The following is a 53,846-nucleotide window of genomic DNA, read 5'->3' as shown; positions in this document are numbered from 1 at the left end:
GGACTCCATCACTGGAGTATCATCCACTTCGACTCCACGCTCCTGCGGCCACTTTAGCCACGCGCGTGGAACCCCTGATACCCGAAGACGGGTATCCACTGGTTGTAACACCGTTTTGCCGTTAGTCAAGGCGCCACCCGCATCGCCTGAGAAGCGGATCAAAGTCTTTACAGCGGCCGTTTTCCATTCACTCATGACCTTTATTTCCAGCATGCATGCAAGCAGCCAGATTCGACTAACATTCAATCAGGACGGTCCGCAGCATCATGAGGACGACTCCACCGGCCTGGCGGTGCAAGAGGCCAAGCCGGCCCTGCAGGCACCACCGATGTATAAGGTGGTGATGTTTAACGATGACTACACCCCAATGGATTTTGTGGTCGAGGTGCTCGAAGTGTTCTTCGGCTTGAACCGGGAACTCGCCACCAAGATCATGCTGACTGTGCATACGGAGGGTCGGGCGGTTTGCGGCGTGTTCACTCGCGATATTGCCGAAACCAAGGCCATGCAGGTCAATCAATATGCGAGAGAGAGCCAGCATCCGCTGCTCTGTGAGATCGAGAAGGACGGTTAACGCCGCCGCTTGGGTATGAGGTGAAGCCATGTTGAACCGCGAGCTCGAAGTCACCCTCAATCTTGCCTTCAAGGAGGCCCGTGCCAAGCGCCACGAGTTCATGACGGTCGAGCACTTGTTGCTCGCCCTTCTGGATAACGAAGCTGCCGCCACTGTGCTGCGTGCATGTGGCGCGAATATGGACAAGCTGCGGCATGATCTGCAGGAGTTCATCGATTCCACCACTCCGCTGATTCCTCAGCACGACGAGGATCGTGAAACCCAGCCGACGCTGGGCTTCCAGCGCGTCCTGCAGCGCGCAGTGTTCCACGTGCAGAGTTCCGGCAAGCGTGAAGTGACCGGTGCCAATGTGCTGGTGGCTATCTTCAGCGAGCAGGAAAGCCAGGCCGTGTTCCTGCTGAAACAGCAGAGCGTGGCCCGCATCGACGTGGTCAACTACATCGCCCACGGCATCTCCAAGGTGCCGGGGCATGGAGAGCAGCACGATCACGACCAGGAGATGCAGGACGAGGAGGGCGGGGAAGCCGCCGCCTCCGGCCATCCCCTGGACGCCTACGCCAGCAACCTGAACGAACTGGCTCGCCTGGGGCGTATCGATCCGCTGGTCGGTCGTGAGCTCGAGGTCGAGCGCGTCGCGCAGATCCTGGCCCGTCGCCGCAAGAACAACCCGTTGCTGGTGGGCGAGGCCGGCGTCGGCAAGACCGCCATCGCCGAAGGCCTGGCCAAGCGTATCGTCGACAACCAGGTGCCTGACCTATTGGCTGACAGCGTGGTCTATTCCCTGGACCTCGGTGCGCTGCTGGCGGGTACCAAGTACCGCGGCGACTTCGAGAAGCGCTTCAAGGCGCTGCTCAACGAGCTGCGCAAGCGCCCCCATGCCATCCTCTTCATCGACGAGATCCACACCATCATCGGTGCCGGGGCTGCCTCGGGCGGCGTGATGGATGCATCCAACCTGCTCAAGCCCCTGCTGTCGTCCGGCGAGATCCGCTGCATCGGCTCCACCACCTTCCAGGAGTTCCGCGGCATCTTCGAGAAGGATCGGGCTCTCGCTCGACGCTTCCAGAAGGTCGATGTCACCGAACCATCCGTCGAGGACACCGTGGGCATCCTCAGGGGGCTCAAGGCGCGCTTCGAGCAGCACCACCATATCGAGTACAGCGATGAGGCCTTGCGTGCCGCAGCGGAGCTGGCAGCGCGCTACATCAACGATCGGCATATGCCTGACAAGGCCATCGACGTGATCGACGAGGCGGGTGCCTATCAGCGCCTGCAGCCCGAAGAGAAGCGGGCCAAGCGCATCGAGGTGGCCCAGGTCGAGGACATAGTCGCCAAGATCGCGCGGATTCCGCCAAGGCACGTCACCAGTTCGGACAAGGAACTCCTGCGTAACCTGGAGCGCGATCTGAAGCTGACGGTGTTTGGCCAGGATGCGGCCATCGATTCCCTGTCCACGGCCATCAAGCTGTCCCGCGCCGGCCTGAAGTCGCCGGACAAGCCGGTGGGCTCCTTCCTCTTCGCTGGTCCCACGGGCGTCGGCAAGACCGAAGTGGCACGCCAGTTGGCGAAGGCTCTGGGCATCGAACTGGTTCGCTTCGACATGTCCGAGTACATGGAGCGGCATACCGTCTCGCGCCTGATCGGAGCGCCACCGGGCTATGTCGGGTTCGACCAGGGTGGCCTGCTGACCGAGGCCATCACCAAGCAGCCACACTGCGTGCTGCTGCTGGACGAGATCGAGAAGGCGCACCCGGAAGTCTTCAACCTGCTGCTGCAGGTCATGGACCATGGCACCCTGACCGACAACAACGGCCGCAAGGCGGACTTCCGCAACGTGATCCTGGTCATGACCACCAACGCCGGCGCGGAGACCGCAGCGCGGGCCTCCATCGGCTTCACCCTGCAGGACCACTCTTCGGACGCCATGGAAGTCATCCGCAAGAGCTTCACGCCGGAATTCCGCAATCGCCTGGATACCATCATCCAGTTCGGCCGCCTGAGCCACGAAGTGATCAAGAGCGTGGTGGACAAGTTCCTCACCGAACTGCAGGCGCAGCTGGAAGACAAGCGTGTGCAGCTGGTGGTCGACGACGAGGCGCGTGGTTGGCTCGCCGAGCGCGGCTACGATGCGCAGATGGGCGCGCGTCCCATGGCTCGCCTGATCCAGGACAAGATCAAGCGGCCGCTGGCCGAAGAGATCCTGTTCGGGGAGCTGGCCGAGCACGGTGGCTTGGTGCACGTCGACGTCAAGGACGGGGAGCTCAGCTTCGAGTTCGAAACCACTGCAGAGATGGCCTGAAGGCCATCCACAAAAAAGCCCGGCTTGATGCCGGGCTTTTTTGTGACTATCCGATCAGCGGGCGCGGTAGGTGATGCGGCCCTTGCTCAGATCGTACGGCGTCAGCTCGACGCGAACTTTATCGCCGGTGAGGATGCGGATGTAGTTTTTGCGCATCTTGCCGGAAATGTGCGCGGTGACGACGTGCCCATTTTCCAACTCCACACGGAACATGGTGTTGGGCAGGGTGTCGATGACAGTGCCTTCCATTTCGAAGCTGTCTTCTTTCGACATGCAGTAAAGCCCTCGGTATTCAGAGATGGGCCCTGCCGCATTGGCGGCGGGCAAAAACGGCGTGCATTGTGCCCGAAAACAGCGCTGTTCGCCAAGGGGCTTCAGCTGAGCGTCACCCAACGCTGGTTGACGAAGAGCTCGATCGGGCGGTACTGGGTCTTGTAATTCATCTTCCTGCAGTTCTTGATCCAGTAGCCGAGATAGACGGCCTGCAGCCCCAGACGGGCGGTTTCGCCGATCTGCCAGAGGATCGCGTAACGGCCGAGGCTGCGCTTCTCCTCGCTGGGGTCGTAGAAGGTGTAGACCGCAGAAAGGCCGTTGGGCAGGACGTCGGTCACCGCCACTGCCTTCAGTTCGCCGTGCAGGCGGAACTCGTAGAAGCGGGAGAAGGGCAGGTCGCGCACCAGGAAGGTGGCGAACTGATCGCGGCTGGGTGGATACATGTCGCCATCGGCATGGCGCTGCTCGATGTAGCGGACGTAGAGCGCGTAATACTCCTCGGTGAAGGAGGGGCGCACGGCAACCACGTTGAGGTCGGCATTGCGCTTGAGAATGCGCTTCTGCTGGCGGTTTGGGATGAACTGGTCGGCTGGAATGCGTGCCGGTACACAAGCGTTGCAGCGCTGGCAGTGCGGGCGGTAGAGGTGGTCGCCACTGCGACGGAAGCCCATCTCCGACAATTCGGCATAGACTTCCACGTCCATCGGCTGGCTGGGGTCGAGGAACAGGGTGGTGGCCTGCTCCTCGGGCAGGTAGCTGCATGGATGCGGTTGAGTGGCATAAAACTTGAGGCGAGCCAGCTCGGTCATGATCAACCCCCGGGAGAACCCTTCAGCAAGTGTATGTCAGCCTGCGGGGGCTCGCCTAGGCGATCCAGTCTGCGTTGTTCGGCTGGTCGAGATAGAGCTGCAGATAGCGGGAAAACTTCTCCCGGCTAATGGTTCTGGCGCCAAAGCTTTGCAGGTGCTGGGTGGGCATCTGGCAGTCGATCAGTACGAAACCCCATTGGTGCAGACGTTGCGCGAGGGTGGCGAAACCGACCTTGGAGGCGTTGTCGGCGCGGCTGAACATGGATTCGCCGAAGAACATCCGGCCGATGGCGATTCCATAGAGGCCACCAACCAGTTCGTCATCCTTCCAGACTTCCACCGAATGGGCGACGCCGCGGCGGTGCAGCTCGGTATAGGCCGCTTGCATGGCGGTCGTGATCCAGGTGCCGTCGGTGTAGTTGCGCGGGCCGGCGCAGCCCTCGAGGACCGCCGGGAAGGCCTGGTCGAAGGTCACCCGGAAGCGTCCCTGGCGCAGCAGTTTGGCAAGGCTGCGGGAGATATGGACTTCCTGGGGTGGCAGGACGTTGCGCGGGTCGGGGGACCACCAGAGGATCGGCTGGCCGTCCTGGTACCAGGGGAAGCAGCCGTGTCTATACGCCTGGATCAGGCGTTCCGCCGACAGGTCGCCGCCAGCGGCGAGCAGGCCGTTGGGTTCGCGCAGGGCGCGTTCGAGTGGGGGGAAGGCGAGGGAGTCGCGCCGCAGCCAGGTAAGCATGGAGGAGGGGAGGGCGGGCCGGAGGGCCCGCCGTGCCTGTCAGTTGTCGTCGAGGTACTTCTCGGCGTCCAGCGCGGCCATGCAGCCCGAGCCGGCCGAGGTGATGGCCTGGCGGTAGACATGGTCGGCCACGTCGCCGGCGGCGAATACACCCACGGTGCTGGTGGCAGTGGCGTTGCCTTCAAGGCCGCCCTGGACGATCAGGTAGCCGTCGCGCATTTCCAGTTGGCCCTGGAACAGGTCGGTGTTGGGCTTGTGGCCGATGGCGATGAAGACGCCGGCCAGGGACAGTTCCTTGGTGCTGCCGTCGGCAGTGCTCTTCAGGCGCACGCCGGTCACGCCGGTATTGTCGCCCAGGACTTCGTCCAGGGTGTGGTTCCAGTGCAGGCGGATGTTGCCGTTGGCGGCCTTCTCGAACAGCTTGTCCTGAAGGATCTTCTCGGAGCGCAGCTTGTCGCGGCGGTGGATCAGGTGCACTTCCTTGGCAATGTTGGCCAGGTACAGCGCTTCCTCGACCGCGGTGTTGCCGCCACCGATCACGCAGACCACCTGGTTGCGGTAGAAGAAGCCGTCGCAGGTGGCGCAGGCGGAAACGCCCTTGCCGGCGAATGCTTCCTCGGACGGCAGGCCGAGGTACTGGGCGGAGGCTCCGGTGGAGATGATCAGCGCGTCGCAGCTGTAGGTGCCGCTGTCACCCTTGAGGATGAAGGGGCGCTTCTGCAACTCGGCAGTGTGGATGTGGTCGTAGACAATCTCGGTGTCGAAGCGCTCGGCGTGCTTCTGCATGCGCTCCATCAGGGCCGGGCCGGTCAGGCCTTCGACGTCACCGGGCCAGTTGTCCACTTCGGTGGTGGTAGTGAGTTGGCCGCCCGGCTGGATGCCGGTGATGATCACGGGTTTGAGGTTGGCGCGGGCGGCATAGACGGCCGCGGTGTAACCCGCCGGGCCGGAGCCCAGGACGATCAATCGGGAATGCTTGACTTCGCTCATAAAAAGGCCCCATAAGTCTTTGTCACAAAAGAGAATGCATGCTCCAATTGAGCATCACGCAAATCGTTGCCGGCTATGCTACACCGAAGCGCGAGACAGCGCCAAAACGCAGCCGCGACAATCCATCCCTGCGTGGCATCGCGCGGGCAAACCCGTACAATGGGCATCGTTCTGAATGGGCCGGACCCCGTTGATGGCATATCGCCGGGCGGAAATCCGCCCTCGACCGACTCTTGAACGCGCCCGGGGCGCAGGAAAAGACGCGTTTTGAAGAATTCCACGACCAGAGCCCAGACACCCGTCTGGCGCCAGCAATTGCATTATCGCCTCAAGGAAGGTGCGTTGATCGCGCTGGGGGCAATCTGCCTCTACTTGTGGATGGCACTGCTCACCTACGACTCCTCCGATCCGGGCTGGACCCACACCAGCAACGTCGAGCAGGTGCAGAACGCGGCCGGCCGGCTCGGTGCCTGGTTCGCCGACATCCTGTTCATGGCCCTGGGCTATTTCGCCTACGTCTTTCCGCTGCTCCTGGCGATCAAGACCCTGCAGGTCTTCCGCCATCGCCACGAACCCATCGACTGGAGCGGCTGGCTGTTCTCCTGGAGGCTGATCGGCCTGGTGTTCCTGGTGCTGTCCGGCGCCGCGCTGGCCGATATCCACTTCCAGGACCAGGTCGGGCTGCCGGCCTCGGCGGGTGGCGCCCTGGGCGAGAGCCTCAGCCACCTGGCGGTCAACGCACTCAATGTGCAGGGCAGCACCTTGCTGTTCTTCGCACTGTTCCTGTTCGGCTTGACGGTGTTTACCGACCTGTCCTGGTTCAAGGTCATGGACCTGACCGGCAAGATTACCCTCGATCTCTTCGAATTGATCCAGAGCGCCGTGAACCGCTGGTGGAGCGCGCGCCAGGAGCGCAAGCAACTGGTGGCCAAGCTGCGCGAGGTGGATGTCCGCGTCAACGAGGTCGCCGCGCCCGTGGTTTCCGATCGTCGCGAACAGGCCAAGGTCAAGGAGCGCCTCATCGAGCGCGAGGAATCCCTGACCAAGCACATGACCGAGCGCGAGAAGCGCCCGGCGCCGGTCATCGCGCCGCCTCCGCCGCCGAAAGCCGCCGAGCCGAGCAAGCGAGTGCAGAAGGAAAAGCAGGCGCCGCTGTTCGTCGATACCGCCATCGAAGGTACCCTGCCGCCCATTTCCATCCTCGACGTGGCCGAGAAGAAGCAGAAGAGCTTCTCCCCGGAATCCCTGGAGGCCATGTCGCGCCTGCTGGAAATCAAGCTGAAGGAATTCGGCGTCGAAGTGATAGTCGAGTCGGTCCATCCGGGGCCGGTGATTACCCGCTTCGAAATCCAGCCGGCCGCCGGCGTCAAGGTCAGCCGTATTTCCAACCTGGCCAAGGACCTGGCGCGCTCCCTCGCGGTGATCAGCGTGCGGGTGGTGGAAGTCATCCCCGGCAAGACCACGGTCGGCATCGAGATTCCCAACGAGGACCGCCAGATGGTGCGCTTCTCCGAGGTGCTGGCTTCGTCCGAGTACGACGAGGCCAAGTCGCCCGTCACCCTGGCCCTGGGCCATGACATCGGCGGCAAGCCGATCATCACCGACCTGGCCAAGATGCCCCACCTGCTGGTGGCCGGTACCACTGGCTCCGGTAAGTCGGTGGGTGTGAACGCCATGATCCTGTCGATCCTGTTCAAGTCCACGCCCGAGCAGGCGCGGATGATCATGATCGACCCGAAGATGCTGGAACTATCCATCTACGAAGGCATTCCGCACCTGCTCTGCCCGGTGGTCACCGACATGAAGGAGGCCGCCAACGCCCTGCGCTGGAGCGTTGCGGAGATGGAGCGGCGCTACAAGCTGATGGCCGCCATGGGCGTGCGCAACCTGGCGGGGTTCAACCGCAAGGTGAAGGACGCGGAAGAGGCGGGCACCCCGCTGACCGATCCGCTCTACCGCCGCGAAAGCATGGAAGACGAGGCGCCGCTGCTGAAGACCCTGCCGACGATCGTGGTGGTGGTCGACGAATTCGCCGACATGATGATGATCGTCGGCAAGAAGGTCGAAGAGCTGATTGCGCGGATCGCCCAGAAGGCCCGTGCCGCCGGTATCCATCTGATCCTCGCTACCCAGCGCCCCTCGGTGGACGTGATCACCGGCCTGATCAAGGCCAACATCCCGACGCGTATGGCCTTCCAGGTTTCCAGCAAGATCGACTCGCGCACCATCCTCGACCAGGGTGGTGCCGAGCAGCTGCTGGGCCACGGCGACATGCTCTACCTGCCGCCGGGTACCGGTTTGCCGATCCGCGTCCACGGCGCCTTCGTTTCAGACGAAGAAGTGCACCGTGTGGTCGAAGCCTGGAAGCTGCGCGGCGCCCCGGACTACATCGAAGACATCCTGGCCGGTGCAGACGAGGGCGGTGGCGGTTTCTCCGGTGGCGGCGAAGGTGGCGATGGCAGTGGCGAAGGCAGCGAGGACGACCCGCTCTACGACGAGGCCGTGCGTTTCGTCGTCGAAAGCCGCCGCGCTTCGATTTCTGCTGTGCAGCGCAAGCTGAAGATCGGCTACAACCGCGCCGCGCGCATGATCGAAGCGATGGAAATGGCTGGGGTGGTTAGCTCCATGAACGGCAACGGGTCGCGCGAAGTGATCGCGCCGGCACCGGTGCGAGACTGATCCGAAACGGATTCTTGACGAGGATTTCCATGCGACTGATCCGCATGCTGATGGTAGCGGTCCTGGGCTTGGCCGCCCTGCAGGTCCAGGCTGACGACAAGGTGGCCGTCGGCCGCCTGACCGAAATGCTGAACAAGGCGCAGACCATTACAGGCCGCTTCTCCCAACTGACCCTGGACGGTTCCGGCACCCAATTGCAGGAAACCTCCGGTGAACTGTCGCTGAAGCGCCCGGGCCTGTTCCGCTGGCACACCGATGCGCCGATGGAGCAGCTGCTGGTCTCCAATGGCGAGAAGGTCTGGCTCTATGACCCGGACTTGCAGCAGGTGACCATCCAGACCCTGGACCAGCGCCTGACCCATACCCCGGCGCTGTTGCTCTCCGGTGATGTTTCGAAGATCAGCGAGAACTTCGAGATCAGCCACAAGGAAGGCGGCGACGTCGTGGACTTCATCCTCAAGCCCAAGGCCAAGGACACGCTGTTCGACACCCTGCGCCTGTCGTTCCGCAACGGCGTGATCAACGACATGCAGCTGATCGACAGCGTTGGCCAGCGCACCAACATCCTCTTCCTCGGGATCAAGATGAACCAGGCGATAGACACCGCGCAGTTCAACTTCAAGGTCCCGGAAGGCGCCGACGTCATCCAGGAATAAGCCGTAACGCCCATGGACCTGTTCCGCTCCGAACCCATCGCCCAACCCCTGGCGGCGCGCCTTCGCGCCACCAGCCTGGACGAGTACGTGGGCCAGGAACACCTCCTGGCCCCGGGCAAGCCACTGCGTGAAGCCCTGGAGCAGGGCGCGCTGCACTCGATGATCTTCTGGGGCCCGCCCGGGGTGGGCAAGACCACCCTGGCCAAGCTGCTGGCCCAGGTTACCGATGCCCACTTCGAGACCATTTCCGCCGTGTTGTCCGGGGTCAAGGAGATTCGCCAGTCGGTGGAGATGGCCAAGCAGCAGGCGGCCCAGTATGGCCGGCGCACCATACTCTTCGTCGACGAAGTGCACCGCTTCAACAAGTCCCAGCAGGACGCCTTCCTGCCCTATGTGGAAGACGGCACGCTGATCTTCATCGGTGCCACTACCGAGAACCCGTCCTTCGAGCTCAACAACGCGCTGCTGTCCCGTGCCCGCGTCTATGTGCTGAAGAGCCTTGACGAAGCGGCGCTACGCAAGCTGGTGGCGCGTGCGCTGAACGAGGACAAGGGTCTGGGCAAGCGCGAATTGCGCCTGCCGGACGAGAGTTTCGCCATCCTGATGGCGGCGGCGGACGGCGATGGCCGACGCCTGCTCAACCTCTTGGAAAACGCTTCCGACCTGGCCGAGGACGGTGGCGAGATCGGCGTCGAACTGCTGCAGAACCTGCTGGGCGACAGCCGTCGCCGCTTCGACAAGGGCGGGGAAGCCTTCTACGACCAGATTTCCGCCCTGCACAAGTCGGTGCGCGGCTCCGACCCGGATGCGGCCCTCTACTGGTACGCGCGCATGATCGACGGCGGCTGCGACCCCCTCTACCTTGCTCGCCGGGTGGTGCGCATGGCCAGCGAGGATATCGGTAACGCCGATCCGCGCGCACTCAGCCTGTGCCTGTCGGCCTGGGACGTGCAGGAACGCCTCGGCAGCCCGGAGGGCGAGCTGGCGGTGGCCCAGGCCGTGGTCTACCTGGCCTGCGCGCCGAAGAGCAACGCCGTCTACATGGCGTTCAAGGCGGCGATGCGCGATGTCGCCGAGAACGGTTCGCTGGAGGTGCCCCTGCACCTGCGCAATGCGCCGACCAAGCTGATGAAGCAACTGGGCTATGGCGAGGAATACCGCTATGCCCATGACGAGCCGGATGCCTATGCGGCGGGCGAGGACTACTTCCCCGAGCAACTTGAGCCGCGCCAGTACTACCAGCCGGTGCCGCGCGGCCTGGAGCTGAAGATCCGCGACAAGCTGCAGCACCTGAAGAACCTGGATCGCAGCAGTTCCTGGCAGCGGAGAAAGCCGTGATCGGACTGATCCTGGCGGTCTCCGCCGGTGGCGTGGCGGGCACCCTGCTGCGCTTTGCCACCGGCAATCTCATCGCTGCCCACTGGCCACGCTACTTCTACGCCGGTACCCTTGCGGTCAACGTCGTCGGTTGCCTGCTGATCGGCTACCTCTATGGACTGTTCCTGCTGCGACCCGAAGTGCCGGTGGAAATCCGCTCCGGCCTGATGGTCGGCTTCCTGGGTGGCCTGACGACTTTTTCATCCTTTTCCCTCGACACGCTGCGCCTGCTGGAAAGCGGCCAGTTGCCAACGGCCCTGGGCTATGGGGCGCTGAGCGTGCTGGGCGGCCTGCTCGCCACCTGGGCCGGCCTGATACTGACGAAAATCTGAGAGACGAGAACCTGACATGCTCGATGCCAAACTGGTCCGCACCCAGACCCGGGAAATCGCGGAACGCCTCGCCACCCGTGGCTTTGAACTGGACGTAGCGCGCCTGGAAGCGCTGGAGAACCAGCGCAAGTCCGTGCAGACCCGCACCGAACAGCTGCAGGCCGAGCGCAACACCCGTTCCAAGGCCATCGGCCAGGCCAAGCAGCGCGGCGAGGATATCGCCCCCCTGCTGGCCGACGTCGACCGCATGGGGTCCGAGCTGGAGGAGGGCAAGCGCGAGCTGGAAAGCATCCAGGTCGAGCTGGACAACCTGCTGTTGAACATCCCCAACCTGCCGCACGAATCCGTGCCGGTAGGCGATGACGAAGATCACAACGTCGAAGTGCGCCGCTGGGGCACTCCGCGCAGCTTCGAATTCGAAATCAAGGACCATGTGGCCCTTGGCGAGCAGTATGGCTGGCTGGACTTCGAAACCGCGGCCAAGCTGTCCGGCGCCCGTTTCGCCCTGCTGCGCGGCCCCATCGCCCGCCTGCATCGCGCCCTGGCGCAGTTCATGATCAACCTGCACGTCACCGACCACGGCTACGAAGAGGCCTATACGCCGTATCTGGTGCAGGCTCCGGCCCTGCAGGGCACCGGCCAGCTGCCGAAGTTCGAGGAAGACCTGTTCAAGATCTCCCGCGAGAACGAGGCCGACTTCTACCTGATCCCGACCGCCGAGGTGTCCCTGACCAATATCGTGTCCGGCGAGATCCTCGAGGCCAAGCAGCTGCCGCTGAAGTTCGTCGCTCACACCCCCTGCTTCCGCAGTGAAGCCGGCGCCTCCGGCCGTGACACCCGCGGCATGATCCGCCAGCACCAGTTCGACAAGGTGGAGATGGTGCAGATCGTCGAACCGTCGAAGTCCTTCGAGGCCCTGGAGAGCATGACCGGAAACGCCGAGCGCGTGCTGCAGCTGCTGGAGCTGCCTTACCGCGTGCTGGCCCTGTGCACCGGCGACATGGGCTTTTCCGCCACCAAGACCTACGACCTGGAAGTCTGGGTGCCGAGCCAGGACAAGTACCGCGAGATTTCCTCCTGCTCCAACTGCGGCGACTTCCAGGCCCGCCGCATGCAGGCGCGCTACCGCAATCCGGAAACCGGCAAGCCGGAGCTGGTGCACACCCTGAACGGCTCCGGCCTGGCCGTTGGTCGGACCCTGGTCGCCGTGCTGGAGAACTATCAGCAGGCCGACGGCAGCATTCGCGTGCCCGAGGTACTCAAGCCCTACATGGGTGGTATTGAAGTCATCGGCTGATCGCCCGACCCACTGCAGGCGCAACGGAAAGTCCCACCGCCCGCGTAGCAGCTCGGCTGCACGCGGGCGGTGACCGTTTCAGCAATATCTCAACCGTCAATGCAAGAAGGCGCTTCTATGGATTACCTCCCGCTGTTCCACAATCTTCAAGGGCGCCAGGTGCTCGTGGTCGGTGGTGGCGAAGTCGCCTTGCGCAAGGCGCGCCTGCTGGCCGATGCCGGGGCTCGATTGCGGGTGGTGGCGCCGCGGGTCGAGGAACAGCTGCTGGAGATGGTCGAGCAGGGTGGTGGCGAGGCTCGCCAGCGTGGCTATCTGGATGCGGACCTGGATGGCTGTGTGCTGGCCATTGCCGCCAGCGACGACCAGGCGCTGAATGCCCAGGTTTCGGCCCAGGCACAGGCCTGCGGTGTTCCCGTCAACGTCGTGGATGCGCCGAAACTCTGCAGTGTGATCTTTCCCGCGATCGTCGATCGTTCGCCGTTGATCGTGGCGGTTTCCAGCGCCGGCGATGCGCCGGTCCTGGCGCGCCTGATCCGTGCCAAGATCGAAACCTGGATTCCCTCTGCCTATGGCCAGCTAGCTGGCCTGGCGAAGAAATTCCGCGACCAGGTGAAGACCTTGTTGCCCGACGTGCAGCAGCGTCGGGTGTTCTGGGAGGAAGTCTTCCAGGGTCCGGTCGCCGAACGCATGTTGGCGGGGCAGGGTGCCGAAGCCGAGCGCCTGTTGGCCGAGCGGGTGGCTGGTGGCGCGCCCAAGGCACTGGGCGAGGTCTATCTGGTGGGCGCTGGCCCGGGTGACCCGGACCTGCTGACCTTCCGCGCGCTGCGCCTGATGCAGCAGGCCGACGTGGTGCTATACGACCGTCTCGTAGCGGCGCCGATCATCGAGCTGTGCCGTCGCGATGCGGAGCGCATCTACGTCGGCAAGCGCCGCGCCGACCATGCCGTGCCCCAGGATGAAATCAACCGCCTGCTGATCGAACAGGCCAAGCTGGGCAAGCGCGTGCTGCGCCTGAAGGGCGGCGACCCTTTCATCTTCGGGCGTGGCGGCGAGGAGATCGAGGAACTGGCGGCCAACGGCATTCCCTTTCAGGTGGTGCCCGGCATCACCGCGGCCTCGGGCTGCGCCGCCTATGCCGGAATCCCGCTGACCCATCGCGACTACGCCCAGTCAGTGCGCTTCGTCACCGGTCACCTGAAGGACGGTAGCTGCGACTTGCCCTGGGGCGACCTGACGGCCCCGGGCCAGACCCTGGTGTTCTATATGGGCCTGGTGGGGCTGCCGCTGATCTGCGAGCAGCTGATCAAGCATGGCCGTGCCGCCGATACACCGGCTGCCCTTGTCCAGCAAGGTACCACTAGCCGCCAGCGGGTATTCACCGGCACCCTGGCCGACCTGCCGCAGCTGGTAGCGGAGCACGAAGTCCACGCACCGACCCTGGTGATAGTGGGCGAGGTGGTGACCCTGCGCGAGAAGCTCGCCTGGTTCGAAGGCGGTCAGGCCGGCGTCTGATCCTTTTGCGCTACGGGCAGGGCCGTCAGATGCCCACGGCCGTGGGCTCGGCTGAAGTCCTGTTCCGGGCCCAGCGGCACCACGCCCGTGGGGTTGATGGTGCGATGGCTGGCGTAGTAGTGGTGCTTGATATGGGTGAAGTTCACCGTCTCGGCCACGCCCGGCCACTGGTACAACTCATGCAGCCAGCCTGAGAGGTTCGGGTAGTCGGCCAAACGGCGCAGGTTGCACTTGAAGTGGCCGTGGTACACCGCGTCGAAACGGATCAGGGTGGTAAACAGGCGCCAGTCCGCTTCGGTGATCCGTTCGCCGGCCAGGTAGCGGCGCGTCTCCAGCAGGGCATCCAGTCTGTCGAGTTCGTCGAACAGGGTATGGAAGGCTTCCTCGTAGGCATCCTGGGTGGTGGCGAAGCCGGCGCGGTAGACACCGTTGTTGATCGCCGGGTAGATGCGTTCGTTGAGTGCATCGATCTCCGCCCGCAGCGGCTCCGGATAGAAATCCAGGTGGTTGCCGGTGAGGCGATCGAAAGCGCTGTTAAACATCCGGATGATCTCGGCGGATTCGTTGCTGACGATGCTGCCGGTCTGTTTGTCCCAGAGCATCGGCACTGTGACCCGCCCGCTGTAGTCGGAGCTGTCCAGGGTGTAGCGCTGGTGCAGGTACTCCAGCCCGTCCAGCTTGTCGCCGGTGGAGCCATGCTGCGGGTCGAAGGTCCAGCCCTGTTCCAGCATCAGCCAGCTCACCACCGATACATCGATCAGCGATTCCAGGCCTTTCAGCTTGCGGAAAATCAGGGTGCGGTGCGCCCAGGGGCAGGCCAGGGAAACATAGAGGTGATAGCGGCCGGCTTGGGCGGGAAAGCCGCCTATGCCCGATGGGCCGGGTACGCCGTCGACGGTAATCCAGTTGCGTCGCCGCGCGCTTTCGCGCTGGAAGCGCCCGTCCTTGGCCGTGTCATACCACTTGTCATGCCATTTACCATCGATCAGCAGGCCCATCGTCTGTCTCCGAAGTCGAGTTCGGTTTCCAGTCTATCGGCTGCTGATCGATAGAAAAGCGCAAATAGGTGCACCTACTTATCGGTCAGGTCGATAGCTTGCGCGCATCCCAAAGGCGCCGGGCCTCTTCGAAGGCCTGCTCGCGCGCCATGCCAAGGCCGTGAAGGGCCAAGGCCATGGTCGAGTGGATGGCCAACTGGCCATAGTCATCCTCCGTTTCGCCGCGCCAGACGGCCACCAGCTGGCTGGCATCCAGACTTTCCGGTTTCACGTGGCGCAGGGCGGAAAGCGCCGGCCATTCCTCGTCCCAGGCCTGGCCATCCGTGGTGCCGTAGAGGTGGCAGGTGCCATCGGGATTGACCTCGATCTCGCCACCTTCGCCCTTGATCACGATGGCGTGATCGCCGAGCAGTTGGCTGGCCTCCCGGTGCACGCCCTGGTAGCCAGGATGGAAGATGCTTTGCAGGCCGCAACGTGCGCCCAGTGGGTTGAGGATGCGTGCCAGGGAATGAATGGGGGAGCGCAAACCAAGGGTGTTGCGCAGGTCGATCATCCGCTGCAGCTGTGGTGCCCAGGCTCCGAGGGGGATGAACGCCAGTTGGCGCTCCTCCAGGGCCTGGGCCACCTGTTGCCAGTCCTGGCAGAGGGGGATGTCCAGCAGCTCCAGGAGCTGCTCGCTGTAGAGCCGCCCGGCGGTGTGGGCGCCGCCACCATGCAGGAGGATGCGCAGGCCGCTGTCGGCCAGGGCCTTGGCGGCGAGCAGGTACCAGGGCAGGTGGCGCTTCTTGCCTGCGTAGCTCGGCCAGTCGAGGTCGACGGCGATTTCCGGTGCCTGGTTGCGCTGGCGGAAGGCTTCGGTGAAGCCAGCCAGTTCCTCGGCGTTTTCTTCCTTGTGCCGCAGCAGCATGAGAAAGGCACCCAGCTGGGTGTCTTCCACTTGGCCATCGAGAAGCATGCCCATGGCGTCGCGGGCTTCCTCGCGAGTCATGTTGCGGGCGCCGCGCTTGCCTTTGCCGAGCATGCGGACGAACTGGGCGAAGGGGTGTTCCGGAGGTGTTATGAGGTTCATAGGCAATTGGTCGGCTTGGGCAGGCCGGCGAGCTTGGCGGCAAGCTTGGCGGGCGCGCCCTTGAACAGGCGGTTGAGGTGCAGGCTGTTGCCCTTGTCCGGGCCTAGCTTCTGCGCCACGTACTTGACCAGCGGGCGGTTGGCCGGGGACAGCTGGAATTCGGCGTAGAAGCCGCGCAGCAGATCGAGGATCTCCCAGTGCTCCGGTTGCAATTCCAGCTCTTCGCGCTCGGCCAGGGCGTGGGCCACGGCCGGGGACCAGTCGGCCAGCTCCCGGAGGTAGCCGTCCTTGTCCAGCGGGATGCTGCGGCCTTCAATCAGCAATTCGCTCATAACCAGCTGTTCACCTTGTCGTAGTGGCAGCAGAGCTCGACGAAGGCCGGGTAGTCCACCGCATTCAAACGATGCGGGCGGTCGAGCAAGGCTCGGGCTTCGAGGTCTTCCGCAAGGGCGTGCAGGGCGATGCTCTCGGGCATCAACTCCAGCGCCTGGCGGGCGACGCTGCCGGGCTGCAGTGCATACACGGCGTCGCCGCTGAGCAGCAGGCCGTCACCCGGTCCCAGCAGGCGAAGGCAACTGCCGAGGCGGCTGTCGGCGAAGGGGGAGTGGGAAAGGATGTGCAGGGTGGCCATCAGAGGGTGAGCACCTGGTCATAACGGTCGATTAGGGCGGTCAGGGCGCTGTCGTCAAGGACCTCCACCGCCAGGTTCAGGAGGGCGGATTCCAGGCCGCGCTCCTGCAGGCTGCGCGCCGAGGCGTACAGCGACTCCACGCCGAACAGCGGCAGGGCCTGCAGGTTGGCGGTCAGATCCTTCTGCTGGACGTTTGCCGGCTGCTGGGCAGCGACCAGCTGGAATACCCCGTCATCGAGGAACAGCATCCCCAGGGGCAGGTCGAAGGCGCCTCCGGCGAGCGCGATATCCAGTGCCTCGCGGGCGTTCGGCCCGGTCCAGGGCGCCTGGCGGCTGATGATCAGCATGGACTTCATATCAATTGCCTCCGAAGCAGACCAGGCGATCGGCCATCTGCGCGGCCTCGTGCAGTTGCCCCAGGCCGGACAGCTCCCAGCCATCCGCCAGGTTGGCTGCCGGCCGTGAGTAACGCTGCGCTTCCTCGGCATTAAGCACGCCACGGCGCAACGCTGCGGCGATGCAGACGACGCCATCGAGCTGGTGTTCGCGAACGAAGGCGCTCCATTCCGCGGAGAGGTTCGGTTCGTCCTGAGGGGCTACGACATTGGCGGAGGCACTGTGTACCCCGTCCTGGTAGAAGAACAGGCGGGCTATCTCATGCCCGCCGGCCAGGCAGGCCTCGGCAAAGCGCAGGGCGCGCCGGGAGGAGGGCGCATGGGGCGGGGCGAACAGGGCGATGGCGAATTTCATGGTCGCTCGGGCGAATGGAAAACAGCTGGAATGATACGGCCAGACGCGTTCTTTTGCCCGCCCGCGCGCAGAAAAAAGCCCGCCGAAGCGGGCTAGTCCGAGGAGGCAGGCGATCAGTCGTCGCTGCTGAAAACGCCAAACAGCTGTAGCAGGCTGATGAACAGGTTGTAGATGGACACGTAGAGGCTGATGGTGGCCATGATGTAGTTGCGCTCGCCGCCATGGATGATGGCGCTGGTCTGGAAGAGGATGCAGACCGACGAGAAGATCACGAAGCCCGCGCTGATCGCCAGCTGCAGGCCGCTGATGTTGAAGAAGATGCTGGCGAGCATGGCGCCGATCAGGACGAAGAAGCCTGCGGTGATGAAGCCGCCGAGGAAGCTCATGTCCTTGCGGGTGGTCAGCACGTACGCGGACAGGCCGAAGAACACCAAGGCGGTCATGGCGAAAGCCGAGCTGACCACTTCGCCGCCATTGGGCATGCCGAGGTACATGTTGAGGATCGGGCCCAGGGTGTAGCCCATGAAGCCGGTGAGGGCGAAGGTGGAGACCAGGCCCCAGGCGGAGTCACGCAGCTTCACCGTCAGGAAGAACAGCCCGTAGAAACCGATCAGCACCACGAAGATGCTGGGGTAGGGCACGCGCATCTGCTGGGCGAAATAGGCGACCAGGCCGCTGAACGCAAGTGTCAGGGCCAGCAGCCCGTACGTATTGCGCAGGACGCGGCTGACTTCCAGCTGCTCGGCCTGTGCAGGGTTGAGGGCATAGTTCTGTTCGTTCATCGCGACACTCCCGAAAGTTGATTCCGTGACCTTGGTCAGTTCTGGATCATAACAGAGGGCTTGAAAGCGCCAATTGCAAGAGTTTGACAGCGTGTTGCGTTCCGGTAGTATGGCGCCCCGCGCAAGCGGAGGTGTGGCCGAGTGGTTTAAGGCAGCGGTCTTGAAAACCGCCGAAGGGGAGACCCTTCCGTGAGTTCGAATCTCACCGCCTCCGCCATCTTTATAGCTGAAAGCCCCGGTATCCGGGGCTTTTGCGTTTCTGGGCGGTTCCCCAACCGTTCCCAGGCGCTACTGCCGGTTTCCGTTACTTATCCCATCATTTCCGTAGCTGGATTCTAGCGGGTCGCGCTGACCACCTCGCCAGCGCAACGGTAAACGGTCTTGGTGATCCGCTTACCGGTAGGCCGGAGCGTAGATCGATGCGGATCGCATTTGGGGCCGAGAAGAACAAGCGCAAGGCGAAATGGAGGGATTGGGCGCATGACCAGGTCAACGCGCTGAACCCGCCTGAATGCCTGGGCGCGGTGAAGCGTGCGCTGGCACGGATGGACTGACACAAAGAAGCCGCCGTGACCTCTAAAGGGCGGGAAAGTCTCGGCGGCAGGGGTGCGCCTTCTTGAGGGCGCTAGTTGTTATCGGGCCTTGTTAGCGCTCCTGGGGGCCGAACAGTGGAAGGCCGTAGGAGTCGACGCCGATCATCTTGCTTAGGGCATCTTCTGCTGCCTTGTGGGCGTCAGTTCGGGTAGCGAAGTGTGCGTGGTCGTATACGAGGTGAAGCCGTGAGCCGGACATGTCCTCAAGCGGCTGGACGGCAATGAAGGCGAGGGCGTAATTGCCGTTGACGCGGGTTTCTGCCCAAGCCGAGTGATCTGGGAAGTCTCGTCTAGTCATTGCAACCTCCTCTTTTGAGGGGAGGGAGAAGTTTCACCATTACACCCCTGACGCCGATGTGGCGACTAAATCGACCAATGGGGTACGCCGCCAGAGCAGGGGCACGCGCTGAAGGCCGCTTGGTCCCTTGGCTGCTGGTCTATCGCCCGCTTATCGGTTCGAGCCGGTCGGGGAAGTCGTTCCGCACGTTGTCCCTGGCACGGTCGACCCTGAGCCACTCGAACACCGCGGATGGCTCGCCTCGCCGCAGGACCATCACCTCGACGCGTTCCTTGGATATGGCCGGGTCCAACCATTGCCAGGCGGGTGCAGGGGATAGCACCAAGCGGCCGGTGCAGCATTTCATCGCCGTCGACGTTCAGTTGCTGTGCCTGGGCGTTGGGGGGAGGTGGTGCCTGGATGGTGCTTCGTCGGTCTCTCGGAACGGCTCCGGACTTCGGTCATCAGGTAGACAAGCTCGCGGAAGGTGCCGAACGGAGCACTGCGGCTGCACATGACCACTTTCTCTTCCGATTGGGAATGGGGCGCCGGCCATCAGGCTGGCACGGCGCCTTTGACATACCCGGTGGCGACCATCGCCGTATCCACGTGGTTGATGGTGGCGATGATGCGTTCCGCATCGCTCAGCGCTGGTGCCATGGTCCAGCGCCGGGTGTGGTCGTTGCCGATGCGCACCATGCCGAGGTGGCTGCCAAGTCTGCTGTCCACTTCGGGCACCGGGTCGAAGAAGCCCAGGCTGTAGCGCAGACGGCGGATATCGGCGGGAGCTCCGGTAAGGAACAACCAGCCCTGCTGCGCGCCATATTTGTCGGCGTAGGCCTTGAGCGCCGCCGAAGTATCCAGTTCCGGCTGCAGGGTAATGGAGTACATGAAAACATCGCGGCCCAGGCGCTCACCGAGCAGGGTCTGCAACTTGCGCAGGTTGGCGGTCACGGTCGGGCAGTTGCCCGTGCAGTGGACGTACATCATGTTGATGGCGACCACTTTGCCGCGTATCAGGTCATCGTAGAAGCGCACCTTGCGCCCGTCCTGGGTCTCCAGCAGGACGTTGGGGAAAGGCGTGTCGGTCGCCTTGCGGACTCTAAGGCTGTCTGGGGGGCTGTCGGGGATGGCGTAGCTGATGGCGCCGCCCACGGCGGCGAGCCCGAGACCACCGAGGAGTTTGCGTCGAGTGTTCATGAGCGGCCTCCTTGGTTCGGCGTATCGCTGCTGGTCATGCTGCTACCGCTTCCGCTGTTCGGCGATGGCCCGCTGTTGTCGAGCACGATGTCCCACCGGCCCATCATGGCGTGGTCCTCGTGGATCATGTTGTGGCAGTGGATCGGGTACTTTCCGAGGAAGTCGCGGAAGCGCAGGAAGATCCGCAGCGTGACATTCTCGCCCACCACGTAGACGTCCTTGCGGCCTTGTTCGTGCGGCGGTACCGGCACCTCGAGTCCATTCTCTGTCTTGCTCAGGATGCGGCCTTCCTCAAAGTGGATATGGATGGGGTGTTGCCAACCGTCGTCGGGGTTTACCAGCTCCCAGACCTCTGCGCTGCCCTGGCGAATCTCCGCATCGGCCCGGGTGGGATCGAAGAAGCGCCCGTTGATGTCCCAGAGGCCGCTATTGCGCTGGAAGATCCAGCGCCGGACCGGCGCCGCGGCGATTTCCGCCGGGTCCAGAGGGCGCAGCTCACGTAGCGTATCGGGCACCTGGCTGACATCGGCCTCGGGCGGGAAGCGGTCGACGATGATTTTCAGGAGGCGCACACCGGGCTCGCGCACATCGTCGGGCCGGCGGGTGTCTTCCGACCGGTGTCTCAGACGGTTCACCACGTACAGCTCGGTACCGATGGGGTACGGCGAGAAGTCGACCACGATGTCCCCGCGTTCGGCCACGCCCAGTCGCACGTGGGACTGATTACGCAGCGGGGCGGGCAGCAGGTTGCCGTCGTTGGCGATGTAGGTGAATGTCTGTTCCTGGTCGTCGGGTGTGACCAGGTAGAACTCGTAGAAGTGGCTCGGCCCGCTGTTCAGCAGGCGGAAGCGATACTTCCTGGCGGCGACCCGCAGTACCGGCTCGATGATCCCGTTCACGGCGAACTTGTCGCCCAGAACGCCTTCGGGGCCGACCTGATCCCAGAACAGGATGCCGTCGGGGTCGAAGCGCTTGTCGCTGAAGGCCAGGGTGTAGTCGTAGGGATAGCTGGGCAGGCGCAGCGCGGCGGGGTTGGAGTCGTGCTCGTTTCCGGAGTCGATGTCGTCGAACAGCAGGTAGAAGCCCACCATCCCCTTGTAGACGTTGGGGGCGGTGAAATCCATGGTGTGGTCATGGTAGAACAGCGTGCCCAGGCCCTCCCGCGGGTCGCCGATGCCGTTCTGGAACTCGTCGAAGCCGGCGGCGTAGATGTTGCCGTAGTGGTGGTCCAGGAATTCGCCTGGCGAGGCCAGTGTCGGGCCGAACTTGGTGGCGCTGTAGAAGTCGCCGGGGAAGCCGTCGCTTTCCGACGCGGTGTGGGCGTTGTGCAGGTGCGTCGAGATTTCCGGCGAGCCAAAGCCCTGGTGGTCAGCCGGCAGGCGGTTGCGGATGCGCACCACGATGGGCTGGCCATAGCGGGCGAATATCACCGGGCCGGGGGTGGTCGCATCCGGCCCGTTACCCTGGAAGCCCCAGATTGGTTGCAACGGATAGGCTTCGTTGAATTGCCACAGCGTATTTTCCCGGGCGATCAGCTCGTAGGTCAGTGCCACGCCCAGCTCGTTGAAGCGCTGGTGGGGCGCGCGACCGGCTTCACCGGCAGCGGTGTTGGCCTGTTCGGTGGGGGCGGGGGTGAGGAGCACCGGCGCCAGCAGCGTGATCTGCTCGGCCAGTTCCAGGGTCCAGGGGATGCTCGGCGGGCTGGGTGGGAAGACCGGGCGGACTTCCTCGTCGCCCTTGCCCTGGATGCGTACGGAGCGGGCGATCAGCGGTGCGGCCAGCGCGGCTGCGGACACTTTGAGGAAGGTTCTGCGGGATTCGCTCGGGACCGCGCACCTGTTGCTGGGTGTTCTGGGCGTGTTCATGGGGCCTCCCTCCCCCAAAAAAAGATTCTTGTTATTCAGGGATAAGGGCGCTACCGCTTTGATTCAGTTTATTGCCGGCGCACTGCGTTTAGGTGCCGATATCCTGACGAATTTCTTATCGTAACATTTTGTAACTTGAACTGAGTCAAAATAATGTCAATCGACTCCGCTCCTGCAATTAATTACCAACAATAAAAGGAGGCTGCTGATGAATAGCGGTCTCCTGGCGAACTCCAAGCGCCCCATCCATCCACGAGCCCCTGGCCTTCCAGCGCTGAATCGTGCTTCTGGGCGATGCTGCGGAGGATTTTGCTGAGGGTGGTTTGGTGCCAGCTGCGTTCGCGCCATTTGGCGAGGCCGGCGGGCAGGTCGGCGCTGCAGGTGTGGTCGGGAGCACCGCCGTGTTCGGTTTCGTCGACGGTGTAGCTGCCTTGGTCCACCAGGCCGGTGTCGCTCCAGCCGACCCTGGACCACTGGAACACCGCGGACGGCTGGCCTCGCCACACGACCATCACCTCGAGGTGTTCCATGGATATGGCCGGGTCCAGCCATTGCCAGGCGGGTGCAGGGGATAGCACCAAACTGCCGGCGCAGCATTTCATCGCCGTCGACGTTCAGTAGCCGTGACTGGGCGTTGGAAGGAGGTGGTACCTGGATAGTGCTTCGTCGGTCTTCCGGAACGGCTCCGGAATCCGGTCATCAGGTCGACACGCTCGCGGAAGGTGCCGAACTGAACACTGCGGCCCCATATGACCACATTCTCTTCAGTGGGGAGTTCGCGAGGCTGCATCAGCTTCCTAGTGGCGTATTTTCAATATCCCACAATCTCCCGATACCGCCGTTGGTACTCCTCGTATCTCAGGCCTTCGCGGTTCAGTTGCTCGAGTTGCAGCTCTCTCGTGGGGGCGGGGTCAATTGCGCGGGCAGCCGAGATTTCAGGTGCGATCTGGCTGGGTTCGGACGTGCTATCGGCGGACCGAATCTCGTCGACGATGCCCTTGGCAAATGCCTGGATCTGCACATCGGTCATCGCTGAGGAAATGCCTTCCCAGGTGGGAGCGCTGGTGTTGTAGCCGCGCTCCCCGTACTCCTTGGCCGTCTGCGCGTCCAAGTAGATAACCCTTGCATCCACCCAGGCGTCGTCCGCGGGCTCGGACTCGGTGACATAGCGGAAGTCATTCACCTTGATTACCAGGAGCAAGCCCGGAGTGGGCGCGGTCGAAATGGGGCCGACCTGCTCGGTTACGGAATACCCGTAGGTCGAAGCTTCACTCTGTATGGCCGCGCGCCAAGAGGATTTGAACTGGTCCCAGTCGGCGTTCCTGAAAACGTTGTTACCGGCCTTGAAGTTGACGATCAGCTGCGATCTGGCATCGGAGGGCAAGTCGAGTCGGGGCGACGGTTCCTCATTGGTCAGATCGGCTGCACACCCAGTCAGGAGTACGGCAGCGAGTAGCAGCAGAGCGGCGCGCATGGAGGCCTCCTTGTCATGGCGTGAAGACTCCATCTTATCCAGTCTGGCCTTCACGCGACTACGGGTTGGGGTGCTCCTACAGCTTCATATTCGCTTCTTTAATGACCTCGCAATCTCCCGATTCCGGTTCTTGGATGCGGGGCTGACGTTGCTCCTTGATGCGGTGGCCTTGGCTGTACTGCCAGCCTGAGCTACGCCTGTCGGCATCGGGACCGTCCTTGCTGATGAATCTGGCAAAGTGCTTGGCACCATAGCCGTGAAACTGTGACCGAGTGGATCGGCTATTCATGCCGGCGAGGCCACGTGTTGCTGAGAATCTGGCTCGCAAGGGGGTAAGCTGTCCTCTTTGTTAGACTCGACGCAGTGCTGCTAAAAGCCTCAAAGGTGATTCAGATCGAATCCATTGGATGGATATGTTTCAAGAGCCCCGCGCTGAGCGGGGCCCCGCCTAGGTACGGCGTTCATACACTAGGTCCTGGTGTTCAGCCTCTCGCATTCACCCATCGCCAGGGCCTCTTGTTCATGCTTGCCGCCGACATAGTCGCCAGTAGCCCTGTCGATGATCCGGTAACAGTAAGCATCAAGCGCGGTTCCTCCGATAACTTCACCATTTCTGATCCCTTTGGCCTGTGCTCGTGGGACCCTTTTCACCGAGAAGCGTGCACTCATGGTGGAACCCCTTGTGTAGGTAGAAGTGGAACATTTTTGATAGCCGTACCTTGCCGATCTCGCAACCTTGAAGTCGAAACGGATCGTTTCGGGGGCAAGTAGAGCCCCTGACTGAGCTGGTTTGCAACGAATCATCGAGGAGCGGCTGGAGACCGTTGCGCGGCGGTGTGCCGCAGGTGATCGCGACCCAGGTTTGGGTGGAGAACGAGTTGGAGCCGGTTCAGGTGTGGCTCCAGCAGGCGAGTCGGGTGAGGTTTGAAGAAGAATCCACGGGGGATCTCGAACAGGGCTTTGCCGAGTCCGGCGGGACAGGAGTGATTTCAAGCCGTTAGCGGGTCACGAATCGATGTGAGGAGAAGTCGCAAGCCCAGACTCTTCAGGGTATGCGACTCCCTGTTGATGCGTCCTTCAAGCTCCTGGGGCGTCTTCTACCGATATGCCTGCGCGTTCATTGCGGAGATCGCGGGCCTCGTGCCGGCTCTCTACCACGTCGATATCCGGTGCGTCGGGCACGTTGTTGGGTTCAGGTTCTGCCTCGACGACATCGACGTCCCGCGCGTAGGGGGCATTCTCCGCAACCTCTCTGGCAGCATCGGCGGCGTCTTCATCGGCTTCTCTGGTTGCATCTGCTTCAGCTCTGGCAGCGTCTCTAGCTGCATCTGCATCATCGTCCAATCGGCAAGCGTTCAATGTGTGACGGAATATTGACGATCTCGTCTTGCTGACTGCGTATGCCACTTTCGTATCGCCAATTTCATGCCGTTTTACGCCTCTGGATCCCTCCGATCTGGCCCGGATTTCACAGGATTCCGCTCTCGCTGATATCCCTCTGCTATCTATGCGACCGCTCATCCCTGAGCGGTAGCTGCAATTGAACCTGTTTTTCCTCTGCGCAAGGCTCTAATTCGGGCGTTTCAGGTTAGCTCTTAAGGATTGTCAACATGATGACAATCGGCCATTTACAATTTGATACAAATGCACTTTAGTCATGTTATTGACGTTCTGCGGCGCTAAACAAAACGAGCGAAGCTCAATCGCCCATAACTTCACTGGTGCAGTTTTTATAGAGATGCCTTGAGGTTTCCGTCCAGTGTCGAGGGCCAGCAACTGGAGAGAGTCATGAAACGCCCTGACTGCGAGCACGCAACAGGTCGGCCGGAGGATGCGGCAGACGGCGAGGGGAGAAGGAGATTCTTGAAACTGACGGCAGCGACGATGGCGGCGCCGCTGCTGATGACTGGGCGACAGGCCCGGGCCGGTGACGACGAGCCGGCGCCACCAGTGTTCCCGCCCAGCCCGGCGACTGTCCCCTGGGCGCACGAACTACCCACCCAGGTGAATCCGATACTTGCCGTGGCGTCCCTCAGTCCAGCACCAACCGAAGCGCCCAACATCGCCGCCGGTGAGGCGGGGCGCAATCCGCACCAGCGCTGGGCGCAGTTCTCGCCGGGCGCATTGCTCTACGAGATCAGTGCCAAAGAGCGCAATGACTGGGTCTACAGCCCGTCCTACCCGCCGCAGCGTATCTGGGGTTATCAGGCGAACACGCCGGACTTGACCATGCCCAGCACGACCTTCTTCGCGCGTTACGGTCGCCCGCTGATCTGTCGTATCCATAACAAGCTGCCGCAGAACCATGTGGGGTTCGGTACGCCGGAAATCTCCACCCACTTGCACAACCTGCACTGCGGTTCGGAGAGTGACGGCTTTCCGGGTGACTACTACAGCCCAACCAAGCACGGCCCGACCCTGTCTGCAAATGGCGAATTCAAGGATCACCTGTACTCCAATGTGAAAGCCGGGTTCGAAGCTCGTCAGGACCTGGTGGGAGACCCCACCGAGGCGCTGGGCACGCTGTTCTACCATGACCACACCCTGGACTTCACAGCGCCCAATCTCTACCTGGGGCTGGCCGGTTTCTATTACATATTCGACGAACTGGATTCAGGTAACGAGGCCGATTCGAACCCCAGCGCGCTACGGCTGCCCAGCCATCCGTACGACTATCCGCTCAACTTCAACGACCGGCGATTCGACGCCAGCGGCAAGCTGTTCTACGACCAGGTGAACCCGGAAGGGGTACTGGGCGACAAGGTATTGGTAAATGGTCGCATCGAACCCGTGCTGCGGGTGGCTGCGCGCAAGTATCGCTTCCGTCTGCTGAATACGGGGCCTAGTCGCTTCTATAACTTCGCCCTGGTTTCGCCGAACAACGTGATGCAGAAGTTTGCCCATATCGCCAATGACGGCAATCTCTTCACCGCGCCGCTGCTGAACCAGACCAACGTGAGCATCGGCGTTGCCGAGCGTGCCGACATAGTTGTCGACTTCTCCAAGTACCTGATCGGCACCCAGTTGTACCTGGTCAATCGGGTGCGCCAGGACCTGACCCGCGGACCCAAGGACATCAAGGACCCCGGCGTGCGGGTGCTGAAAATCATCGTCGACCGCTACCCGCCGGCCCAGGACCTGAGCCGTGTACCAGCGACCCTGCGCCCCCTGCCGTTGGTCACGCAGGCCGAAATCAACTCCGCGCCGGTGCGGCGCTGGATCTTCGAGCGTGACAAGGGCATGTGGGCGATCAATGGCAAGTTCGTCGATGTGAACAGCCCGAGGGCGCAGATTCCCAAGGGCGGTTACGAGATCTGGGAGCTGTCCAACGTCGACGACGGCTGGACCCACCCCATCCATATCCACTTCGAGGAGGGGCGGATCATCCAGAAAATCGTCAAGGGCGTGAGCGTCCCCATTCCGCCCCACGAGCAGGGGCGCAAGGATGTCTATGTGGTCGAGCCCTTCACCACGTTGCGGATATTCCTGCGCTTCCGCGACTACAAGGGCAAGTACCCCATGCATTGCCACAACCTGATCCACGAAGACCACGCGATGATGCTGCGCTGGGACATCGTCTGAGGCTGGCTGCGGAGCACCCTTGAAGTGGGAGGAATCACCATGAACACGCGAAGAACCATGTTGGCTGGAATCGGCGGCGCCGCTGCTCTGCTGGCGGGGTGGGCGGCCACGCGCGGCGCTGGCGGGCGAGTCGAAGCCGCTCCCGGAAATGGCGCAGGCGCCATCCCGTTCCCCAATGTCACGCTCTATACCCAGGATGGCCGCAAGGTGAAGTTCTACGACGACCTTATCCGCGGCAAGGTCGTCACCTTCAACATGATGTATACGCAGTGCACCGGCAAGTGCCCGACCATGACGGCGAACCTGCGTCAGCTCCAGCAGTTACTGGGGGATAGGGCAGGGCGGAGTGTCTTCATGCATTCCATTACCCTGCAGCCGTTGCTGGACACGCCGGAGGTGCTCAAGGCCTATGCGGAGAAATACCGCATTGGCCAGGGCTGGCAGTTCCTTACCGGCGACCCGGAGGATATAGAAGCTGTTCGCTTTAGCCTGGGCTTCTATGACATCGACCCGGAGATCGATAGAAACCTGACCAGCCACACCGGCCTGGTGCGCATGGGGAACGACAAATATCAGCGCTGGACCATGGCGCCAGCGCTGACCGGGTCGCAGCACATACTGTCCACGCTGAACCATGTCGATCGTGAATGGGGCGCAAGTTCCTGAAGAAAATACGCGAGGGTGTCTCCTGGTTTACAGGAGCGCCCTCCATTTCCTGGTCCCGACATTTTCAAATCTCACCTCAACTAAATGGCGCAAGTAGCGGTAAAATATGCGCTTTCATTATTCGCTCGTGCCTGTTTTCCGTTCCGACGTAAAATCGGTGGATGGAAAATTGACGCTTGCCGATTGGCGGTCACCAGCAACTGGCGCTAGGTCATTCTCCGGTCATTTGCTAATGTGAACCTCATTCGAACAAGCTTGCTGCTGCGGCAGCGCGCGATGCACTGAGAGGTGTCGCTTGATTAGGGTGCTGGTGGTCGACGACCACGATCTGGTAAGAACGGGGATTACCCGCATGCTGGCCGATGTCGATGGCCTGCAGGTGGTGGGGCAGGCCGACAGCGGCGAAGAGGCGCTCAAGAAAGCAAGGGAACTCAAGCCTGACGTGGTCTTGATGGACGTCAAGATGCCCGGCATCGGCGGCCTGGAGGCGACCCGCAAGCTTCTGCGCAGCAATGCCGACCTCAAGGTGGTGGCGGTTACCGCCTGCGAGGAAGATCCTTTCCCGACCCGGCTGTTGCAGGCCGGTGCGGCGGGCTATCTGACCAAGGGCGCCGGTCTGGAGGAAATGATCCAGGCGATCCGCCAGGTCTTTGCCGGCCAGCGCTTCATCAGCCCGCAGATTGCCCAGCAATTGGCGCTCAAGTCATTCCAGCCGCAAGCGAATGGCTCGCCCTTCGACCTGCTGTCCGAGCGCGAAATCCAGATCGCCTTGATGATCGCCAACTGCCAGAAGGTGCAGAGCATCTCCGACAAGCTCTGCCTGTCGCCGAAGACGGTAAATACCTACCGTTACCGGATCTTCGACAAGCTATCCATTTCCAGTGACGTCGAACTGGCGTTGCTGGCCGTCCGACACGGCATGGTAGACGCCGTCAGCTAAGATGTCCGACTCCTTCGATGCCAGTGCTTTCCTCGCCGCCTGCAGCGGGCGTCCGGGTGTTTACCGGATGCTCGATGCCGGCGGCAAACTGCTTTATGTAGGCAAGGCGAAGAACCTCAAGAAGCGGCTCGCCAGCTATTTCCGCAAAACCGGCCTGGCGCCCAAGACTGCCGCGCTGGTGGGCAAGATCGCCCAGGTCGAAACCACCATCACCGCCAACGAGACCGAGGCGCTGCTCCTGGAGCAGACGCTGATCAAGGAATGGCGGCCGCCCTATAACATCCTGCTGCGGGACGATAAGTCCTATCCCTATGTGCATCTCAGCGAGGGCGACTTCCCACGCCTGAGCATCCATCGTGGAGCCAAGAAGCAGAAAGGCCGCTACTTCGGCCCCTATCCCAGTGCGGGCGCCATCCGCGAAAGCCTCAATCTGCTGCAGAAGGCCTTCCTGGTCCGTCAGTGCGAGGACAGCTACTACAAGAACCGCACCCGGCCTTGCCTGCAGTACCAGATCAAGCGCTGCAAGGGGCCCTGCGTCGGGCTGGTGGACCCTGCCGAATACGCAGCGGACGTACGCCACTCGGTGATGTTCCTCGAGGGGCGCAGCAATGCACTGACCCAGGAGCTCTCGACCGGCATGGAGGAGGCGGCGCAGCGTCTGGACTTCGAGCGTGCTGCTGAACTCCGCGACCAGATCGGCATCCTGCGCCGGGTCCAGGACCAGCAGAGCATGGAAGGCGGCACTGGCGATATCGATGTGGTCGCCGCCATTGCGACGCCGGGCGGCGCCTGTGTCCACTTGATCAGCGTGCGTGGCGGGCGTGTGCTGGGCAGCAAGAATTTCTTCCCGCAGGTGGCAATCGAGGAGGAGTCGGCAGACGTGCTGGTGGCCTTCATCGGCCAGTACTACCTGGGCAACCAGGAGCGCGATCTGCCCGGCGAACTGATCGTCAATACCACTCATGAAGACTTCCCCACGCTGATCGCAGCCCTGGCCGAATTGCGTGGCCGGGAGCTGGATATCAGCCATCGAGTGCGCGGCACCCGTGCGCGCTGGCAGCAACTGGCGGTCACCAATGCCGAGCAGGCCCTGGCCGCGCGGCTGGCCAACCGGCAGCACACCGCCGCGCGCTTCGAAGCCCTGGCCGAAGCCCTGGGGCTGGACGAAGCGCCCCAGCGCCTGGAGTGCTACGACATCAGCCACTCCAGCGGCGAGGCCACGGTGGCCTCCTGCGTGGTGTTCGGGCCGGAAGGTCCGCTGAAGTCGGACTACCGCCGCTACAACATCGAAGGCGTCACCGCCGGCGACGACTACGCGGCCATGCATCAGGCGTTGTCGCGCCGTTTCAGCAAGCTGAAAGACGGGGAGGGCAAGCTGCCCGATGTACTCCTGGTGGACGGCGGCAAGGGCCAACTGACCATGGCCCAGGAGGTCCTGCAGGAACTGGCGGTTCCCGAGCTCATCCTTCTCGGTGTAGCCAAGGGCGTGACCCGGAAACCCGGTTTCGAAACCCTCTACCTGAACGACGCCGCCCACGAGTTCACCCTGCCGGCGGACTCTCCGGCTTTGCACCTTATCCAGCAAATCCGCGACGAAGCGCACCGCTTCGCCATTACCGGGCACCGCGCACGGCGTGGCAAGGCGCGTCGCACCTCCAGCCTGGAGGAAGTGGCCGGAGTAGGGCCCAAGCGCCGCCGTGAGCTGCTCAAGCACTTTGGCGGACTACAGGAGCTGAGCCGTGCCAGCATCGAGGAGATCGCCAAGGCGCCCGGCATCAGCAAAAAGCTTGCTGAGTCGATTTATGCGGCCCTTCACAGCGAGTAGAATGCGGCCTTCCTTCAGAACCAGCCGTAACGATGAATATTCCAAACCTGCTCACCGTTCTGCGCGTACTGCTCATTCCCGTCTTCATCCTGCTGTTCTATCTGCCGTTCTCCTGGAGCTATCTGGCAGCCAGCGCAGTGTTCGCCATTGCCGCGGTCACCGACTGGTTCGACGGCTATCTGGCCCGGCGCTGGCAGCAGAGCACACCTTTCGGCGCCTTCCTCGACCCGGTGGCGGACAAGCTGATGGTGGCCGTGGCGCTGGTGCTGTTGGTGGAAGAGCATCACAACCTCTGGCTGACTCTGCCGGCGGCTACCATCATCGGTCGCGAAATAGTGGTGTCTGCGCTGCGCGAATGGATGGCCGAGCTCGGTGCTCGCGCCCATGTCGCGGTATCCAACCTCGGCAAGTGGAAAACTGCGGCGCAGATGGTGGCACTGGTCATCCTGCTGGCCAATCCTCCGCTGTTTACCTTCTGGGTAGCCATCGGCTATTTCCTGCTGATCCTGGCGGCTGCCCTGACGCTGTGGTCGATGCTGCATTATCTGCTGGCGGCCTGGCCGCACCTCAGCACCGACCCGCAGGAAAAATAAAAGTTTTTTGAATCAAGGGGTTGACGGACGTTTCTGTTCCTATAGAATGGCGCCCGTCACCAAGACAAAGCGGGAATAGCTCAGTTGGTAGAGCACGACCTTGCCAAGGTCGGGGTCGCGAGTTCGAGTCTCGTTTCCCGCTCCAGTTTCACGCGATGACGCCGCCGCCAGCGGCGTCTTCGTTTAGGCCGGATGGCAGAGTGGTCATGCAGCGGATTGCAAATCCGTGTACGCCGGTTCGATTCCGACTTCGGCCTCCATCTAAAAAGCCCCGTAGATCAAAAGTCTACGGGGCTTTTTTCTGCCTGCGAGAAATGTGAGGTTGCGGCAGCGTTCTTTTGCTTCAAGTTCGCGACCCGGATTCATTTGGCCACTGTTCTGCGCCTAAGTGATTGATTCGAAATTTTATTTGGGCTTAAATCAGCGCCCTGCACCAACCCCCCTCCGGCCCGGATGGCGAAATCGGTATACGCAGAGCACTTAAAATGCTTCGACCTTCGGTCGTGCGGGTTCGAGTCCCGCTCCGGGCACCATTCAAAATCAATGGCTTGCGCATCCTTCTTCGAACTGTTCTAGCTCCGGACAGCGTTCTTGAGCACGGCTTTTCGCATTCAATTCCAGGCCCGGCCGCGGCTGGAAGAAAAAGGTCTAAGAACGCCCGGCCGATTTCTGAGGCCTTTGCTAATCTCAAAAATGGTAGGTGGATACGCAGACTGATGCGCAAGAGGATAGCGAGGAGACGCGGGGCGCGTTCCCAAGGGTACACGGTTAGAAAGATCTCCCCGATGAGATCCAGCCCTTACGCCGTGTGAAGCAGAAGAGGTGACATGCTTCTGTCAGATGCCTGATAAACCTTGCAAGCCGGAAACCAGCGCCGGCCACCTACTACGAATTCCAGGCCCGCCATGTGCGGGCCTCTTCGTTTCAGGCGGCGATATCTGGGTGAAGCGCTTTTCTATATGATCGGCAGTTACCAGGCTGTAGGAATCGGCTGGCGCGAGCGCAGAACCTTTCACGCCACGAACGGACTAAGGCTGAAGTTGCGGTGTGCCCAGGTGGCGCATCCGTTGTGCAATTCGGCCAGCTTTAGAGGAGCCTGAATGGATCAGGTGGAAGAGGGGATGCGAATGGAATCGAAAGAGCAGCAGTTGGTGCGGTTACTCAGCTTGACCACCCGGAGCCTCACGCACCTGACCGCTGCGATGAGTGAAATGTCCTTCGAGATGATGCGCAGCGACGACCCCGCCGTGAAGAGTGCGGGAGGGCGCATGATCGACCACCTGGCCGCCATAGGCGCTGGGCTTGACCAGCACTGGGAGCAACTGGCCGCCTACGGCGATATGCCTATTCCCTATGAGGGCAATGAGGCCCTGGTGGAATTGGAACTCAAGGATCTCCCGCAGTACTCCTGAAAGAACGGCCCGATCGGGCCGTTGCTGTTTCTCGGTACTGTCATGCCAGTGTCACAGCCCTGCCATGGGGCTTGGATGGAATCCGCTTATCTCAGGCGGAGGTTCTATCCATGCGGCTATGCGTGATCGGTGCGGGTTATGTGGGGCTGGTGACAGCGACCTGTTTCGCGGAAATGGGCAACCAGGTGGCTTGTGTCGAGCGCGACCCCTTCCGCCTGGCGCGCCTGGCCCGCGGCCAGGCGCCCATCTACGAACCTGGCCTGGAACCCATGCTCCAGGCCCAACTCGCCAGTCGCCAGTTGACCTTCACCGCGCGCATCGAAGACGGCGTTGACCAGGCCGATATCGTTTTCATCGCAGTCGGCACCCCCAGTGGCGAAGACGGGGCCGCTGATCTTTCCCATGTGCTGGCGGTAGCCGATGAACTGGGCGCCAGCCTCAAGCGCTCCTGCCTGGTGGTGGACAAGTCGACCGTCCCGGTGGGCACGGCGGAACGGGTCGCCCAGCGCATCCAGGCAGGTCTGTCGGCCCGTGGCCTGGGTTTCAAGGTCCAGGTCGCGAGCAATCCCGAGTTCCTCAAAGAAGGTTCGGCGATCGACGACTTCATGCGCCCCGACCGCGTCATCATCGGGTGCGACGACGCCGACGCGGCGGAACAGTTGCGCCGCCTCTACGCGCCCTTCCTGCGTAACCACGAGCGGCTGCTCAGCATGGGCGTGCGCGCGGCGGAATTCAGCAAGTACGCTGCCAATGCTTTCCTCGCCACCAAGATTTCCTTCATGAACGAAATGGCCGGCATCTGCGCGCGGCTTGGCGTGGATATCGAAGACGTGCGCCGCGGGGTCGGTAGCGACAAGCGCATCGGGACCCATTTCATCTACGCCGGTTGCGGCTATGGCGGCTCCTGCTTTCCCAAGGACGTTCGTGCGCTGATCCGCACCGCCGAACAGGAAGGCATGGAGCCCGGCATCCTGCGCGCCGTGGAGGCGCGCAACGCGCTGCAGAAGACCTTGCTGTTCCAGGCCCTGCGCGAGCATTTCAACGGATTCCTGCAGGGCAGGGTGGTCGCGCTCTGGGGGCTGGCGTTCAAACCGGGCACCGATGACCTGCGCGAAGCGCCCAGCCTGGTGCTGCTGGATGCCTTGCTGCAGGCCGGTGCGCGGGTCCAGGCCCATGACCCGGCGGCCAATGCCGGCGTCGCCGCGCGCTACCCCGAGGCGGTTGAATCGGGCCAGTTGCGCCTGCTGGATTCGCCCTACGCTGTCACCGAATGTGCCGATGCGTTGGTGCTGGTCACCGAGTGGAAGCAATTCCGTCAGCCGAACTTCGAGCGAATTCGTGGTCTTATGCGCATGCCCGTGGTCTTCGATGGACGCAATCTATACGAGCCGGCGCAGCTGGTTGAAGCCGGGTTCCTGTACCGGGGCATAGGACGGCCCGCAAGCGGGCATTGTAAGGCGAGTGCCGCCTGATTAGACTGCGCGGCGATCCGCCCAAAACCCACCTCTCAAGGTTCGAAATGATCAAGAAATGCCTGTTCCCCGCCGCCGGTTACGGTACCCGCTTCCTGCCGGCCACCAAGGCGATGCCAAAGGAAATGCTGCCAGTGGTGAACAAGCCGCTCATCCAGTACGGTGTTGAAGAGGCCCTGGATGCCGGCCTCAGCGAAGTATCCATCGTGACCGGTCGCGGCAAGCGTGCCCTCGAGGACCACTTCGACATCAGCTACGAGCTGGAGCACCAGATCAAGGGCACCGACAAGGAGAAATACCTGGTCGGCATCCGTCGCTTGATCGACGAGTGCAGCTTCTCCTACACCCGCCAGGTCGAAATGAAGGGCCTGGGCCACGCCATCCTCAGCGGCCGTCCGCTGATCGGCGACGAGCCTTTCGCCGTGGTATTGGCGGACGACCTCTGCCTGAACCTGGAAGGCGATGGCGTCCTGACCCAGATGGTAAAGCTCTACAACCAGTTCCGCTGCTCCATCGTCGCCATCCAGGAAGTGCCGCCGGAAGAAACCTCGAAGTACGGCGTGATCGCCGGCGAGATGATCCGCGACGACATCTTCCGGGTGAACAGCATGGTGGAAAAACCCAAGCCCGAAGATGCGCCGTCCAACCTGGCGATCATCGGCCGCTACATCCTGACCCCGGACATCTTCCAGCTCATCGAGCAGACCGAGCCGGGCAAGGGCGGTGAAATCCAGATCACCGACGCGCTGATGAAGCAGGCCCAGGACGGCTGCGTGCTGGCCTACAAGTTCAAGGGCAAGCGCTTCGACTGCGGTGGCGCGGAAGGCTATATCGAAGCTACCAACTACTGCTTCGAGAACCTCTACAAGACCGGCAAGGCCTATTGATCGGGTCCTGCCAGTGAAAAGGCCGCCTCCGGGCGGCCTTTTCGTTGCTGCCGCCGACGGATTCCTTCATGTGTGTCGTAGGGTGGACCACGCTTCACCGGTCCACCATTCGAGGTTTGGCTGGACACCGATGGTGGATGAAAAGAGCGTCATCCACCCTACGGCAGGGCTGCGACCTGCATTCGCTCCCACAGGATGAATGGCTGCGCTACGGAATCGGCAAGGCTTCCGACCCCGGCCCCAGCGGCTGCCCGTAGCTGAACTCCACATAGTTGCCCGCCGGGTCGCGCAGGCCACAGTAGTAGCCCACCGGATAGGGCTCGTCCCGCGGCGGCCAGACCAGGCAGCCTGCGGCCTCGGCCTGGGCGGCGATGGCGTCGACCCCTTCGCGGCTATCCACGGCGAAGCCGAAGTGGCTATAGTCGTCCGCCGCGAGTTGGCGGTCCTGGCCGCCGGGCATGATGACAAAGATGAACTGGTGCTCCTTGCCGGGCTCCGCCATCCAGACGATCTTCGAGCCCTTGCCGGCGCGCTCGTGGATCACGCGCATGCCGCAGAAGTCCGCGTAGAAACGGATGCAGGGCTCAAGTTCGGGCACATGCAGGGCCAGGTGGGTGAGGGTCGGACGCATGGGAATCTCCTTCTCGATGCCTCAAGGATAGGCCCGGCAACTGGCCAGAGACAGATCTTCCGGTATGCTGGCGGCTTGTTTCTGGAGACTTGCCATGGCTTACGATTTCGACCTCTTCGTAATAGGTGCCGGTTCCGGCGGGGTACGTGCCGCGCGCTTCGCGGCCGGCTTCGGGGCCCGCGTGGCTATCGCCGAAAGCCGCTACCTGGGCGGTACCTGCGTCAATGTCGGTTGCGTTCCGAAAAAGCTGCTGGTCTACGGTGCGCACTTTTCCGATGACTTCGAGCAGGCTGAAGGCTTCGGCTGGTCCCTGGGTGATGCCGGCTTCGACTGGTCGACCCTGATCGCCAACAAGAACCGCGAAATCCAGCGCCTCAACGGCATCTACCGCAACCTGCTGGTGAACAGCGGCGTCACCCTGCTGGAAGGCCACGCCAGGCTGATCGACCCGCACACCGTGGAAGTCGCCGGCCAGCGTTGCACGGCCAGGCACATCCTCATCGCCACCGGCGGTTGGCCGCAGATTCCCGACATCCCCGGCCGCGAGCACGCGATCAGCTCCAACGAAGCCTTTTTCCTCGAGCGCCTGCCCAAGCGCGTGCTGGTGGTGGGTGGCGGCTACATCGCCGTCGAGTTCGCCTCCATTTTCCATGGCCTGGGTGCGCAGACCACGCAGCTTTATCGTCGCGAGCTGTTCCTGCGTGGTTTCGACGATGCCGTGCGCCACCACTTGCGCGACGAGTTGGGCAAGAAGGGCCTGAACCTGCAATTCAATGCCGACATCGCCCGCATCGAGAAACAGGCCGACGGCAGCCTGTTGGCCACCCTCAAGGACGGCCGCCACCTGGAAACCGACTGTGTCTTCTACGCCACTGGCCGGCGGCCCATGCTCGACAACCTCGGCCTGGAGAACACCGGCGTCGAACTGGACGAGCGCGGCTTCATCAAGGTCGACGCCCAGTACCAGACCAGCGAGCCCTCCATCGTCGCCCTGGGCGACGTGATCGGCCGCGTGCAGCTCACCCCGGTGGCCCTGGCCGAAGGCATGGCCGTCGCCCGGCGCCTGTTCAAGCCAGAGGAGTATCGGCCGGTGGACTACGAGCACATTCCCACCGCCGTGTTCAGTCTGCCGAATATCGGCACCGTCGGACTCACCGAAGAGCAGGCGCGCGCCAAGGGCTGCAAGGTGAAGACGTTCGAAAGCCGCTTCCGGCCGATGAAGCTGACCCTCACCGAGAACCAGGAGCGCACCCTGATGAAGCTGGTGGTGGATGCTGAAACCGACCGTGTCCTCGGCTGCCACATGGTCGGCCCGGAGGCGGGCGAGATAGTCCAGGGCCTGGCCGTGGCGCTCAAGGCGGGCGCGACCAAGCGCATCTTCGACGAAACCATTGGCGTGCATCCCACCGCCGCCGAAGAGTTCGTCACCATGCGTACCCCGGTGGGTGCCTGACCTGCAGATGGAGAAACTCTTCTACCTGTCCGACCTGTTCGGCGTTGCGGTCTTCGCCATCACCGGCGCGCTGATGGCCGGGCGCAAGTCCATGGACCTGTTCGGCGTGCTGGTCATCGCCATCATCACTGCCCTGGGTGGCGGCACCCTGCGCGATGTGATCCTCGGCAACCACCCGGTGAGCTGGATCAGGGACGACACCTACATCCTGGTCGCCTCCCTGGCCACGGTGGGCACCGTGCTCTGGGTGCGCCTGACCCGGCCCATCAACGAAACCGGCTTGCTGCTGGCCGACGCCTTCGGCCTTGCCGTATTCACCGTCTACGGCACCCAGGTCGCCTTGCAGCATGAGCTGCAGCCGGGCACGGCGGTGATCATGGGCGTGATCACCGCCGTTGGCGGCGGGGTGCTGCGGGACATCATCTGCAACGAGGTGCCGCTGATCTTCCAGAAGGAGATCTACGCCATCGCCTGCATCGCCGATTCCCTGGTGTTCATTGGCCTGCGCGAATTGGTGGTTCCGGACTGGCTCGGCACCTCGCTGGCCATGCTGGTGGTGCTGATGATCCGGCTGGCGGCCATTCACTGGAAGCTGTCGCTGCCGCGCTTCCACTTGCTCGACCGGGACTGACGCCATGCTCGAACGCCTTGACCACCTGGTGCTCACCGTTGCCGATATCCCCCGCACCCTGGACTTTTACCAACGGGTACTGGGAATGCGCCACGAAACCTTCGGCAACGGTCGCCACGCCCTGGCGTTCGGCCAGCAGAAGTTCAACCTGCACCAGGCCGGCAAGGAGTTCGAGCCCAAGGCCGCCCAGCCCATGCCAGGTGCCATCGATCTCTGCCTGATCACCCGCTGGCCGTTGGAGCGGGTGCTGGAGCACCTGGCAGAGCAGGGCGTCGAGGTGGAGGAGGGGCCGGTGATGCGCACCGGCGCCCTCGGGCCCATTGAGTCGGTCTACTTCCGTGACCCGGACGGCAACCTGATCGAAGTCAGTCGCTACTCCGACTAGGGCTTTTCATTCCCGCTGCTGGCGAAATCCCGCAAACCCGCGACACTGGATGCAGCCGTTCTTCACCATTGCAGGCTGGAGGAAAGCTCCATGTCCAGATTCGTTCTGCTGTGCGCGCTGCTTCTCGGCACCGGCCTGGCCCAGGCCGAGATCAAGACCAGCGAAATTCCCTACAAGAGCCCGGACGGTACGTCCCTGGTCGGTTACTACGCCTATGACGACGCCATCGCCGGCAAGCGCCCTGGCGTGGTGGTGGTCCACGAGTGGTGGGGCCTCAACGACTACGTCAAGCGCCGTGCCCGCGACCTCGCGGCCCTCGGCTATAGCGCCCTGGCCATCGACATGTACGGCGATGGCAAGAACACCGAGCATCCGGCCGAGGCCCAGGCATTCATGGCGGCCGCCATGAGTGCCGAGGGCAACCCCACGGCGCGTTTCCTTGCCGGGCTCGACCTGCTCAAGCAGCAGCCCCAGACCGACTCGACAAAGTTGGCCGCCGTCGGCTACTGCCTTGGTGGCAAGGTGGTGCTGGACATGGCGCGGCAGGGCGCCCCCCTGGCCGCAGTGGTCAGCTTCCACGGCCCCTTGGGTACCGCCACGCCGGCCACGCCCGGCAGCGTCAAGGCCAGGGTTCTGGTGGAACATGGCGAGAAGGACACTTTGGTGCCCATGGCCGCGGTCAATGCCCTGAAAGAAGAGTTCGACAAGGCGGGCGCCGACTACCGGGTAGTCGTCCAGCCCAAGGCCAAGCACAGCTTCACCAACCCCGATGCCGACCGCCTCAGCCATGCCGGCCATGGCAGTGAGAAAGGGCCGGATCTCGGCTACAGCCAGATGGCCGACGAGAACTCCTGGGCCGACATGCAGGCGCTGTTCAAGGAAGCCTTCGCTGAGTGACGCCTTTGGCTAGGCTGACTCAGGCAGGCATCCAAGGGAGCCGTACCATGAGCAAGCTGTTGCAGACGATCTCGCCCATCGACGGCTCGGTCTATGTCGAACGGTCCTGGGCTTCGGCGACGGACGTCGGCTCGGCGCTGGAGCGTAGCGAGGCCGCGCGTGAAGCGTGGAAGCGCACCCCGGTGGCGGAGCGCGTCGCCATCACCCACCGCGCCGTAAGCGCCTTCGCCTCCCGCGAGGCGCAGCTGGCTGAAGAACTTTGCTGGATGATGGGCCGGCCGATTCGTTATGCGCCGGGAGAGATTCGCGGCTTCGCCGAGCGCGCCAGCTACATGGCCGATATCGCCGAAGAGGCCCTGGCCGATATCCGGCTGCCGGACAAGCCCGGCTTCACCCGGCTGATCCGCCGCGAACCCCTGGGCCTGGCCCTGGTCATCGCGCCATGGAATTACCCTTACCTCACCGCGGTCAACGCGGTCGTGCCGGCCTTGCTGGCGGGCAACTGCGTGCTGCTCAAACACTCCGCGCAGACCCCGCTGTGCGCCGAGCGCATGGTCGAAGCCTTCACCGAGGCCGGCCTGCCGCCGGGCGTGCTGCAATACCTGCATCTGACCCACGGCGACACCGAACGGTTGCTCCAGGCCGAGCAGGTCAGGCACGTCGCCTTCACCGGCTCGGTGGCCGGCGGCGCCATGGTCGAGCGCGCCGTGGCCGGGCGCTTCATCAGCTCGGGGCTGGAGCTGGGCGGCAAGGACCCGGCCTACGTGCGTGCCGACGCCGACCTGGGCCATGCCGTGGCAACCGCCATCGACGGCGCCTTCTTCAACTCGGGCCAGTCCTGCTGCGGCATCGAGCGCATCTACGTGCATGCCGACCTCTTCGATGACTTCGTCGAACAGGCGGTGGCCCTGGTCAGCCAATACCGCCTGGGCCGCTCCGACGACCCGGAAACCACCCTCGGGCCGCTGGTGCGCGCCGAGGCGGCGGAGTTCGTCCGGGCGCAGATTCGCGAAGCCGTGGGGCAGGGCGCCATGCCGCACTTGGACGCCGCCGCGTTTCCGCTGGACCACACGGGCAGCGCCTACCTGGCGCCCCAGGTGCTGACCAGCGTGCATCACGGTATGCGGGTGATGAGCGAGGAGTCCTTCGGCCCGGTGGTGGGCATCCAGAAAGTGCGGGACGACGAAGAGGCCGTGGCGCTGATGAACGACAGCCCCTATGGCCTGACCGCGGCCATCTTCAGCCAGGACGAAGAGGCTGCGCTGGCGCTGGCGGACCGCGTGGACGCCGGCACCGTCTTCCTCAACCGTTGCGACTACCTGGACCCGGCTCTGGCCTGGACCGGCGTCAAGCAGTCCGGACGCGGCTGCAGCCTGTCGCGCGTGGGCTACGAACACCTGACCCGGCCCAAGTCCTTCCACTTCAAGACCAGCCTGTGAGGCGCGCCATGGACCCGAGCCAATTCCGCATGAACTGGAACTACCCGACATCGGTACGTGTCGGTGTCGGCCGCATCGCCGAGCTGAGCGCGGCCTGCCGCGAACTGGGCATGTCGGCGCCGCTGCTGGTCACGGATCCTGGCCTGGCGGCATTGCCCATGGTCGACGCCGCCCTGCGCCAGTGCCGCGACAGTGGCCTGAGCGCCGGGTTGTTCCATCAGATCAAGGGCAATCCCACCGGGCCCAATGTCACGGACGGCGTAGCCGCCTTCAAGGCCGGTGGCCACGACGGCGTGATCGCCTTCGGCGGCGGCTCGGCCCTGGACGCCGGCAAGGCCATCGCCCTGATGGTGGGGCAGGACCGTCCGCTCTGGGACTTCGAAGACATCGGCGACAACGCCAGCCGGGTCAACGTGGCCGGCATGGCGCCGGTGGTCGCGGTACCCACAACCGCCGGCACCGGCTCGGAAGTCGGCCGCGCTGCGGTGATCACCGACGACCAGGCGCATATCAAGCGCATCATTTTCCACGCCAGGATGTTGCCGGCCATCGTGATCCTCGACCCGGAGCTCACCCTCGGCCTGCCGCCGAAGATCACAGCTGCCACTGGGATGGACGCGCTGTCCCACAGCCTGGAAGCCTATTGTTCGCCGCTGTATCACCCCATGGCCGAAGGCATCGCCCTGGAGGGCATGCGCCTGGTCAAGGACTACCTGCCGCGCGCCACCGCCAAGGGCAGCGATGTCGAGGCCCGTCTACAGATGCTGGTGGCCTCCAGCATGGGCGCTACCGCCTTCCAGCGCGGCCTGGGCGCCATGCATGCGCTGGCCCACCCGCTCGGTGCTCTGTACGACGCCCACCATGGCCTGCTCAATGCGGTGCTGATGCCCTACGTCCTGCAGGCCAATCGCGCCCATATCGAAGGACCCATGGCGCGGCTGTCGCGCTACCTGGGCCTGCCGAAGGCTGGCGTCGCCGGGGTGCTGGACTGGGTGCTGCACCTGCGCAGCCAACTGGACATCCCCCACAGCCTGGCCGAGATCGGCATAGACGATGCCCGTATCGAACAGGTCGGACGCATGGCGGAGGACGACGCCTCCGCCGGCACCAACCCGGTGCGCTATGACGCGGAGAGCTACAGCCGCATCTTCGAGAAGGCTCTGCGCGGACGGCTCTGAACTAATCTGATTTATGCAGCGGTGAGGTTCACCTGCTCCGTGCCCACGCGGGCCCTGGCCCGCTCCGGGGCAACGCTCCGGCGTTCTTCCAATCCCACGAACCAGGCCCTCGCCGGTGCATGCCGGTCGTGGTCCCGTGCCGGCCTTGGCTTCAACCTCGATGGGAGAGTGGACATGACCGAGTCATTCAAGGCGATCGGCGGCTGCCGCTGCGACCAGAACCCCGTGCGCTACGAGTACAACGCACGGCCAGCGGAATTGCACTACTGCCTGTGCACCGACTGCACCGATGTCTGCGGTGGCGCCTTGGCGATAATCGCCGTGGTGGACAGGAGCGCGTTCAAGATCACCGCCAACGCCGACAAGCTCAAGTGCTTCCACTCCAAGGCCAGTTGCCACCGCTACTTCTGCTCGGAGTGCGGCTGCCACATGTACCTGCACGTGGATGGCTTCCCCGATTTCGAACTGGTGCACGTTCCCACCCTGGACCGCGAATCCGATCCCGGCGGCAAGCCGGACCGCTATGTGTTCGTACGCTCCAAGCACCCGCTCCTGACCCTGCCGGACGATGGCCTGCCGCGCCACCAGGGCTGGGCCAATAGCGGTGAGCCGGTGGCGGCCTGATCAGGCGCGTTGCCAGCACAGCTCCGTAGGATGGGTGGAGCGCAGCGATACCCATCGGTAAGAGGTGAAGGGTATCGCGTTGCTCAGCGGAGTCTGTCAGTCGGCGTTGGCCAGGGTTTCGCGGAAGACCTCGAAGGCCGCCGTCGAATAGCCCTGGCGCCAGACCAGCAGGGTTTCCACCCGCATCAGCGGGACCTGGCGGAGCAGGGGCGGTTGACGCAGCAGTTCCAACACCGAGTGCGGCAGGATGCCGACGCAGGACCCTGCGGCCACGCACGCGAGGATGGCGTGATAGGAGCCGACCTGCTGCACCTGGGGCATGGGCCCGCCATCGGCGGACAACCAGCGTTCGGCGATCTGCCGGTAGCTGCAGCCTTCGGCGAAACCGGCCAGCCCGCGCACCTGCACATCAGCGGGCCCCTTGATCGGCGGGTGGTTGGCTGGCAGCACCAGGAGCAGTTCCTCCTCGAACACCGGCAGGGCCTCCAGCCCAATGCCAGGGGCTTCATTCCGCCACTGGTTCGCCCCCCTTGGCCAGGCTACCAGTGCGCAATCCAGGCGCCGCGCCAGCACGGCTTCCACCAGGGCCTGGCTGGTGCCGGTGCTCACTTCCAGCTCCACCTCCGGGCAGCGTCCGTGGAAGCTCGCCAGGGGGCCGGGCAGCCGGCTGGCCGCGGTGCTCTCCATGCTGCCCAGGCGCAGGCGACCGCTCGGTTGCTGCGGGTGCATGGCCTGGCGCGCCTCGTCCGCCAGGGTCAACAACCGCTCGCTGTAGTCGAGGAAGGCCTGGCCACGGTCGGTGAGGGTCATGCGCTTGCCGTCGCGGAGAAAGAGTTGGGCGCCCAGTTCGTCCTCCAGCTGGCGAATCCGTGTGGTGACGTTCGATTGCGCGCGCTGCAGGCGCTGCGCCGCACGGGTCACGCTGTGTTCCAGGGCGACTGCGCGGAAGATCTCGAGGCTGGAAAGATCCATGCTTTATGATCTCGTTTTGAGAATGAATTGTTAAAAGTATTCTCTATTTAGGATAAATTGGCCAGGTTTTCACGTGTCAGGGAGTTGCAGCCTCATGTCCATCATCCAACTGCTCGGTGTCGAACATCCCATCATCCAGGCGCCCATGGTCGGGGTTTCAACCCCCGCCCTGGCCGCCGCGGTATCCAACGCCGGCGCCTTGGGTTCCATCGGTATTGGCGCCAGCACCCCGGCCCAGGCCCGTGCCATGTTGGCGGAAACCCGTGGGCTGACCGGCAAGCCATTCAACGTCAATCTCTTCTGCCACCGCCCGGCCAAGGCCGATGCCCAGCGCGAGGCGGCCTGGCTCGAGCACCTGCGGCCCTTGTTCGCCGAGTTCGGCGCCGAGCCGCCAGCCGCCATCCGGGAAATCTACAAGAGCTTCCTCGACGACCCGGACATGCTGCAGATGTTGCTGGAAGAGCGTCCCGCGGTGGTCAGCCTCCATTTCGGCCTGCCGCCTGATGAGTGGATCCGGGCGCTCAAGGATGCCGGCATTCGCCTGCTGGCCAGTGCCACCACCCTGGAGGAGGCACGGCTGGTCGAGCGGGCTGGTGTCGACGCGATAGTCGCCCAAGGCGTGGAGGCCGGCGGCCACCGTGGCGTCTTCGAGCCCGAGCATGGCGATGCCGGTATCGGCACCCTGGCGTTGGTTCGGCTGATTGCCCGCCATACCCGCCTGCCGGTGATCGCCGCCGGCGGCATCATGGACGGGCAGGGCATAACGGCCGCCCTGGCCCTGGGCGCCCAGGGCGTGCAACTGGGCACCGCTTTCGTGCCATGCCCCGAGTCCGCTGCCAACGCGGCCTACCGCGCCGCGCTGAAGGGCGAACGCGCCCACCAGACGCGCATCACCGCCGCCATCTCCGGCCGCCCGGCGCGGGGGATGGTCAACCGACTCTGGACCGACCTCGACACGGCGGACGCACCGGCATTGCCGGACTATCCGAACGCCTACGACGCCGCCAAGGCCCTGCACGCTGCGGCCAGTGCCAAGGGCTGCAACGACTTCGCCGTGCAATGGGCCGGCCAGGGTGCGCCGCTGGCGCGGGAGATGCCGGCGGCGGAACTGGTGAGGCTGCTGGTGGCGGAGATGGGGGAGTAAAGGATGCGGGGGGAGGGCAGGCCTTCGGCCTGCTGGCAAATCGTAGCCCGGATGAAATCCGGGAGCGGCGGCGGGACTTTCCCCGGATTTCATCCGGGCTACGAACTACCAACTGCCGCATAGCCCCCTCCGAACTTCATCCTGCTAGTCGGGCATTTCGAGCGTCACAGCCAGAGCCGATGACTCATGACCTAAGAACGTAGTTTCCCTAGTTCAAATGAATTCGTTCCTACGGATGAGTCCATGCCCAACCAACCCAGCCCGACAAAAAAGCCCGAACGACCTTTCGGTCATTCGGGCAAGGGACCCAAAGGCCCCGGCGGATTCGTTTCTTCAGCCACCGGGCTGCTTGCGGTACTCGGTGGTGGTCATCCCGGCATAGCCCCAGTTATCGGTGTCGACTTCCTCGATGACGATATGGGTCAGGTCCGGGCGTTTGCCCAGGACCCTCTGCAGGGTCTCGGTGATCTCGGCGATGACCTGGGCTTTCTGTTCACGGGTCACGCCGTCACGGGTGATGCGTACGCTGACGAAGGGCATGGTTTTCTCCTCCTTACCAGGTGCCGGTGCTCATGCCGCCGTCCACCGCCAGCACTACGCCGGTGGTGAAGCTGGCGTCGGTGAGGTATAGCACCGCGTCGGCTATGTCCTGTACCTGGCCGATGTGGCCGACCGGTTGCAGGCCGTTGAGGAATTCACGGTAGGCAGGGTCGTGCATCGGCGTATCGACTATGCCGGGCGCCACGGCATTGACCTTGATGTCGTGCGGCGAAAGTTCCAGGGCCAGGGCGCGGGTGAACTGGTTGAGGCCACCCTTGATCAGCACCGGCAGGGAGGACGGCAGTGCGCGGTTCGGTTGCAGCGCGACGGATGCGGTGATGTTGACGATATGCCCCTGGCGGCGCGGGATCATGTGTTTCGCCGCGGCCTGGGAGGCGTAAACCACGCCCTTGAGGTTGGTGGCGAGCATGGACTCCAGGTCGTCTTCGCTGTACTCGGCGATAGGCTTGGCAATGAAGATCCCGGCGTTGTTCACCAGCACGTCCACCTGGCCGAAAGCTTCGATGGCACGCTCGAACAGGCGCCTGGAGGTTTCCGGCACGGCGATGTCGCCGGCCACGCCGATGAAGCGCTGCGGATTGCCCAACTGCTCGGCGGCGGAAGCCAGTCGCTCTTCGCTGCGGGCCGACCCCACTACGTTGAAGCCGCGTTCCAGGTAGGCCTTGGCCAGGCCCAGGCCGATGCCGCTGGAGGCGCCGGTGATCACTACGGTTCTATTGATGCCTTGCATGTCGATGGTCCTCGGATGAAACGATTGGGGTGATTTCGCAGAGGGCGCCTCTCTGTTGGAACGGACTATATTTGTGCGGGAAATGCAGATAAATATGGCGATCAGCACTTCAATTGATACCTGGTGTAACTAATCATGAAGCGTCAGTTCGACGACATCCTGCTCGGCAGCATCGAGCTGTTCTGCCTCGCCGCGGAGGAGGGCAGTTTCACCGCCGCCGCGTTGGTGGCCGGGGTCACGCCCGCCGCGGTCAGCCGTTCCATCTCGCGGCTGGAGGAGCGCCTGGGCGTGCGGCTGTTCGTGCGTACCACGCGCAGCATCCGCCTCACTGATGGCGGCCGTGGCTATTACGAGGAGTGCCGACAGGCCCTGGCGCAATTGGTCGAGGCCGAGCGGGCGGTGATGGGCCAGCAGCAGGAACCGGCCGGCGTGCTGCGCATCAGCATGCCCACCACCTATGGCCATCACCGGGTGCTGCCCCTGCTGCCTGAGTTCCGCCGACGCTATCCGCAGGTGAAGGTGGAGGTGCACCTCAGCAACCGCAATATCGACTTCGTCACCGAGGGCTATGACCTGGCGATCCGCGTGCGCGCCCAGCCGGATTCGACGCTGATCGCCCGCCACCTGGAGGATGCCCCCCTGGTGGTGATCGCCACTCCCGACTACCTGGAGCGCGCCGGCACGCCACGAACCCTGGAGGAGCTCGAGGATCACGAGTGCATCCAGTTCGAGTTGCCCAGCAGTGGCCGACGCATCTCCTGGCTGTTCAGGGAACAGGGGCGGGAGCGGGAGATCTTCGCCGATGGAAGCTACCTGTTGTCCGATGATGTGGTGCAGGGGGGCGTTACCTTGGCCAAGCACAGCGCGGGACTGTTCCAGACCTACCGTTTCGTCGTCGAGAAGGAACTGGCCGAAGGCAGCCTGGTGGAGGTGCTGCAGCCCTATGGCGGGCGTTCGCGGCCCTTCACACTGCTGTATCCGCAGAACCGCCATGTGCCGCTGCGCCTGCGCGCCTTCGTGGACTTCCTGATGGGCTATCGCGAGCAATGGCGTGTTGTCGATCCGCCGGGCGGCCAGTCGACTAACCACTGATTGGCTATCGTCTTTCAACCCCACCAGGAGATGCGTCATGAGCAAGCGGATCCACACCATCACCCCGTGCCTGTGGTTCGACGACCAGGCCGAGGCCGCCGCCAACTTCTACGTCGGCATCTTCCCCAACTCGAAGATCACTCTCATCAGCCGTTATGGCGAGGCGGGCAAGGAAATCCATGGCAAGGAACCGGGCTCGGTACTGACAGTCGGTTTCGAGCTGGACGGCCAGGGCTTCACCGCCCTCAACGGCGGGCCGGTCTTCACCTTCAACGAGGCGGTGTCCTTCCAGGTCAACTGCGAGACCCAGGACGAACTGGACCACTACTGGGACCGGCTTTCGGCCGGCGGCGACGACAACGCCAAGCAATGCGGCTGGCTCAAGGACAGGTATGGCCTGTCCTGGCAGGTGGTGCCTTCGGTGCTGATGGCCATGCTGACGGATTCCGACACCGTCCGGGCCCAGCGCGCCTTCACCGCCCTGCTGCAAATGCAGAAGCTGGATATCGCCGCGCTGAAGCAGGCTTTCGACGGTTGAAGCGACAACCGGCGTAGGGTGCGCCGTGCGCACCAGGCTATCCGCGCGGACGTTGCGGTGCGCGCAGCGCACCCTATACCTGTGGGAAGCGAATGAATTCGCCCCCACAAGGAAAGGTGCCGCGCGTCATCAGGCGTCGACGTTCACCACCACGCGCCCACGGACCTTGCCCGCCAGCAGATCGCCGGCCACGGCAATCGCCTCGCCCAGGCCGATCTCGCGGGTGATGGCATCGAGCTGGGCGATATCCAGGTCCCGCGCCAGGCGGTTCCAGGCTTCGACCCGCTCGGCGCGCGGGCGAGTGACGCTGTTGATCCCCAGCAGGCTCACGCCCCGGAGAATGAAAGGCGCCACGGTGGACGGGAAGTCCATCCCCTGGGCCAGGCCACAGGCGGCCACGGCGCCGTCCGCGTGCAGGCCGGCACAGACGTTGGCCAGGGTATGGCTGCCAACCGAATCGATGGCGGCGACCCAGCGTTCCTTGCCCAGCGGCCGGCCCGGCTCGGACAGTTCGCTGCGCTCGATGATCTCGGCGGCGCCCAACCCCTTGAGGTATTCCGCCTCGCTGGTGCGGCCGGTGGCGGCCACCACGCGATAGCCGAGGCGGGCGAGCAGGGCGATGGCGAAGCTGCCGACGCCACCGTTGGCACCGGTCACCAGCACGTCGCCCTGGCCGGGTTTCAGGCCGTGTCGCTCCAGGGCCAGCAGGCAGAGCATGGCGGTATAGCCGGCGGTGCCGATCGCCATGGCCTGGCGCGGGCTGAAGGCGGCCGGCAGCGGGATCAGCCAGTCACCGTTGAGACGCGCCTTCTGCGCCAGGCCGCCCCAGTGGGTCTCGCCGACGCCCCAGCCGTTGAGCAGCACTGAGTCGCCCACCTGGTAGTCAGGGTGGCTGCTGGCTTCCACTGTGCCGGCCAGGTCGATGCCCGGCACCATCGGGAATTGGCGCACCACCGGACTCTTGCCGGTGATGGCCAGGCCGTCCTTGTAGTTCAGGGTGCTGTAGGCCACGCGAATGGTCACATCGCCTTCGGGCAATTGCGCGTCATCCAGTTGGGTGTTGCGGGCGCGGTAACCGGCCTCGTCCTTCTCGATCAGGATTGCGTCGAACATGCTCACACCTCCATTTAGACCAATCGTCTACAAATAGGCCCGGAAAACCTAGCGCGGCAATCCGGCCAGAAACCCTTTGATGAAAATATCCAGCGGGACATTGTCCCGCGTCAGGCGGGCGCGCTGCACGGCGCCTTCCCAGCCGATCCAGAAAAACGCCGCCAGCTCGTCGCAATCGGCCTCGTCCGCCAGCTCTCCCACTGCCTGGGCGGTGCGCAGGCAGCTGGCCAGGCGGTCCTGCCAGGTGCGGAGGATGGCTTCCAGTTGCAGGCGGAACCCCTCCGGCAGGATGGCCACTTCCTGGCCCAGGTTGCCCACCAGGCAACCCCGGCAGAACCGGTGGCGGGCCATGCCGGCCTTGGCGTCCTCGACGAAGTTCTGCAAGCGTTGCAATGGCGCTACTTCGTCCTGCAGGAACCAGTGATCCAGTTTATGGGCGAAGTAGCTGGCATAGCTCTCCAGCACGGCCAGGCCAAAGGCCTCCTTGCTGTCGAAGTAGTGATAGAAGGAGCCCTTGGGCACGCCCACGCGCTTGAGCACCGTATCGATGCCGGTGGACATGAAGCCTTGCTCGGTAAGGATCTCCATGCCGCAGCGGATCAGCGCGGCACGGGTATCCGGGAAGTCGCGGTCGACCTTGGGCGGCCGGCCGCGACGGGGTTTGGAAAGGGTGTCGGTCATGGGAAGGGGATTTTGGACTGGTCGTCTAGAAAGTCAACCAAACCATGGTCGAAGGAGAGGCCGTGCTTCTGTTGTGGGGGCGAATTCATTCGCTTAGGGCTGCGCAGCAGCCCCTGGGACGTTCCAGGGCAGACCTTCGGCCTGCTTGGCGAATGAATTCGCCCCCACAGGGTGAGCGCCGCTGCCGCTCAAGGCAAACGCAGCACCCCGCGCACCGTGCCCAGGATCATCCGGGTCATCAACTCCCGCCCCTGGCCGGCCGGCAGTCCGCCGGCATCCAGCCAGGCCGGCAGCTGGTTGAGCAGCGAGACGATACTGGCCACTGCCCCGCGCCCGGCGGCATCCATGGGCTGTCCAGCCAGTTGCTGCAACGGTTCCAGCAGGGCTTCCTCATAGGCCAGGCGCAGGTCGCGAGCCTGCTCCAGGCGATCACCGGAGAGGCAGCGGGCTTCCAGTTCGGCCAGGCGAAAATGCAAGCCCATGGGCTCGTGCAGGGCCAGATGGGCGTCGATCAACGCGGCCAGCCGTGCGGCCGGTTCGGCGTGGCGGCGGGCGGCCAGGGCGGCGTTGTCCAGCAACTGCTCGTAGAGCTCCTCGATGAACTCGAACAGCAGCGCTTCCTTGCTCTCCACATGGTGGTAGATGGAGCCGACCCTGATCCCCAGCTGCGTCGCCAGGTCGCGCATGCTCACCTGGCCATAGCCCTGCTCGGCGAACAGGGCCAGGGCCAGGTGGCGGTTTTCCAGGTAGCGGGAAGGGCGGGCGGAACTGGCTTCGAGCATGGGGATGGCCCTCGCGAGTGGCATGCGTCGGCACTCTAGCCAGCATTGGGTTCCCAGGCCTAGGTCGAAAGCGCTCCGGCACGTTGGCGTTTTTTTCCATTGCCCGGCCGGGGAGGCCCGTGGAAATGGCCGGTTACTGTTCGTATATGAATGATGATGTTGAAATAATTCGGATCGGTAGTAGACTGGAGCCAAAGCACCTCTGCCAGGAGACGCCATGAACATTCCCGCCAGCCATGCAAGCCCGGATCTCCAAAGCGGCGAAGCCGGCCGCGTCGCGCTGAAGTTCTTCTTCAACCTGATGGACAAGTGGGGCTGCAACAAGGAGCAGCAACGCACCCTGCTGGGTTCCATCGGCAACACCACGTACTTCAGCTACAAGAAGCTGCCCAGCGTGCGCCTGCCCCATGACACCCTGGAGCGCATCTCCTATCTGATGGGCATCCACAAGTCCCTGCGCATCCTCTTCAGCAACCACGAGGAGCGTGCCTACGAGTGGGTGCACAAGGTCAACAGCGCCGCGCCTTTCAACGGCCGCAGCGCGCTGGAGTACATGCTCGGTGGCCAGGTGGTGGACGTGGCCGACGTACGTCGCTACCTCGATGGAGTGCGTGGCTGATGACCGATGAGCTCCTGGTGGAACGGATACCCGAGTGGAACAAGGCCTATCGCCTGGTCAACAGCGCCTTCCCGCCCATTTCTGTGTTTGAGGACACCCTCGACCCCGGCGACCTGGAACTGGCCTACGCCATCGAGGCCATGACCAACGACCGGCTGCGTGACCAGGACGGCGAGATTACCCGCGTGGCTGCCGAAGACCGCGTCAGCGGCATCGGCGCCACCGTGGTGATGGCGGTATTCACCCATATCGGCCGCGCCAGCCGCTTTTCCGACGGCTCCTTCGGCGTCTACTACTGCGCCAACTCGGTGGATGCGGCCATTGCCGAGACCCGCTACCACCAGGAGCGCTTCTGGCGCGCGACCCAGGAGGCGAGCATCGAAATCACCATGCGCGCCTACGTCAACAAAGTGGTCAATCCGATGCTCGATGTGCGCGACCGCGCCGACCTGCACGACCCGGACCCCATGAGCTACGGCACCAGCCAGGCCTTCGCCGGGCTCCATCGCAATGCCGGGAAGTGGGGCCTGCTCTACAGCAGCGTGCGCCTGCCAGGGCATGAGTGCGTGGCCGCGTTCCGCCCGCCGGCGGTGACCCTGCCGGTGCAGGGGCAACATTTCCGCTATATCTGGGACGGCCGCAGCCAGACCATCTCCTGCGTGCTCAAGGTCAGCCCCGTTCAATGATTCAGGTTGAATCTTCCCGGGGGCGTCCGGTCGATTGAGTAGGCCATCCGCCGCCAGGAGGACAGCATCATGGGAGAGGCACATTGCGCATGCCCCGGTTGCATCTGCAGCCTGGGCGATGAGGCGGTCTACCGCGATGGCAAGGGCTATTGTTGTCAGGCGTGCGCCGACCAGCATCCGCCGGGTGAGCATCAATGCAGCGACCCCACCTGCCAGTGCGGCGATCCCCATTGGCGGGATGTCGAGTAGCTACGCGGCGCCGGCCTGGTCCGGCGCCGGTTTCATTCCTGGTGCAGGTAGAGGGCGGAGGTGGAAACCGGTAGCAGCCGCAGATAGGTCGAGGCCAGGGCGAGTACCAGGAGGATGCTGCCCGGTACCAGCATCCACAGGATGAACTCATCGGCGATCAGCCCGTGGCGGGCAGCGGCGCGCGTCAGCGCGCGGGATGGGCCGCTGCCAGGCCCAGGGCCATTTTCAGCAGCTGGCGAAACGTTGGCAGGGCGGTATGGGCGAAGGCCTCCAGTTCCAGGTCATCGAGCTGGCGGGCGGCGAGGGCCAGCAGCTCGACCCTTTCCTCCAGGGCCCTGACTTGGCTGAGGGCGTAGGCTCGGTCGAACGCTTGCGGCCCGAGGGCGTGGAGGTCGCGGATGAGGATGCTGTCCGGGCAGGTATCGAGCCCGCCATGCAGGTATTTGCGGCAGGCGAGGGACTGGAGTTCGTCAGCACAACGGCTGTGCTCGACCATGCTTTGTAGCGCTAAAGCTCGGATATCGGCGCACTGGCTTTGCTGCAGCGCCATCTTCGCGGCTTCGATGCTGACCGCGTCCGCAGCCGTGACCTGGGTGACGAAATCGTTCGGCTCGATGTCGCCGCCTTCCCCTGAAATCGCGTCGGCGGCGACTGGGTTGGCCCAGTTCTGAAGGGCGGTGTGGTAGATGCCTTGAACGTTCATGCTGGACTCCGTACTGGAGGTGGTTTTTCGACTTTCCTTGTAATTGGGATGCGGGAAATCTGCGAAGGGTTCAGGGATTATTCTTCATGTGCCCTGAGCCTCGAACGAAGAGCGGTAAGGTGCGCCGTGCGCACTGCATGAGCGCCTGAGCTTCCCATAAGCGAATTCATTCGCGAAAGCAGGACGCAGTTCTGCCATTCAGCCTTATAGGGTGAACATCGCCTTTCAGGTCCACCATCCGCGTCGAAGCCAAGCTCCGATGGTGGACCGGTGAAGCGTGGTCCACCCTACAGAAGCGCTCAAGCGCTACATCCCTCCCTGCCATCCGGAAACCCGCAAAGGCTCACCCCCCGCAGCTTTCCACCAGCAATTCGTCCACCACAGCCACCAGCGCCTGCTGCCTCGGCAGCCCCGCATCCAGGGCTTCCCGGTAGCGCTGCAATTGGCGGTCGGCGTTGCTGCCGTAGCGCAGGATGTGCCGAGCCCGGGCGAAGGCGGCACCCCCGGTCATGCTTTCGTCCAGGGCGCCGCAAAAGGCGTGGGCCCGGGCCAGCCAGGCGCCGGCGGAGAGGCTGGCCTCCCCGGTGTCGTCGATGAACATGGCGTGGATGCCGAGGTGCCGCGCCCGCCAGTAATTCTCCGCCAGCACCAGCCGCTGCAGCGGATATTCCAGCGGATCGCTGTCGTCCCCGCCCAACGCACCGGCCACCAGGGCGCGGAACAGGCCGGCGATGCACAGGGCGTCCTCCACTGACGGGCAGGCGTCGGAGACGCGCAGTTCCAAGGTGGGGTAGCGCGCAGAGGGGCGGATGCACCACCAGATATCGTTCTCGGTACGGATCGAGCCGGAGGCCAGCAACCATTGCACATAGGCCTCGAAGGCCGGCTCGTCGGGGAAGTGCTCGTCAGGCAGGCCCATCCTCGGCCATTCGCCGCAGATCACCTGGCGGTAGCTCATGCATCCGCTGGGCCGGCCGAGCCAGAATGGCGAGGAGGCGCTGAGGACCAGCAGCAGCGGGAGCCAGGGCAGCACGCGATTCATCACCCGGACGCGGTCGGCCTCCGGCGGAATGCCCACATGCACATGCAGGCCGCAGAGCAGGCTGCGCTGGGCGATCAGGCGATAGTCGTCGAACAGCTTGCGGTAGCGCATCGAGGTATTGGCCTGCTGCGCGTGCCAGTCGGCGAAGGGATGCGAGCCGGCGCAGACCAGGCCCAGGCCGAAGCCCGCGGCCACCTGGGCCAGGCGGGTACGCTGTTCCAGCAGGCAGGCGCGGGCCTCGGCCAAGTCCCAGAGCACCGGGCTCACCAGTTCCAGCTGGCTCAGGAACATCTTCTCGGCCAGGCGCTCGCCGAGGGCCTCGCGGGCAGCCTGGAGCAGGCCGGCCGGCGGCTGCGCGGGAATGTCGCGGTTGCGCCTGTCCACCAGGAAGAACTCTTCCTCGATTCCGAAGCTGGGCGCCTTGCGTTCGTTGGGCATGCCGGCTGGCCAGAATGGGCGGTATCTCCAAGTGACGCCGCCTTCAGCCGCGAGTTCAAGTTCCGCTTGTCTCCTCGGCTGAATTTTTCGCCGTGGCCAACCCCCTACCTACTGCCCCGTGCCCAGCGCACCTACCGGCACGGCGGTGGCGAGCTGGGCAGCGGACTGTCCCTGGCGATTCTCGACGGCGGCCTAGGACTTCGATTCTTCCGCCAGCAGCGCCCGGCGTTTCTCCCGCTCCGACTCCTGCAGCTCGACGTCGCTGCGGATCTGCGCATGGCTGATCAGCGCGAAGATGAAGCTGCCGCCCACGATGTTGCCGGCCAGGGTCGGGCCGGCGAACACCAGCCAGAACTCGGCCCAGGCCAGCTCACCGGCGAAGGCCAGGTAGGACAACTCTACTGCGCCCGCCACTATGTGGGTGAAGTCGCCCAGCGCCATCAGGCTGGTGACCAGGATGATGATCCAGAACCTGGCCTGTTCCTGGGCCGGGATCATCCACACCATGGTGGCGATCATCCAGCCGGAGACGATGCCCTTGGCGAACATCTGCCCGCTGTCGTTCTCCATCAGCTGATGGCCTATCGCGAGAAACGCGGAGTCGGTGGCATTGTCGAAGATCGGCAGGTGCAGCATCACATAGGCCACCAGCAGGGTGCCGGCGAGGTTGCCCGCAAGCACGACGCTCCACAAGCGCAGCAGTCGGCC

General features: G+C 63.7%; 57 protein-coding genes, 4 tRNA genes and 3 pseudogenes (1 of these 64 running past the window's edge). 35 read left to right on the top strand and 29 right to left on the bottom strand.

Going from position 1 to position 53,846, the window contains the following annotated elements:
* Positions 1 to 211 precede the first annotated feature (211 nt).
* Both clpS and clpA read left to right on the top strand, forming a co-directional pair.
* Positions 212 to 574: an ATP-dependent Clp protease adapter ClpS gene (gene clpS, locus E8F11_RS20600; protein WP_069086497.1), complete on the top strand. Its 363-nt coding sequence runs from the start codon at positions 212 to 214 to the stop codon at positions 572 to 574.
* Positions 575 to 602: 28 nt separating this feature from the next.
* Positions 603 to 2,873 carry an ATP-dependent Clp protease ATP-binding subunit ClpA gene (gene clpA / locus E8F11_RS20595; protein WP_280290723.1) on the top strand — a complete coding sequence of 757 codons (2,271 nt, stop codon included), beginning with the start codon at positions 603 to 605 and terminating at the stop codon, positions 2,871 to 2,873.
* A gap of 54 nt (positions 2,874 to 2,927) precedes the next feature.
* On the opposite strand, the gene infA is transcribed toward clpA, so the two are convergent.
* From infA to trxB, 4 genes are all read right to left on the bottom strand, one after another.
* A complete protein-coding gene (gene infA, locus E8F11_RS20590) occupies positions 2,928 to 3,146 on the bottom strand; it encodes a translation initiation factor IF-1 (protein WP_016492441.1) in 219 nt (72 codons plus the stop codon).
* Positions 3,147 to 3,247: 101 nt separating this feature from the next.
* On the bottom strand, positions 3,248 to 3,955 hold the full coding sequence (locus E8F11_RS20585; protein ID WP_280290722.1) for an arginyltransferase: 708 nt from the start codon (positions 3,953 to 3,955) through the stop codon (positions 3,248 to 3,250).
* Between the two features lie 55 nt (positions 3,956 to 4,010).
* Positions 4,011 to 4,691: a leucyl/phenylalanyl-tRNA--protein transferase gene (gene aat / locus E8F11_RS20580; protein WP_280290721.1), complete on the bottom strand. Its 681-nt coding sequence runs from the start codon at positions 4,689 to 4,691 to the stop codon at positions 4,011 to 4,013.
* A gap of 39 nt (positions 4,692 to 4,730) precedes the next feature.
* Positions 4,731 to 5,681, bottom strand: coding sequence for a thioredoxin-disulfide reductase (trxB, locus tag E8F11_RS20575; protein WP_280290720.1), 951 nt, complete (start codon positions 5,679 to 5,681; stop codon positions 4,731 to 4,733).
* Positions 5,682 to 5,948: 267 nt separating this feature from the next.
* Here trxB and ftsK point away from each other — a divergent pair, with 267 nt between their 5' ends.
* The 6 genes from ftsK to cysG all read left to right on the top strand — a co-directional run bounded on the left by ftsK (position 5,949) and on the right by cysG (position 13,534).
* Positions 5,949 to 8,360 carry a DNA translocase FtsK gene (gene ftsK, locus E8F11_RS20570; RefSeq protein ID WP_280290719.1) on the top strand — a complete coding sequence of 804 codons (2,412 nt, stop codon included), beginning with the start codon at positions 5,949 to 5,951 and terminating at the stop codon, positions 8,358 to 8,360.
* A gap of 29 nt (positions 8,361 to 8,389) precedes the next feature.
* Positions 8,390 to 9,016, top strand: coding sequence for an outer membrane lipoprotein chaperone LolA (gene lolA / locus E8F11_RS20565; protein ID WP_280290718.1), 627 nt, complete (start codon positions 8,390 to 8,392; stop codon positions 9,014 to 9,016).
* 12 nt (positions 9,017 to 9,028) lie between these two features.
* Positions 9,029 to 10,354 (top strand): replication-associated recombination protein A, encoded by a 1,326-nt coding sequence (locus E8F11_RS20560; protein ID WP_280290717.1) that lies wholly within the window; start codon positions 9,029 to 9,031, stop codon positions 10,352 to 10,354.
* Positions 10,351 to 10,725, top strand: a complete 375-nt coding sequence (crcB, locus tag E8F11_RS20555) for a fluoride efflux transporter CrcB (protein WP_280290716.1) — start codon at positions 10,351 to 10,353, stop codon at positions 10,723 to 10,725. The genes E8F11_RS20560 and crcB overlap by 4 nt, the downstream gene beginning before the upstream one ends.
* 16 nt (positions 10,726 to 10,741) lie before the next feature.
* A complete protein-coding gene (serS, locus tag E8F11_RS20550) occupies positions 10,742 to 12,022 on the top strand; it encodes a serine--tRNA ligase (RefSeq protein WP_280290715.1) in 1,281 nt (426 codons plus the stop codon).
* A 117-nt stretch (positions 12,023 to 12,139) separates the two neighbouring features.
* The gene (gene cysG, locus E8F11_RS20545; RefSeq protein WP_280290714.1) at positions 12,140 to 13,534 is read left to right on the top strand and encodes a siroheme synthase CysG; all 1,395 of its coding nucleotides are present in this window, start codon (positions 12,140 to 12,142) and stop codon (positions 13,532 to 13,534) included.
* Here the strand turns inward: cysG and E8F11_RS20540 are convergent.
* The 7 genes from E8F11_RS20540 to E8F11_RS20510 all read right to left on the bottom strand — a co-directional run bounded on the left by E8F11_RS20540 (position 13,519) and on the right by E8F11_RS20510 (position 17,764).
* Complete coding sequence (locus E8F11_RS20540; protein ID WP_280290713.1) at positions 13,519 to 14,532, bottom strand: glutathione S-transferase family protein; 1,014 nt, start codon at positions 14,530 to 14,532, stop codon at positions 13,519 to 13,521. The genes cysG and E8F11_RS20540 overlap by 16 nt on opposite strands.
* An 85-nt stretch (positions 14,533 to 14,617) precedes the next feature.
* Positions 14,618 to 15,601 (bottom strand): glycosyl transferase family protein, encoded by a 984-nt coding sequence (locus E8F11_RS20535; RefSeq protein WP_280290712.1) that lies wholly within the window; start codon positions 15,599 to 15,601, stop codon positions 14,618 to 14,620.
* On the bottom strand, positions 15,598 to 15,933 hold the full coding sequence (locus tag E8F11_RS20530) for a TusE/DsrC/DsvC family sulfur relay protein (protein ID WP_280290711.1): 336 nt from the start codon (positions 15,931 to 15,933) through the stop codon (positions 15,598 to 15,600). The genes E8F11_RS20535 and E8F11_RS20530 overlap by 4 nt, the downstream gene beginning before the upstream one ends.
* Positions 15,930 to 16,232, bottom strand: a complete 303-nt coding sequence (tusB, locus tag E8F11_RS20525) for a sulfurtransferase complex subunit TusB (protein WP_280290710.1) — start codon at positions 16,230 to 16,232, stop codon at positions 15,930 to 15,932. The genes E8F11_RS20530 and tusB overlap by 4 nt, the downstream gene beginning before the upstream one ends.
* The gene (gene tusC, locus E8F11_RS20520) at positions 16,232 to 16,588 is read right to left on the bottom strand and encodes a sulfurtransferase complex subunit TusC (protein ID WP_280290709.1); all 357 of its coding nucleotides are present in this window, start codon (positions 16,586 to 16,588) and stop codon (positions 16,232 to 16,234) included. The genes tusB and tusC overlap by 1 nt, the downstream gene beginning before the upstream one ends.
* 1 nt (position 16,589) lies before the next feature.
* Positions 16,590 to 16,982 carry a sulfurtransferase complex subunit TusD gene (gene tusD, locus E8F11_RS20515; protein WP_280290708.1) on the bottom strand — a complete coding sequence of 131 codons (393 nt, stop codon included), beginning with the start codon at positions 16,980 to 16,982 and terminating at the stop codon, positions 16,590 to 16,592.
* 113 nt (positions 16,983 to 17,095) lie between these two features.
* On the bottom strand, positions 17,096 to 17,764 hold the full coding sequence (locus tag E8F11_RS20510; protein ID WP_280290707.1) for a Bax inhibitor-1/YccA family protein: 669 nt from the start codon (positions 17,762 to 17,764) through the stop codon (positions 17,096 to 17,098).
* A 127-nt stretch (positions 17,765 to 17,891) separates the two neighbouring features.
* Between E8F11_RS20510 and E8F11_RS20505 the strand changes: the two genes are divergently transcribed.
* Both E8F11_RS20505 and E8F11_RS20500 read left to right on the top strand, forming a co-directional pair.
* Positions 17,892 to 17,981 (top strand) — tRNA-Ser (locus E8F11_RS20505).
* A 202-nt stretch (positions 17,982 to 18,183) separates the two neighbouring features.
* Positions 18,184 to 18,318 carry a hypothetical protein gene (locus tag E8F11_RS20500; RefSeq protein ID WP_280290706.1) on the top strand — a complete coding sequence of 45 codons (135 nt, stop codon included), beginning with the start codon at positions 18,184 to 18,186 and terminating at the stop codon, positions 18,316 to 18,318.
* A gap of 91 nt (positions 18,319 to 18,409) precedes the next feature.
* Here E8F11_RS20500 and E8F11_RS20495 read toward each other — a convergent pair whose 3' ends face one another.
* The 7 genes and pseudogenes from E8F11_RS20495 to E8F11_RS20465 form a co-directional block, all read right to left on the bottom strand.
* A complete protein-coding gene (locus E8F11_RS20495) occupies positions 18,410 to 18,655 on the bottom strand; it encodes a hypothetical protein (RefSeq protein WP_280290705.1) in 246 nt (81 codons plus the stop codon).
* 534 nt (positions 18,656 to 19,189) lie between these two features.
* Complete coding sequence (locus E8F11_RS20490; protein ID WP_280290704.1) at positions 19,190 to 19,834, bottom strand: SCO family protein; 645 nt, start codon at positions 19,832 to 19,834, stop codon at positions 19,190 to 19,192.
* The gene (locus E8F11_RS20485; RefSeq protein WP_280290703.1) at positions 19,831 to 21,699 is read right to left on the bottom strand and encodes a multicopper oxidase domain-containing protein; all 1,869 of its coding nucleotides are present in this window, start codon (positions 21,697 to 21,699) and stop codon (positions 19,831 to 19,833) included. The genes E8F11_RS20490 and E8F11_RS20485 overlap by 4 nt, the downstream gene beginning before the upstream one ends.
* Before the next feature lie 290 nt (positions 21,700 to 21,989).
* Positions 21,990 to 22,163 (bottom strand): annotated as a pseudogene (locus tag E8F11_RS20480) (phage late control D family protein); the annotation flags it as partial.
* A gap of 347 nt (positions 22,164 to 22,510) precedes the next feature.
* Positions 22,511 to 23,173 carry a hypothetical protein gene (locus E8F11_RS20475; protein WP_280290702.1) on the bottom strand — a complete coding sequence of 221 codons (663 nt, stop codon included), beginning with the start codon at positions 23,171 to 23,173 and terminating at the stop codon, positions 22,511 to 22,513.
* A 468-nt stretch (positions 23,174 to 23,641) separates the two neighbouring features.
* On the bottom strand, positions 23,642 to 23,842 hold the full coding sequence (locus E8F11_RS20470; RefSeq protein ID WP_280290700.1) for a hypothetical protein: 201 nt from the start codon (positions 23,840 to 23,842) through the stop codon (positions 23,642 to 23,644).
* 408 nt (positions 23,843 to 24,250) lie between these two features.
* Positions 24,251 to 24,517, bottom strand: coding sequence for a hypothetical protein (locus E8F11_RS20465; RefSeq protein ID WP_280290699.1), 267 nt, complete (start codon positions 24,515 to 24,517; stop codon positions 24,251 to 24,253).
* Positions 24,518 to 25,036: 519 nt separating this feature from the next.
* Here E8F11_RS20465 and E8F11_RS20460 point away from each other — a divergent pair.
* The 11 genes from E8F11_RS20460 to galU all read left to right on the top strand — a co-directional run bounded on the left by E8F11_RS20460 (position 25,037) and on the right by galU (position 34,550).
* Entirely contained in the window at positions 25,037 to 26,755 is a 1,719-nt protein-coding gene (locus E8F11_RS20460; RefSeq protein ID WP_348529787.1) for a multicopper oxidase domain-containing protein, read from the top strand.
* Between the two features lie 39 nt (positions 26,756 to 26,794).
* Entirely contained in the window at positions 26,795 to 27,421 is a 627-nt protein-coding gene (locus E8F11_RS20455; protein ID WP_280290698.1) for an SCO family protein, read from the top strand.
* Positions 27,422 to 27,716: 295 nt separating this feature from the next.
* Entirely contained in the window at positions 27,717 to 28,361 is a 645-nt protein-coding gene (uvrY, locus tag E8F11_RS20450) for a UvrY/SirA/GacA family response regulator transcription factor (protein WP_280290697.1), read from the top strand.
* Between the two features lies 1 nt (position 28,362).
* The gene (uvrC, locus tag E8F11_RS20445) at positions 28,363 to 30,186 is read left to right on the top strand and encodes an excinuclease ABC subunit UvrC (RefSeq protein ID WP_280290696.1); all 1,824 of its coding nucleotides are present in this window, start codon (positions 28,363 to 28,365) and stop codon (positions 30,184 to 30,186) included.
* A gap of 32 nt (positions 30,187 to 30,218) precedes the next feature.
* Positions 30,219 to 30,779 (top strand): CDP-diacylglycerol--glycerol-3-phosphate 3-phosphatidyltransferase, encoded by a 561-nt coding sequence (pgsA, locus tag E8F11_RS20440; RefSeq protein ID WP_280290695.1) that lies wholly within the window; start codon positions 30,219 to 30,221, stop codon positions 30,777 to 30,779.
* A 69-nt stretch (positions 30,780 to 30,848) separates the two neighbouring features.
* Positions 30,849 to 30,924 (top strand) — tRNA-Gly (locus tag E8F11_RS20435).
* Positions 30,925 to 30,965: 41 nt separating this feature from the next.
* Positions 30,966 to 31,039, top strand: a tRNA-Cys gene (locus E8F11_RS20430).
* A 187-nt stretch (positions 31,040 to 31,226) separates the two neighbouring features.
* A tRNA-Leu gene (locus E8F11_RS20425) sits at positions 31,227 to 31,312 on the top strand.
* Between the two features lie 594 nt (positions 31,313 to 31,906).
* Entirely contained in the window at positions 31,907 to 32,191 is a 285-nt protein-coding gene (locus E8F11_RS20420; protein WP_280290792.1) for a hypothetical protein, read from the top strand.
* 110 nt (positions 32,192 to 32,301) lie between these two features.
* Positions 32,302 to 33,663, top strand: coding sequence for a UDP-glucose/GDP-mannose dehydrogenase family protein (locus E8F11_RS20415; RefSeq protein ID WP_280290694.1), 1,362 nt, complete (start codon positions 32,302 to 32,304; stop codon positions 33,661 to 33,663).
* A gap of 47 nt (positions 33,664 to 33,710) precedes the next feature.
* On the top strand, positions 33,711 to 34,550 hold the full coding sequence (gene galU / locus E8F11_RS20410) for a UTP--glucose-1-phosphate uridylyltransferase GalU (protein ID WP_280290693.1): 840 nt from the start codon (positions 33,711 to 33,713) through the stop codon (positions 34,548 to 34,550).
* A 208-nt stretch (positions 34,551 to 34,758) separates the two neighbouring features.
* Here galU and E8F11_RS20405 read toward each other — a convergent pair whose 3' ends face one another.
* Positions 34,759 to 35,181, bottom strand: a complete 423-nt coding sequence (locus E8F11_RS20405; protein ID WP_280290692.1) for a VOC family protein — start codon at positions 35,179 to 35,181, stop codon at positions 34,759 to 34,761.
* Positions 35,182 to 35,275: 94 nt separating this feature from the next.
* Between E8F11_RS20405 and gorA the strand changes: the two genes are divergently transcribed.
* The 7 genes from gorA (at position 35,276) to E8F11_RS20370 (ending at position 41,788) form a co-directional block, all read left to right on the top strand.
* Positions 35,276 to 36,634: a glutathione-disulfide reductase gene (gene gorA / locus E8F11_RS20400; RefSeq protein WP_280290691.1), complete on the top strand. Its 1,359-nt coding sequence runs from the start codon at positions 35,276 to 35,278 to the stop codon at positions 36,632 to 36,634.
* 7 nt (positions 36,635 to 36,641) lie between these two features.
* A complete protein-coding gene (locus E8F11_RS20395; RefSeq protein ID WP_280290690.1) occupies positions 36,642 to 37,265 on the top strand; it encodes a trimeric intracellular cation channel family protein in 624 nt (207 codons plus the stop codon).
* 4 nt (positions 37,266 to 37,269) lie between these two features.
* Entirely contained in the window at positions 37,270 to 37,650 is a 381-nt protein-coding gene (locus tag E8F11_RS20390) for a VOC family protein (RefSeq protein WP_280290689.1), read from the top strand.
* A 90-nt stretch (positions 37,651 to 37,740) separates the two neighbouring features.
* Entirely contained in the window at positions 37,741 to 38,547 is an 807-nt protein-coding gene (locus E8F11_RS20385; protein ID WP_280290688.1) for a dienelactone hydrolase family protein, read from the top strand.
* 47 nt (positions 38,548 to 38,594) lie between these two features.
* The gene (locus E8F11_RS20380) at positions 38,595 to 39,986 is read left to right on the top strand and encodes an aldehyde dehydrogenase family protein (protein ID WP_280290687.1); all 1,392 of its coding nucleotides are present in this window, start codon (positions 38,595 to 38,597) and stop codon (positions 39,984 to 39,986) included.
* Between the two features lie 8 nt (positions 39,987 to 39,994).
* Positions 39,995 to 41,164, top strand: a complete 1,170-nt coding sequence (locus E8F11_RS20375) for an iron-containing alcohol dehydrogenase (protein ID WP_280290686.1) — start codon at positions 39,995 to 39,997, stop codon at positions 41,162 to 41,164.
* Between the two features lie 174 nt (positions 41,165 to 41,338).
* Complete coding sequence (locus E8F11_RS20370; RefSeq protein WP_280290685.1) at positions 41,339 to 41,788, top strand: GFA family protein; 450 nt, start codon at positions 41,339 to 41,341, stop codon at positions 41,786 to 41,788.
* A 96-nt stretch (positions 41,789 to 41,884) separates the two neighbouring features.
* On the opposite strand, the gene E8F11_RS20365 is transcribed toward E8F11_RS20370, so the two are convergent.
* Positions 41,885 to 42,760, bottom strand: coding sequence for a LysR family transcriptional regulator (locus tag E8F11_RS20365; protein WP_280290684.1), 876 nt, complete (start codon positions 42,758 to 42,760; stop codon positions 41,885 to 41,887).
* Between the two features lie 94 nt (positions 42,761 to 42,854).
* Between E8F11_RS20365 and E8F11_RS20360 the strand changes: the two genes are divergently transcribed.
* Complete coding sequence (locus tag E8F11_RS20360; RefSeq protein ID WP_280290683.1) at positions 42,855 to 43,904, top strand: nitronate monooxygenase; 1,050 nt, start codon at positions 42,855 to 42,857, stop codon at positions 43,902 to 43,904.
* A gap of 333 nt (positions 43,905 to 44,237) precedes the next feature.
* Here the strand turns inward: E8F11_RS20360 and E8F11_RS20355 are convergent, their stop codons facing one another.
* Both E8F11_RS20355 and E8F11_RS20350 read right to left on the bottom strand, forming a co-directional pair.
* Positions 44,238 to 44,444 carry a 4-oxalocrotonate tautomerase family protein gene (locus E8F11_RS20355; protein WP_280290682.1) on the bottom strand — a complete coding sequence of 69 codons (207 nt, stop codon included), beginning with the start codon at positions 44,442 to 44,444 and terminating at the stop codon, positions 44,238 to 44,240.
* 13 nt (positions 44,445 to 44,457) lie between these two features.
* The gene (locus E8F11_RS20350; protein WP_280290681.1) at positions 44,458 to 45,195 is read right to left on the bottom strand and encodes an SDR family oxidoreductase; all 738 of its coding nucleotides are present in this window, start codon (positions 45,193 to 45,195) and stop codon (positions 44,458 to 44,460) included.
* A gap of 135 nt (positions 45,196 to 45,330) precedes the next feature.
* Here E8F11_RS20350 and E8F11_RS20345 point away from each other — a divergent pair, with 135 nt between their 5' ends.
* Together E8F11_RS20345 and E8F11_RS20340 are read left to right on the top strand one after the other, a co-directional pair.
* Positions 45,331 to 46,287: a LysR family transcriptional regulator gene (locus E8F11_RS20345; protein ID WP_280290680.1), complete on the top strand. Its 957-nt coding sequence runs from the start codon at positions 45,331 to 45,333 to the stop codon at positions 46,285 to 46,287.
* A 37-nt stretch (positions 46,288 to 46,324) separates the two neighbouring features.
* Complete coding sequence (locus E8F11_RS20340) at positions 46,325 to 46,825, top strand: VOC family protein (protein ID WP_280290679.1); 501 nt, start codon at positions 46,325 to 46,327, stop codon at positions 46,823 to 46,825.
* Between the two features lie 129 nt (positions 46,826 to 46,954).
* On the opposite strand, the gene E8F11_RS20335 is transcribed toward E8F11_RS20340, so the two are convergent.
* From E8F11_RS20335 to E8F11_RS20325, 3 genes are all read right to left on the bottom strand, one after another.
* Entirely contained in the window at positions 46,955 to 47,938 is a 984-nt protein-coding gene (locus tag E8F11_RS20335) for an MDR family oxidoreductase (protein WP_280290678.1), read from the bottom strand.
* Positions 47,939 to 47,986: 48 nt separating this feature from the next.
* Positions 47,987 to 48,619 carry a TetR/AcrR family transcriptional regulator gene (locus tag E8F11_RS20330; RefSeq protein WP_280290677.1) on the bottom strand — a complete coding sequence of 211 codons (633 nt, stop codon included), beginning with the start codon at positions 48,617 to 48,619 and terminating at the stop codon, positions 47,987 to 47,989.
* Positions 48,620 to 48,807: 188 nt separating this feature from the next.
* Positions 48,808 to 49,401, bottom strand: coding sequence for a TetR/AcrR family transcriptional regulator (locus E8F11_RS20325; RefSeq protein ID WP_280290676.1), 594 nt, complete (start codon positions 49,399 to 49,401; stop codon positions 48,808 to 48,810).
* Between the two features lie 217 nt (positions 49,402 to 49,618).
* On the opposite strand from E8F11_RS20325, the gene E8F11_RS20320 reads away from it, so the two are divergent.
* The 3 genes from E8F11_RS20320 to E8F11_RS20310 all read left to right on the top strand — a co-directional run bounded on the left by E8F11_RS20320 (position 49,619) and on the right by E8F11_RS20310 (position 50,955).
* On the top strand, positions 49,619 to 50,020 hold the full coding sequence (locus tag E8F11_RS20320; protein WP_280290675.1) for an MbcA/ParS/Xre antitoxin family protein: 402 nt from the start codon (positions 49,619 to 49,621) through the stop codon (positions 50,018 to 50,020).
* Entirely contained in the window at positions 50,020 to 50,706 is a 687-nt protein-coding gene (locus E8F11_RS20315) for an RES family NAD+ phosphorylase (protein ID WP_280290674.1), read from the top strand. The genes E8F11_RS20320 and E8F11_RS20315 overlap by 1 nt, the downstream gene beginning before the upstream one ends.
* Positions 50,707 to 50,775: 69 nt before the next feature.
* Positions 50,776 to 50,955: a metallothionein gene (locus tag E8F11_RS20310; RefSeq protein WP_280290673.1), complete on the top strand. Its 180-nt coding sequence runs from the start codon at positions 50,776 to 50,778 to the stop codon at positions 50,953 to 50,955.
* A 44-nt stretch (positions 50,956 to 50,999) separates the two neighbouring features.
* Here the strand turns inward: E8F11_RS20310 and E8F11_RS20305 are convergent.
* From E8F11_RS20305 to E8F11_RS20295, 3 genes and pseudogenes are all read right to left on the bottom strand, one after another.
* Positions 51,000 to 51,089: pseudogene (locus E8F11_RS20305) on the bottom strand (hypothetical protein); the annotation flags it as partial.
* 50 nt (positions 51,090 to 51,139) lie between these two features.
* Positions 51,140 to 51,658, bottom strand: coding sequence for a DUF4142 domain-containing protein (locus tag E8F11_RS20300; protein ID WP_280290672.1), 519 nt, complete (start codon positions 51,656 to 51,658; stop codon positions 51,140 to 51,142).
* Between the two features lie 343 nt (positions 51,659 to 52,001).
* Positions 52,002 to 53,138: a carboxylate-amine ligase gene (locus E8F11_RS20295; protein WP_280290671.1), complete on the bottom strand. Its 1,137-nt coding sequence runs from the start codon at positions 53,136 to 53,138 to the stop codon at positions 52,002 to 52,004.
* A gap of 102 nt (positions 53,139 to 53,240) precedes the next feature.
* On the opposite strand from E8F11_RS20295, the pseudogene E8F11_RS20290 reads away from it, so the two are divergent.
* Positions 53,241 to 53,324 (top strand): annotated as a pseudogene (locus E8F11_RS20290) (SAM-dependent methyltransferase); the annotation flags it as partial.
* A 6-nt stretch (positions 53,325 to 53,330) separates the two neighbouring features.
* On the opposite strand, the gene E8F11_RS20285 reads toward E8F11_RS20290, so the two are convergent.
* Positions 53,331 to 53,846 carry the 3' portion of a formate/nitrite transporter family protein gene (locus E8F11_RS20285; RefSeq protein WP_280290670.1) on the bottom strand. 372 nt of this gene lie beyond the right edge of the window, so the window shows 516 of its 888 coding nt (coding positions 373-888); its start codon lies beyond the right edge, outside the window; its stop codon occupies positions 53,331 to 53,333.

The sequence above is a fragment of the Pseudomonas sp. BN417 genome, assembly GCF_029871205.1.
Classification (GTDB): domain Bacteria; phylum Pseudomonadota; class Gammaproteobacteria; order Pseudomonadales; family Pseudomonadaceae; genus Metapseudomonas.
The sequence above is the reverse complement of the archived record's forward strand: the minus strand, read 5'-3'. Positions and strand labels throughout refer to the sequence as shown.

Excerpts from the sequence above, each read along its gene's own strand:
- clpS (WP_069086497.1), top strand. The coding sequence starts at position 212 with ATGCATGCAAGCAGCCAGATTCGACTAACATTCAATCAGGACGGTCCG.
- clpA (WP_280290723.1), top strand. The coding sequence starts at position 603 with ATGTTGAACCGCGAGCTCGAAGTCACCCTCAATCTTGCCTTCAAGGAG.
- infA (WP_016492441.1), bottom strand. The coding sequence starts at position 3,146 with ATGTCGAAAGAAGACAGCTTCGAAATGGAAGGCACTGTCATCGACACC.
- E8F11_RS20585 (WP_280290722.1), bottom strand. The coding sequence starts at position 3,955 with ATGACCGAGCTGGCTCGCCTCAAGTTTTATGCCACTCAACCGCATCCA.
- aat (WP_280290721.1), bottom strand. The coding sequence starts at position 4,691 with ATGCTTACCTGGCTGCGGCGCGACTCCCTCGCCTTCCCCCCACTCGAA.
- trxB (WP_280290720.1), bottom strand. The coding sequence starts at position 5,681 with ATGAGCGAAGTCAAGCATTCCCGATTGATCGTCCTGGGCTCCGGCCCG.
- lolA (WP_280290718.1), top strand. The coding sequence starts at position 8,390 with ATGCGACTGATCCGCATGCTGATGGTAGCGGTCCTGGGCTTGGCCGCC.
- E8F11_RS20560 (WP_280290717.1), top strand. The coding sequence starts at position 9,029 with ATGGACCTGTTCCGCTCCGAACCCATCGCCCAACCCCTGGCGGCGCGC.
- serS (WP_280290715.1), top strand. The coding sequence starts at position 10,742 with ATGCTCGATGCCAAACTGGTCCGCACCCAGACCCGGGAAATCGCGGAA.
- cysG (WP_280290714.1), top strand. The coding sequence starts at position 12,140 with ATGGATTACCTCCCGCTGTTCCACAATCTTCAAGGGCGCCAGGTGCTC.
- E8F11_RS20540 (WP_280290713.1), bottom strand. The coding sequence starts at position 14,532 with ATGGGCCTGCTGATCGATGGTAAATGGCATGACAAGTGGTATGACACG.
- E8F11_RS20535 (WP_280290712.1), bottom strand. The coding sequence starts at position 15,601 with ATGAACCTCATAACACCTCCGGAACACCCCTTCGCCCAGTTCGTCCGC.
- E8F11_RS20530 (WP_280290711.1), bottom strand. The coding sequence starts at position 15,933 with ATGAGCGAATTGCTGATTGAAGGCCGCAGCATCCCGCTGGACAAGGAC.
- tusB (WP_280290710.1), bottom strand. The coding sequence starts at position 16,232 with ATGGCCACCCTGCACATCCTTTCCCACTCCCCCTTCGCCGACAGCCGC.
- tusC (WP_280290709.1), bottom strand. The coding sequence starts at position 16,588 with ATGAAGTCCATGCTGATCATCAGCCGCCAGGCGCCCTGGACCGGGCCG.
- tusD (WP_280290708.1), bottom strand. The coding sequence starts at position 16,982 with ATGAAATTCGCCATCGCCCTGTTCGCCCCGCCCCATGCGCCCTCCTCC.
- E8F11_RS20510 (WP_280290707.1), bottom strand. The coding sequence starts at position 17,764 with ATGAACGAACAGAACTATGCCCTCAACCCTGCACAGGCCGAGCAGCTG.
- E8F11_RS20500 (WP_280290706.1), top strand. The coding sequence starts at position 18,184 with ATGCGGATCGCATTTGGGGCCGAGAAGAACAAGCGCAAGGCGAAATGG.
- E8F11_RS20495 (WP_280290705.1), bottom strand. The coding sequence starts at position 18,655 with ATGACTAGACGAGACTTCCCAGATCACTCGGCTTGGGCAGAAACCCGC.
- E8F11_RS20490 (WP_280290704.1), bottom strand. The coding sequence starts at position 19,834 with ATGAACACTCGACGCAAACTCCTCGGTGGTCTCGGGCTCGCCGCCGTG.
- E8F11_RS20485 (WP_280290703.1), bottom strand. The coding sequence starts at position 21,699 with ATGAACACGCCCAGAACACCCAGCAACAGGTGCGCGGTCCCGAGCGAA.
- E8F11_RS20475 (WP_280290702.1), bottom strand. The coding sequence starts at position 23,173 with ATGCGCGCCGCTCTGCTGCTACTCGCTGCCGTACTCCTGACTGGGTGT.
- E8F11_RS20470 (WP_280290700.1), bottom strand. The coding sequence starts at position 23,842 with ATGAGTGCACGCTTCTCGGTGAAAAGGGTCCCACGAGCACAGGCCAAA.
- E8F11_RS20455 (WP_280290698.1), top strand. The coding sequence starts at position 26,795 with ATGAACACGCGAAGAACCATGTTGGCTGGAATCGGCGGCGCCGCTGCT.
- uvrC (WP_280290696.1), top strand. The coding sequence starts at position 28,363 with ATGTCCGACTCCTTCGATGCCAGTGCTTTCCTCGCCGCCTGCAGCGGG.
- pgsA (WP_280290695.1), top strand. The coding sequence starts at position 30,219 with ATGAATATTCCAAACCTGCTCACCGTTCTGCGCGTACTGCTCATTCCC.
- E8F11_RS20420 (WP_280290792.1), top strand. The coding sequence starts at position 31,907 with ATGGAATCGAAAGAGCAGCAGTTGGTGCGGTTACTCAGCTTGACCACC.
- E8F11_RS20415 (WP_280290694.1), top strand. The coding sequence starts at position 32,302 with ATGCGGCTATGCGTGATCGGTGCGGGTTATGTGGGGCTGGTGACAGCG.
- galU (WP_280290693.1), top strand. The coding sequence starts at position 33,711 with ATGATCAAGAAATGCCTGTTCCCCGCCGCCGGTTACGGTACCCGCTTC.
- E8F11_RS20405 (WP_280290692.1), bottom strand. The coding sequence starts at position 35,181 with ATGCGTCCGACCCTCACCCACCTGGCCCTGCATGTGCCCGAACTTGAG.
- gorA (WP_280290691.1), top strand. The coding sequence starts at position 35,276 with ATGGCTTACGATTTCGACCTCTTCGTAATAGGTGCCGGTTCCGGCGGG.
- E8F11_RS20395 (WP_280290690.1), top strand. The coding sequence starts at position 36,642 with ATGGAGAAACTCTTCTACCTGTCCGACCTGTTCGGCGTTGCGGTCTTC.
- E8F11_RS20390 (WP_280290689.1), top strand. The coding sequence starts at position 37,270 with ATGCTCGAACGCCTTGACCACCTGGTGCTCACCGTTGCCGATATCCCC.
- E8F11_RS20385 (WP_280290688.1), top strand. The coding sequence starts at position 37,741 with ATGTCCAGATTCGTTCTGCTGTGCGCGCTGCTTCTCGGCACCGGCCTG.
- E8F11_RS20380 (WP_280290687.1), top strand. The coding sequence starts at position 38,595 with ATGAGCAAGCTGTTGCAGACGATCTCGCCCATCGACGGCTCGGTCTAT.
- E8F11_RS20375 (WP_280290686.1), top strand. The coding sequence starts at position 39,995 with ATGGACCCGAGCCAATTCCGCATGAACTGGAACTACCCGACATCGGTA.
- E8F11_RS20370 (WP_280290685.1), top strand. The coding sequence starts at position 41,339 with ATGACCGAGTCATTCAAGGCGATCGGCGGCTGCCGCTGCGACCAGAAC.
- E8F11_RS20365 (WP_280290684.1), bottom strand. The coding sequence starts at position 42,760 with ATGGATCTTTCCAGCCTCGAGATCTTCCGCGCAGTCGCCCTGGAACAC.
- E8F11_RS20360 (WP_280290683.1), top strand. The coding sequence starts at position 42,855 with ATGTCCATCATCCAACTGCTCGGTGTCGAACATCCCATCATCCAGGCG.
- E8F11_RS20355 (WP_280290682.1), bottom strand. The coding sequence starts at position 44,444 with ATGCCCTTCGTCAGCGTACGCATCACCCGTGACGGCGTGACCCGTGAA.
- E8F11_RS20350 (WP_280290681.1), bottom strand. The coding sequence starts at position 45,195 with ATGCAAGGCATCAATAGAACCGTAGTGATCACCGGCGCCTCCAGCGGC.
- E8F11_RS20345 (WP_280290680.1), top strand. The coding sequence starts at position 45,331 with ATGAAGCGTCAGTTCGACGACATCCTGCTCGGCAGCATCGAGCTGTTC.
- E8F11_RS20340 (WP_280290679.1), top strand. The coding sequence starts at position 46,325 with ATGAGCAAGCGGATCCACACCATCACCCCGTGCCTGTGGTTCGACGAC.
- E8F11_RS20335 (WP_280290678.1), bottom strand. The coding sequence starts at position 47,938 with ATGTTCGACGCAATCCTGATCGAGAAGGACGAGGCCGGTTACCGCGCC.
- E8F11_RS20330 (WP_280290677.1), bottom strand. The coding sequence starts at position 48,619 with ATGACCGACACCCTTTCCAAACCCCGTCGCGGCCGGCCGCCCAAGGTC.
- E8F11_RS20325 (WP_280290676.1), bottom strand. The coding sequence starts at position 49,401 with ATGCTCGAAGCCAGTTCCGCCCGCCCTTCCCGCTACCTGGAAAACCGC.
- E8F11_RS20320 (WP_280290675.1), top strand. The coding sequence starts at position 49,619 with ATGAACATTCCCGCCAGCCATGCAAGCCCGGATCTCCAAAGCGGCGAA.
- E8F11_RS20315 (WP_280290674.1), top strand. The coding sequence starts at position 50,020 with ATGACCGATGAGCTCCTGGTGGAACGGATACCCGAGTGGAACAAGGCC.
- E8F11_RS20310 (WP_280290673.1), top strand. The coding sequence starts at position 50,776 with ATGGGAGAGGCACATTGCGCATGCCCCGGTTGCATCTGCAGCCTGGGC.
- E8F11_RS20300 (WP_280290672.1), bottom strand. The coding sequence starts at position 51,658 with ATGAACGTTCAAGGCATCTACCACACCGCCCTTCAGAACTGGGCCAAC.
- E8F11_RS20295 (WP_280290671.1), bottom strand. The coding sequence starts at position 53,138 with ATGCCCAACGAACGCAAGGCGCCCAGCTTCGGAATCGAGGAAGAGTTC.